Origin of the sequence: Luteolibacter flavescens (assembly GCF_025950085.1) — a bacterium.
GTDB lineage: Bacteria > Verrucomicrobiota > Verrucomicrobiia > Verrucomicrobiales > Akkermansiaceae > Haloferula > Haloferula flavescens.
The window spans coordinates 57,057-114,303 of record NZ_JAPDDS010000007.1 but is presented as its reverse complement, the minus strand read 5'-3'; the positions used below and the strand labels follow the sequence as shown (position 1 = coordinate 114,303).

Below are 57,247 nucleotides of genomic sequence, written 5' to 3'. Positions count from 1 at the left end.
CGCTCGAAGGCCATTGGCAGCACGTGATGGGAGGCCCGCTTTCCACCCCGGAACCCGGCACGCTACGGCTCCAGTGGGGCGAGAGCCTGAGCGCCACGAAGTGGACCGGGCCACCGGTCACACCGCCCTTCGAAATGGAGTTGGAGGCCCGCCGGATCGACGGCTCGGACTTCTTCTGCGGCATCACCTTCCCTTCCCGGGAGAGCGGCGAGTGCCTCACGTGGATCGTCGGGGGGTGGGGCGGCAGCCTCGTCGGACTCTCGTCCATCGATGACAAGGACGCGGCCGAAAATGAAACGGCGCATCACCGGACATTCGAGAAGGAGCGCTGGTACCGCCTGCGGCTGAAATGCACTGCGGATCGCATCGAAACATGGGTCGATGGAGAGCGCGTGATTGACTTTGCGCCCCCCGGCCGGAAGCTCTCGCTGCGGCCCGGGCCGATCGATCAATGCGCGCCATTCGGGCTCGCCACTTGGCAGACCACCGGAGAGTTCCGGGCACCACGCTGGAGGCCTCTTCAGCCGTGACGGGAGCGGGGAGATTCGGCTTGCAAGTCAAGCCGTTCCGCCGTATCCCCGCCGCAGATCAAACTTCCGACGCGGACGGAGCGGGTCAAAAGCCCGCTCTTTCGCGTCTCTAGGACATACGGAGCGCAAACGCGCCGCACTGCCCGCCATGACCAACGACATCGTCGCCCTCATCGACTACTACGAGAAAGAAAAAGGCATCGACCGCGACAAGGTCGTTGCAGCACTCGAGTACGCCTTCATTTCCGCCTACCGCAAGATGGTCCCCGGGGCCGATGCCATCGAGACCTTGCGCGCCGACGTGAATACCAAGAAGGGCGAGACCCGCATCTTCGCCGTGCTGACGGCCGTCGCCGACGAGGACTACCAGGACAAGTTCAATGAGGTCCCGATGGGCACCGCGCTGAAGAAGAAGCCGGACGCCCAGCCGGGTGACCTGCTTGAGTTCAACGTCACGCCGAAGGACTTCGGCCGCATCGCCGTGCAGACCGCGAAGCAGACGATGATGCAGCGCCTCCGCCAGGCGGAGAAGGAGATGATTTACGAGGAGTTCAAGGACCGCGCGGGCGACATTGTCTCCGGCACCGTCCGCCGCTTCGACCGCAGCGACGTGCTCGTGGACCTCGGCAAGTTCGAGGGCGTCATGCCGTCCCGCGAGCGCGTGCAGACCGAGGAATACAACATCGGCGACCGCATCCGCGCCTACGTCGTGGCCGTGGAAAACGAAGGCCGCGGCCCGGAGATCATCCTCTCCCGCAGCCATCCGAATTTCGTCCGCCGCCTCTTTGAAGCCGAGGTGAACGAGATCTCCGACCGCACCGTGGAAATCCGCGGCATCGCCCGCGAGGCCGGCTACCGCACGAAGGTGGCCGTCTTCAGCACCGACGAGAAGGTGGACCCCGTGGGTGCCTGCGTCGGCCTGCGTGGCGCACGCGTGAAGAACATCGTCCGCGAGCTCAACAACGAGAAGGTGGACATCATCCGCTGGAGCGATGATCCGGAGGAATTCGTCCGCGAGGCCCTCAAGCCCGCCGTTCTCCGCACCATCACCGTGGACAAGGAAAACCGCGTCGTCCACGTCACGGTGGAAGAGGAAGACCTCAGCAAGGCGATCGGCCGCCGCGGCCAGAATGCCCGCCTCTCCTCCCGCCTCATGGGCTGGGACGTGCAGGTCCGCAAGGACGAGAGCAAGCTGGAGCAATTCGAAAAGAAGATCGCCGGTGCCGCTCACTCGATGGCCGAGCAACTCGGCCTCGACGACGACCTCGCCGCCAAGCTCTTCCGCGCCGGCGGCATGTCCGCCGACATCGTCGCGGAGATGCCGGTGGACTACATCGCAGCAAATCTCGAGATCTCCGAGGAACGCGCCCAGGACATCCTGGACCGTGCCAAGGAGCACTCCACGTCGGCCTGAACGGCCTACGGACACGACTGATTTCTCCCGGAGCGAGGTGCTCCGAAACGACGACATACCCGCCTGATGGCCCCGAAAGACAAGGACAGCACGCCTCCCAAAAAGAAGGTTCTCGATCTGATCGAGGAACCGAAGGCCCAGTCGCGCCGCGAGCGCCAGCGGGCCGCCCAAACTGCCGCGGAGACGCCGCCGCCGCCAAGCGCCCTTGAAAAGGCCAAGGCTGCGGCCCTCGATCTTTTCGACGAAGGCGGGAAGAAGAAGCGCTCCGGCATCCGCAAGACCGAGCAATCGGGCAAGGCCGTGCTGCCGACGATTTCCAAGCTGCTCGAGGAAGAGAAGCCCGCTCCTGCCCCCGTGGCACCGGCTCCCCCTCCGCCACCGGCCGAGTCCGTCTCCCCCGTCGTGGTGGAGGCCCCTGCCGAGGAAGAGCCCGCCGACAGCGGCAATGTCATCAGCATCAAGCCGCCGATCATCGTCAGCGAACTGGCGAACCGCATGGGCCTGAAGCCCTTCGTGCTGCTGGCCGACCTGATCAAGCTGCAGGTTTTCGTCGCACCGCACCAGGCCATCGAGCCCGAGATCGCGGCCCGCGTCTGTGAACTCCACGGCTTCGTCTTCGAGCGCGAGAAGCGCGAAAAGGGCGGCGGCGTCCACAAGGTCGAGGAAGTCGTCGTCGAGCCCGCAGCTCCGAAGGACGAGCCGAAGGACCTGCTGCAACTGCGCCCGCCGATCATCACGATCATGGGCCACGTCGACCACGGGAAGACCTCCCTGCTCGACTACATCCGCAAGTCCACCATCACCAAGGGCGAGGCCGGCGGCATCACCCAGCACGTGGCCGCCTACAAGGTGGAGCACGAGGGCAAGCCGATCACCTTCATCGACACCCCGGGTCACGCCATCTTCTCCGACATGCGCGCCCGCGGCGCGGACATCACGGACATCGTGGTGCTCGTCGTGGCTGCCAATGACGGCATCATGCCGCAGACGGAAGAGGCCATCGCCCACGCGAAGAAGGCCGACAAGACCATCATCGTCGCGATCAACAAGTGCGACCTGCCAACCGCGAACACCATGCGCGTGAAGTCGCAGCTCGCGGAAAAGGGCCTGCAGACTGTGGACTACGGCGGCGACGTCGAGTTCGTGGAAATCTCCGCCCTCACGGGTGCCGGTGTTCCTGACTTGCTCGAGCTCCTCGCCCTTCAGGCCGAAGTGCTCGAACTGAAGGCGAACCCGCGCGGCAATGCCCGCGCCGCCATCATCGAAGCCCGCGTCCAGCCCGGCCGTGGTGCCACCGCCTCGGTCATCGTCGAGACCGGCACGCTCAAGGTCGGCAAGCCCTTCATCTGCGGCCCCTTCGCGGGCAAGGTGAAGTCGCTCATCAACGACCGCGGCGAGCAGGTGAAGGAAGCCAAGCCCGGCACGCCTGTCGAAGTCATCGGCTTCGAGGAAATGCCGAACGTGGGCGACAGCCTGGTCGAGATGGACAACATCCGCGCCGCGCAGAAGCTGGCCGATGAACGCCAGCTCGACCGCCGCAACGACCGCCTCCAGCTGACCCGGAAGAGCCGCATGGAGGATCTCTTCTCCAACGTCATCGAAGGCACCGGCAAGGCCGTCCTCAAGGTCGTGCTCAAGTGCGACGTGCAGGGCTCCGTGGAAGCGATCAAGAAGGCCATCGGCGACATCAAGTCCGACAAGGTCACCGCGCAGATCATCGTCGCAGGCGCCGGCCCGATCACGGCCGCCGACGTCCAGATGGCCAGTTCCGCCGATGCGGTGGTGCTGGGCTTCAATACCAAGGTCGAGGCCAATGCCGTGAAGGTGGTCAAGTCCGAGGGCGTCCAGGTGAAGCTCTACTCGATCGTTTACGAACTCATCGACCAGGTCCGCGAGGCGATGCTCGGCATGCTCGAGCCGCTCACCCGCGAGAACATCATCGGCCACGCCGAGGTTCGCATGATCTTCAAGCTCTCCAAGTCGAAGGGCCGCGCCGCCGGTTCCTACGTCACGGACGGCAAGATCCACCGAAAGGCCCACGCCCGCGTCATCCGCGGCGGCGTGCCGGTCTTCGACGGCAAGATGTCCACCCTCCGCCGCTTCCAGGACGAAGTGGAAGAGGTCAAGTCGGGCATGGAATGCGGTATCCGCCTCGGCGAATTCAACGAATACCAGGAAGCCGACGTCATCGAGTGCTACACGCTCGAGAAGATCGCGCAGACGCTGTGACGAGACAGAAGACTGGAAGACTCAAGACGCAAGACTTGAGTCCTCCGGTCGCCCCGGCTCCCTGCCCTTTCATTTCTTCTCTTGTGTCTTGCGTCTCCAAGTCTTGAGTCTCCCATGAGTCACCGCATCGACCGGGTCAATGAACTGCTGAAGCGCGAGATCGGCACCGTGGTCCAGAAGGACTACGAGTGGAATGGCGCGCTGGTCACCGTGAATGCGGTGGAGACGACCCAGGACATCAAGGAAGCCAAGGTCTGGGTCGGCGTGCTCGGCGGCCGGGTGGACAGCGTGCTCGAAAAGCTCAACCGCGACCACGGCTCCATCCAGAAGAAGATCTCGAAGCGCGTGGTCCTGAAGTCCATGCCCGTGATCACCTTCCGCCATGACGCCTCCGCGGAGCGCGGCGTGGAGATCGTAAACCTCCTCGACGAGGTCGCGAAGCTGCCGACGGCAAAGGACAGCGACGAGGAAAACTGAGCGCGCCGTCTCGCGGCCCGTCACTTGACGCGCGAGACATGTCTCGGGCGCTTGCCATCCTTGTCATGCAGTTGACGTGAGGGTCAGTGAGGGATTGAATTCCTTCATGGGTCTTACCCCGATTGCCCTTTTATTCACCCTCTTCAATCTGCCGATCCTGATCGCCCAGTGGATCGGAGTCCTGAATCTCCGCCGCAAGAGGGAAGGCGCGTCGTGGATCCTGATGCTGACAGGCACGATCATCGGTTCACTGACTCCCCTCCTTCCCATCCTGAGGCTGATCCTGTCGGGACTCTCCGTCAGGATACCGAACCTCGGCGAGTGGTTCATCTTTCTGCCCGCCATGGTGGGCATCCTCGGATCGATGCTGTTCTTCGTGGGATTCGCGATGCATGCCCTTCGCATCTCCCGCGGCAATGATCGCGCGGCGGAACTCGAGCAACTGGCCGCCGCCATGGCCCAGGAGATCGACAGGCTCAAGGCGGAGCGGGGAACACCCTGATCGCGACCTGATGCAAGGTTGACGACACAGGCGGATGCGACTCTTGATAGATAAGTCATGAATCCCACTCCGGCCTCGATCGGCATCGCCGCGCTCGTCGTGTTCCTGGCAATCGTGTCCGGCCTATGGATCGGTCTCTTCAGCCTGCGGAAGGTGCGCCGCGGCCTGACGTGGTGGCTCATGTTTGTTGGCATGGTTCTCTTCTCCATCGGCCCGATTTTGTTAGGCTTCGGGATCTGGGGACTTTTCACGGCCATGACCGGGCCGTCCTCGATGTTCCCTCGCTGGGATGTGGAACTCGTCGCCACGATCCTGGCCGCAATCATTCCGTGCGGACTCCTGCTTTTCTCCATCGGCTTCTGCATGCACGCGATGGCCGCCGCACGGATGGCAGCGCGGGCGGAGGAGTTGGAGCAGCTATCGACCGCCCTGGCCGGGGATCTTAGCGAACTCCGAGACCGGAAGCCGCTCGCACGTTGAACAAGGCGGACGGGACGATCGCGCACAATCATGCGCCCCGACCCGGCTGAGCCGCCCGGAACCCCACCTTGACAAGATTTTTCTAAAAAATTAAGGGATGCGTGCTGTTTGGTTCTGTCACCCATCAACACATGAAGAATTTTGCCTCCCCGCTTGTCGCCGCTTGCTTGGCATCCCCCGCCCTTGCCGGTGACGTGCTCCCACCGAAGACGAACTCGTCCATCCCCATCGACGAGGCCCTCCTGACCCAGCGCCCGTATTCGCAGAATGGCGTGGTTCTCGCCGGAGCCCTCCGCGGCAGCGGCTTCGTCGCCGAGCACCCGAATCTTTTCATCACCGCGGCTCACGTGCTCTACAGCGACGAGGGCAAGTGGGCCAGCCCGCCGATCTGGGCCGGCGGAGTGAATTCCCTCAGCGAGCCGCAGACAGGCACCATCACCTCCCGCGGCTATTTCCGCTGGGCGGCCTACTCGAAGCAAGCGGCGGCATCGGGCGGAGACTCGGTGAATGCCTTCAAGCAGGACGTCGCCCTCGCCTGGGCCTTCACCCCCTTCACTGCGGAACAGCCCGCGCTCCTCGACTTCAAGGGCACCGCGAACCTGCGCTCCGGCATCTCCTCCATGATCACCGGCTATCCGGCGCTGATCGACTACACCGAGGCTCCGGGCAATTACCTCCTGCACTCCACGCTGGAGGAGACCACGCGCTACAAGGCCCACGGGAACTATCTCACCGCCACGCACATCTCGACCGGCCCCGGCAACAGCGGTGGCCCCGTGTGGGTGCGCGACGCGGACAGCGGCTGGAAGGTAGGCGGGGTGCTCGTGTCCGGGCGTCCTTCCGAGAATGGCATCTATGGCTTCTCGTCCCAGATGAAGACGCTTTTGAAAGCTGCCGACCCGGTGCTCGCCACCACGCTCGGTGAGCTGAAGCCGCCGTCCAAGATCGGCACGACCAGCCGCATCGCGATCCTCTCCAAGCCGAAGACCATTCCCGACGGTCGCCAGAAGTGGACCCGCGTCCCGCTCAATGTCGGCTCCTTCCCGGCGGGCTCCGCCATCAGCAAGGTGAAGCTGAACCTGACCATCACCACCGACCACATCGGCGATCTGGTCGTGCAGCTCGTCGGCCCGAATGGAACGTCGGCCACGCTTCATGACAGCGAGGGCGCAGGGGGCCACGATCTCGTCATCAATGACATGGATCTCAGCGCGGCATTCCGCGGCACTGCTTCCGCCGAGGGCATCCCTGCCAAGTGGTTTCTCCAGGTGCAAGACCGCCTGACCGGGGACATCGCCGTGGTCACGCGCTTCCAGCTTGAGGTGGGCATCGACTGAGCATGGCTGGCCGCAAAGCCATACTGCTGGTTTTCGTCGCACTGGGCGGGATCGTCGGCTGGATGTCGCGATCCCCTGCCCCGGCTGACACGGCCTCGGTCGGGACACCCCCGAAGGCTCCTGCGACAGCTACGAAGCGGGCGGAGCCAGGCCATAAGGCGCTCGTGGCGGACTGGCGTGAATGCCTCGCCCAGTGTGAAAACGGGGCCGATCCGGAAGCACTGGCGAAGCTGCTGCGCGCCACCAAGAACGCCTGGCTTGAGGAAGAGCCGGACGTAGTCGCGCAGACCATTGGCCAACTTTTGCGGAGCGGTGTGGATGCCGAGACGGGCATCCCTTTTGAGACCGGTCCCGGTCGGGCACTCGTCGGCTGGCCCACCTTGCGGGTCTTCCTCCTTGATGTCCTTTCGGTCACCGATCCCGATCTCGCGATGGAGATCGCGCGTGAAGTGCTGGGCACCACCGGCTCCGCGGAGGAATTCGCCGTCGCGCTGAAGCCGCTCACGCATGGGAAAACATGGCGGGCGTCCGACGAAGAACTGGCGGGCTATTTTTCAAAGATGCTGGGCACGCCTGCATGGCAGGATTCCGCAGGGCTGGCCGAAGCGCTCGACCTTTCCCGCTTCGTCTCATCGCCGGAGATCGCCGAAACCCTCGCCCGTTGGGTGGATCAGTCGTCGCAGCCGGGTGAAGCCGGCGCGCTTGCGCTCCATGAGACGACTGCCGAGGCACCCGCCCTGATGTCCGGCCTGATCACCTCGGACGACACGCTTTTCGCCGGGCAACCGGACCTGCGCGCCAGCCTGATGGCGCGCGCCAATGTCTCCGACGCGACGCAGGCGGAGCACGTGGAGGCCTACCTGAGAAATCCTGCCATCCCCGATGCGGAGAAGCAGCAATTCCTCACGCTCTTCCCGCTGCGCAGCGCGACGACCGGCTACCGTCTCTATGGAAATCCCCCTTCCCCGTTTGCAAAAGAGCAGGTGCAGGCCGACGACCGGGCGGCACTCGAGAAGGTGAACATCTGGAAGAGCGATCCTGCATTCGCGCCTCTGGCGAAGGACATCTCGGCGCTTGAAGCACGCCTGCAATCGTGGTCCCGGCAGCCTGACAATTGACGGCACCCTCCCGGTCTCCTTGGATGGCGCATGGCTACGGCATCCGGTGAACCCATGAGATCGAGCGAAGGAGGCCTGGCACGGTGATCACGGACAGCATCGCCTTTCTCGACCTGCCCGACGGTCGGTCGCTTGTCGGCCGTGGTCCATTCACCCCGTCCGCAAAGCCACCGCAAGAGGGCGTGGCCTTTTACCGGAATGACTTCGGCCTCGGAGCTGCCGAGCCATGGCTTGTGCCGGATCGCTGGGAAATCGCCAGCCACGGCGAGGTCGCCTCGCTCATCGGCATGGCCGGAGGATCTCCGGCCTGCACCTGGGAAGCGCCGGAGGCCTCGGACTTTTCCCTCGTCTTCCAGGAGATCAGCGCTGCCATCCGCGGCGGGACTTTCGAAAAGACGGTGCCGGTGGTGGTCGAGCGTGGGACGCTCGAAGAGGCTCCCGGGCATCGCTTGCTGGCGACCGCGGCAGGGAGTTCCGGTCCGCTGTTAGGCTATGGATTCTCGGATGGCGTCTCCGGGTTCGCCGGGGCATCGCCGGAGCTGCTGCTCTCCGTCACCGGCGGCGTCCTGAAGACGATGGCGCTGGCAGGCACCGCCCGCACCGAAGAGCGCGACGTGCTGGCCGTGGATGAGAAGGAGATCCGCGAGCACGAGTACGTCGCGCAATCCCTGGTGGCAAAACTCGGCGACATCGGCGAGGTCCGGCGCGGGCCGCGCGGCATCCTGCAGCTCGGCTCCATCGTCCACTTCCACACGCCCATCGAGGTCGATCTCACGGGAGAGGAAAGCCCTGCGCAATTGCTTCGCCGGCTTCACCCGACGCCCGCTCTTGGCCCCCTGCCCCGCACACCGGAGACGCTGAGGCAGCTCATCGGCTGGCGTCGCAGGCTCGGGACGCCGGAAGATTTCGGTGCGCCCTTTGGAGCGATCGTGGACGGTGATTTCCATGCCATCGTGGCCATCCGCGGGCTATGGTGGCAAGATCGCGAGGTCATCCTCCCGGCGGGCTGCGGCGTCATCGAGGCGAGCCGGCTGGTCAATGAATGGCGGGAGCTGCGGCTAAAGCGCGAGGCGGTGAAGGCCCGCTTTGGCCTGTGAGCGCGCGGGCCCGGCCTTGCGTCGTGCAAGCCCGCGCGCCAAGCTCGCGGACGTGAGCACTGCCCTCGACCGTCTTCGTTCATTGGCCCGTGAAAAGGCCGTCGTCGCCACTTCCGCCGCCACCATCGGGTGGGATCAGGAAACCTATCTGCCGGACGATGGCCACGAATGGCGCGCCGACCAGATTGCCTGGCTCTCCGAGCGCGCCCACGAACTCGGCACGTCTTCCGCATGGGGTGACGCCCTCGCCGCCGCGGAAGCCGATGGCACCGCCCCGGCATTGACCGCCGCGATGCGCCGCGACTACGACCGCGCGACGAAGCTCCCCGGCGAACTCGTCGCCCGCGAAGCCCAGGCTTCCTCCCTCGGCAAGCAGGCGTGGGCCGATGCCCGCAAACGCTCCGACTTCGCGACCTTCGCCCCGCATCTCGAAACCCTGCTCGCCATCGCCCGCGAGAAGGCGGACCGCTGGGGCTACGAGGCCGAGGCCTACGACGCGCTGCTCGACACCTACGAACGCGGTGCAACCGCAGCCGGTATCGCATCCCTTTTCGACGCGCTGAAGCCACAGCTTCGTGAAGTCGCCGCGGCCGCGGTGGCCCGCTCCGACAGCCGCAATGCCACGCTGCCCGGCGGTATCTACCCGATCGAGGCGCAGCAGAAATTCAACGCGGTGGTCGCGGAATCGCTCGGCTTCGATTTCAAGGCCGGACGCATCGACACCACGGCGCATCCCTTCTGCACCACGCTCGGCCCGCGGGACATCCGCCTGACGACCCGGTATGACGAGAGCGATTTCACCTCCTCGCTCTTCGGCGTGATGCACGAGGCCGGTCACGGACTCTACGAGCAGGGCCTGCCCGCGAAGGAGGTCGGACTGCCTTCCGGAGAAGCCGCGTCGCTCGGCATCCACGAGTCGCAGTCGCGCCTGTGGGAAAACCACGTCGGCCGCTCGCGACCCTTCTGGGAAAAGTGGCTGCCGGTCGCTGCCCAGCATTTCCCGCAACTCGCCGGGACATCGCTCGATGACTTCCTCGCCGCGATCCACCGCGCCGCCTTCTCCTACATCCGCGTCGAGGCGGATGAGGCCACCTACGACCTGCATATCCTGCTGCGCTTCGGTCTGGAGCGCCGACTGGTCTCGGGCGAACTCTCGGTGAAGGACGTGCCCGCCGCTTGGAACGAGAGCTTCCGTGATCTCTTTGGCATGACGCCGCCGGACGATGCCCATGGCTGCCTGCAGGACATCCACTGGTCCATGGGAGGCCTCGGGTACTTCCCGACCTACACGCTCGGAAACCTGAATGCCGCCCAGCTCTTCGCCGCCGCGAATGCGGACGCCACGATTTCCTCCGCGATCGCGAAAGCCGAGTATGCCCCGCTGCTGACGTGGCTGCGCGACAAGGTCCACGCAAAGGGGGCCGTCCTCACTCCGGCGGAAATCATCAGTCAGGCCACGGGCAAGGCACCCTCGCCGGAGGCGCATCTGGAGCACCTGCGGCTGCGCTATCTGGCGTGATGCCCGCGGCGAATCGCCTCGATCTACCCAAGAAAAACGGCGGCCTGATGGCCGCCGTTTTTGTTCAAAGTTCGCGTGAAGCGTGCCGGAGGCGCGGGTGCCTCATTTGATCTCCATGCCGCTGTTCGGCCAGATCCATTTGACGACCCTGCCATCCTTGATCAGGGCCTTGGCTTGGATGGTCTTCACGCCGAAGATGGTCTCGGCCTTGTAGGCGGCCTGTCCGGTCTGGTACTTGGTGCCGTCCACTTCCTCCTCCTCGCCGGCTTTCCAGCCGAGCACTTGCTCGAAGGTGAATTCCTTCACGTCGCCATCCTTGATGCTATCCTGCATCAGCTTGACGATGTCACCGGAAGCAGCGCCCCCACCCGCGGTGGCAGGTGGCGTGACCGGAGCTGCAGGCTCCGGCATCGGGGCTGGCGGCTCAGGTGCCGGGATGATGGTAGGCGCAGGCTCCGGGGCAGGCTCGGGAGCCGGTGCTGGTTCGGGATCGGGCTCCGGTTTTGGCGCGGGGGCAGGCTCCGGCTTCGGAGCCGGATCGACCTTCGGCGCGGGAGCCGGTGGGGTATCCTGCTGATCCGGAGCCTCTTCCTCGTCGGGCTGCTCCAGCTTCACGATCGCGTAGGTCGTCTTACCGGTCAGCGTCGGGCGCAGCGTCGGCTCCAGAAAGTAGCCCGCGGCACCGGCTGCCAAGACACAAAAGATCGGGAAAACAACGTTCATGTGACTGCGGATACGTAGGATTCGAGCCCCCTTTTGACGAGAAATTTCACCGTTCACGCCGCGGATCGATTTCCACTCCGCCCGCGTCTCCCTTTGCGCTTCCGGCCCACCGCGAGGCCCCCTAGCCTCCGCCCATGTCGCGACTTTTCCTGCTGGATGGGATGGCGCTCGTCTATCGCGCGCACTTCGCCTTCATCCAGAACCCCATCCGTAACTCCAAGGGTGTCAATACCTCGGCGCTCTACGGATTCATCAATACCCTGCTGACAATCCTGGAAAAGGAAAAGCCGACCCACCTGGGAGTCGCCTGGGACACCTCCGCGCCCACCCCGCGCCACGAGAAATTCCCCGCCTACAAGGCCCAGCGCGACGAAATGCCCGAGGAACTCGCCGCTGCCATCCCGAACGTGAAGCGCCTGTGCCGCGCCTTTCACCTGCCGCTGCTGGAAATCGATGGCTACGAGGCGGACGACCTGATCGGCACGCTGGCCAAGCGGGCATCGGCCGAGGGCATCGAGACCTACATGGTCACGCCGGACAAGGACTTCGCCCAGCTCCTCGACGAGCGCACCTTCATGTGGAAGCCCGGGAAAAAGGGTGCCGAGCACGAGGTGATCAGCGTCGAGAAGCTCCCGGAAATCTGGGGCGTGAAGGACCCGCACCAGATCATCGACCTGCTGGGCCTGATGGGCGATGCAGTGGACAATATCCCCGGCGTGCCCGGCATCGGCCCGAAGACCGCGCAGAAGCTCATCGCCGACTTCGGCTCGGTGGAAAACCTGCTCCAGAATCTCGCCTCGCTGAAGGGCAAGCAGAAGGAAAACCTGACGACCTTCTCCGAGCAGGCACTGCTTTCGAAGGATCTCGCCACCATCATCATCGATGCGCCCATCGAGGTGACGTGGGCAGATCTCGCGCTTTCGCCACGCGATGATGAAGCGGTGAAGGCACTCTTCACCGAGTTCGAATTCCGCTCGCTCACTAAGCGGCTTTTTGGCGACACGGGAAGCTCTTCCGAGACCACGACCGAGTCGGCGGAGCAGGCAGCCGCGCCCGTCTTCGCGCATCTCAAGACCATCGGCGAGGTGCCGCACACCTACCATCTCGCCGATAGCCCGGAGAAACAGGCGGAGCTTTTCGAGCAGCTCTCGAAACAGGAGCGCTTCTGCTTCGACATCGAGACCACCTCGCTCGACCGTTTCGAGGCGAAGCTGCTCGGCGTCGCCTTCTCATGGCACGATCACGAGGGATGGTATCTGCCCTACTCGGAAGCCCTGCTGCCAGAGCTGACGAAGGCCCTGTCGTCCTCCGCGACGAAGATCGGCCACAATCTCAAATACGATCTGTCCGTGCTACACCAGCACGGCGTCGAGGTGGGCGGGCCGATCTTCGACACCATGCTCGCCCATGGCCTCGTCTTCCCGGACCAGCGCCACACGATGGACTATGTGAGCGAGACCATGCTGGGCTACACGCCGGTGAAGCTCGCGGACATCGCCAGCGCCGCGCCTGCGGCCGGGGCAAGCGATGATCTCTTTGCATTCGCGGAGACGAAGAAGGCCTCGAAGGAGCTGGATATCGCCGCGATCCCGCTGGCCACGCTGGCGGAATACGCCGCGGAGGATGCGGACGTGACCTGGCAGATCGCGGGGAAGCTTGCGCCTCTGTTAGACGGGCAGGAGCACGTCTTCCGCGAGATCGAGTGTCCGCTGCTGCCGGTGCTGGTCCGGATGGAAATGGAAGGCATCGCGATCGATCCCGGAGCACTCGTGGAGATCGGCAGCCAGCTCCAGCAAAGGATCGACGAGCTTTCACGCACGATCGCCACGCACGCGGGCAAGCCCTTCAACCTGAACTCGCCGAAGCAACTCGGGGAGATTCTCTTCAATGACCTGGGCCTCGCGGACAAGGCGAAGAAGACCAAGACCGGCCAATTCAAGACCGACGAGGCCACGCTCACGTCGCTGGCGGGCAAGCACCCGATCATCGACGAGATCCTGGAATACCGCGAGGCGACGAAGCTGAAGGGCACCTACCTCGACGCGCTGCCAGGCCACATCGTGCCAAAGACCGGGCGGATCCACACACAGTTCCACCAGCTCGTCGCCGCCACCGGGCGCCTCGCCTCCACGGACCCGAATCTCCAGAACATCCCCATCCGCTCCGCGCTCGGCCGGCAGATCCGCAAGGCCTTCGTCCCGCGCGAGGGCTTCACGCTGCTTTCCTGCGACTACTCGCAGATCGAACTCCGCGTGATGGCCGCACTGGCGAATGACACCTCGATGATCGAGGCCTTCCGCGAGAACCGCGACATCCACACCGCCACCGCGGCGAAGGTGTGGGGCGTGGTCGAAAGCGACGTCACCCGCGAGCAACGCAGCGGCGCGAAGATGGTGAACTTCGGCATCATCTATGGCATCTCCGCCTTCGGCCTGAGCCAGCGGCTGGGCATCCCCCGCGGTGAGGCGGCAGACATCATCAACAACTATTTCAAGGAGTACCCCGCGATCAAGGAGTTCATGGATCGCACCATCACCGAGGCACGGGAAAAGGGCTACGTCGAGACCCTCAGCGGACGCCGGCGCTACTTCCCCGACCTCACGTCGGCGAACCAGACCATCCGCGGAAATGCCGAGCGTGCGGCGATCAATACGCCAATCCAAGGAACCGCCGCAGACATGATCAAACTGGCCATGATCCGCATCGATTCCTTGCTACGTGAAGGATCTCACGAGACGGCGATGTTGTTACAAGTCCACGACGAACTTGTCTTTGACCTTTCTGTCAAAGAGCAGGAAAAGTTGGTTCCAAAGCTGCTTCACGAAATGGAAACCGCGTTGCCATTACCGGGTGACGTACCGATTCTTGTGGAGCACGGCACAGGTCCCAACTGGCTCGCAGCTCACTAAATCGGCTGAAGATCAACATTTGCAAATCTTGCATGGCATTTAGCAACTGAAAATGTTGCAAGATGGGCTTGTTGCACTTCATACTGTTATCCACCGATAAGAAATTGGTTATCACGGGTGGTTGATAAAGGGGAAAAACGGACAAAGCTGGGGCAGTCTCATGAAGCGCTGCTTGCCCCACTCCCCGACAGCTCTTGCATCCGCCCGCCGGACTTCCTCTGGCAGTGTGAAAGCTTGGAACAGCCCGGAGAGAGGTGACGGCAGTCGCCAGGTGAGCGACTACATCGAGGGGCCCATCGGGTCGCTTCGTTCCAATCCTCGACTGTTGGAGAATTTGGAATTCCGGTCTTCCGGAGTTCCGGGGGGACCTCCGGCAGTCTCCAGGATGATTTGTGTGTGTGATAGTATAGTAAGATAGTTGGGTGAATACTTCCGGATTGCTTCCCGGGTGAGGCCTATAGTGGAGGCTTCCAATGGCTGGTGGTGGCAATCCGGTGGGACAGAACGCGGCGGCATCGGCTGGGGGGCCGATGCCGCCGCGAATCCTTTCCGGGCTATGCTTCCCCGAATCCGCCGCCACCGGGCGTCTCGATAACCACGCGTTCCCCCGCAGCAGCCTGATAGGTCACGGCACCCGGCAGGCTTTCCCGCGACCCGTCCGGATGGATCCGCACCTGGCTGCCGGGCGAGCCGTCCGAGCCGCCATGGATCCCCCGCGGGCCAGCCACCCGGCGCTCGGTGAGGAAGGAAATCACCAGCGGCTTAAGAAACTGGACCTCGCGGATCACGCCGTCGCCACCGCGATTTTTTCCGTGGCCTCCGGAATCCCGGCGCACCTCGTAACGCCACAGGCGGACGGGAAAGCGGTGCTCCATCACCTCGGGATCGGTGATCGCGGTATTCGTCATGTGGACGTGGCGACCGGAATTCCCCACATGCCCCGGCCCCGCGCCAGAGCCGCCCGCGAGAGTTTCGTAGTAACCGAAGCGCTCGTCGCCAAAGAGGAAGTTGTTCATCGTTCCCGGGCCATTCGCCGCCAGGTCCAGAGCCTCCAGCAGCAGCTCCGTGAGACGCTGGCTGGTTTCCACATTTCCTCCGACCACCGCGGGAGCCTTCGCGGGATCATCGCCGAAGTCCGGTGACAGGATGCCCCGGGGAATGATGGTCTCCACCGCCTCCAGCAGGCCTTCATTGAGCGGCACGTCCTCGCCAAGCCATAGGCGTAGCGCGAAGAGAACGGCGCTGCGAACGATGGCGGGAGTCGCATTCAGATTCCGAGGGTGCACGTCGCCCGTGCCGGTGAAATCCAGCACCAGCTTTCCTTTATCCGCCGTGATGCGGAGTTGCAGCGGGGTGCCGTCGTCATAGGCCGAGGTGACGGTCCGGTCGAGCGACAGACCTTGCAAACGCTCGCTCATCAGTGTGGCGGAGCGGTCGAGGATACCGCGCAGCTCATCCCGCACGACATTGCCCGCGTGTGCGGATGCGAGATCTTCCAGCGAGCGGACGCCGTGATGGATCGATGCGAGTTGCGCTTCAAGGTCGGCGAGATTGTCGGAGATGCGGCGGGATGGCCACGGTGCATCGCGAAGCAAAGTCCCGATCTCATCGAAGCGAGTCTCGCCTCCTTTCACCAAGAAACGCGGGGCGATCACCACACCCTCTTCCGCCAGGCAACGCGCATCGGCTGGCATCGAGCCGGGGGCCTTGCCGCCGATTTCCGCGTGATGGGCGCGGTTCGCGACAAAGGCGATCCTTTCTCCCGCGGCGTCAAAGACCGGCGCGATGAGCGTAACATCCGGAAGGTGGGACCCGCCGAAGCCGGGATGATTCGTGATGACCACGTCGCCGGGGCCGGGATCGATCACGCGGAGAACTTCACGCACGCAGACCCCGAGCGCGCCAAGATGAACCGGCACATGCGGTGCGCTGGCGACGAGATGACCGCTGCCATCGAGCAGCGCGCAGGAGTAGTCCAGCCGCTCTTTCACATTCGTCGAGAGCGCGGTGCGCCGCAGCATTTCCCCCATCGAGGTCACGATGCCCTCGAAGCGGCTGCGGAAAAGTCCCGCCGATACCGCGGACGAAAGCGACTGCCCGATGGATGGCAGATCTTCCCCATGCGACTTCTCTAACAGCAGCGTGCCATGGTCGCCACGGCGCATCCCCCACCCCGCCGGGATGGCACAGGTGGAAAAGCGATCCTGCAGGAGCAGCGGACCCGGCTGGAGATCATCGCTGAAAGTTTCGGCGGAAGACTCACCGGACTTTTCTTCAGCCGCGACGCGCAGCGCGACCAATTCCACCGGGCGGCCCGCAGGAGGCGGGTAGCCATAGAGCTTGCGATACTCGCCCTCGAAATCTCCGATGATCTCGGCCGCGGATGAATCGGCAGTTGCAGGCTCCACCGTGAGAAAGGTGTCCTGACCGACCAGCCTGAGATCCGCGATCCAGCGGAAATCCGCATCGGGAATGCACACCGTGGCGGCGAGCGCGTGCCATTCCTCCATCAGGGACGGCACCTGATCCAGCGGCTTCAGTATCTGCTTCACCCGCTGCTCCTGGCGTCGCGCGCGCTCGAGACCCCACGCACTGAGCAGGCCTGCGTCGGCGGGGATGAGCACGCGCGAGACACCGAGACGGTCCGCCACGGCGCAGGCATGTTGCGGACCCGCTCCACCGAAGGCGAGCAGCGCGAAGTCCTGCGGGTCGCATCCCTCGCGAACACTGACACCGCGGATCGCCTCCGCCATGGTCTCGACCGCGATGTCACGCAGGCCTGCCAAAAGGCCATCAGCATCCATTGTTTCTCCGGAGCCGCGCAATTCAGAGAGGAGTTCATCCAGGCGCAGCTCGGCGGCTGCGCGATCGAGTGGAATGCCGGCCTTCGCCGGGTCCTTCAGGCCGAGCAGGAGATTCACGTCCGTGAGCGTCAGCGGCCCGCCGCGCCCGTAACAGGCCGGCCCGGGATTCGCCCCCGCACTCTCCGGACCGACCTCCAGACGACCATTCCTCCATTGGCAGATCGAGCCGCCACCGGCTGCCACCGTCTCGATCTTCAACGCAGGCGCGAAGACACGCGCTGCTCCGATCTCCTGCTCCTGCCGCCACGTGAAGGGGCCGTCGATCCGTGCCACATCCGTGCTCGTCCCGCCCATGTCAAAGGTGAGCACCCGTGGAAATCCGGCCCGGCGCGCAAGCTCCGCCGCGCCGACCAAGCCGCCCGCAGGCCCGGAAAGCAGTGAGTCCTTTGGCCGGAAATCGCTCGCGGGCACAAGGCCACCTGCGCTGGTCATCAGCCACGGCTCGGCACCCAGCGGTCCTGCCACGCGCCGCACGAAGTGGTCCATCACCGGAGCGAGATAGGCGTCCGTCACGGCGGTCTCCGCGCGGGGTAGCAGGCGGATCATCGGAGCGACCTCGGACGAGAGGCAGACGTGGGTGAAGCCCTCCTCACGCAACATGGTTCCGATGCGACGCTCATGCTCCGGGTTTGCCCACGAATGCAGCAGCGCCACCGCAGCGGTCGCGATACCCTGTGCCCGCGCTGCCTTGACCGCCTCGCGGATTTCCTCGGGGTCGAGTGCTTCGATTTCATTTCCCGAGGCATCGAGTCGGCCTCCGCATTCGCAGACAGCGCTGGCGAGCGGACGGCGCTGCGGCTGGGCCAGCGAGAAAAGCAGCTCCCGCCGTTGGTCGCGAATCTCCAACAGATCGCCAAATCCGCGCGTGACGATGAAGAGCACCGGGGCGCCTTTTCTCTCTAACAAGGCATTCGTCCCGCGGGTGGTGGCCACGCGGAAATCGACCGGTGGGAGGGGCACGACCGCGGGCGTGCCGGTGAGCAACCGAGCCGCAGCCACCGGTGCCTCGTCCCCGCAGGACAGCTCGAGGATACCGCCTGCTACGAGATCTGTCGTACTTCCCTCCAGCTTCAGCCTGCGTGCTCCATCGCGGCTATCGAGCACGGAGACACTCGCACCGGACCATCCGGCCAGTGTGCCGTCGGACAGCGACAGCTCCGAGTCGGTGAGCCACCACTCGCCATCCTGCGCGACAAGGCGGCAGCGCAGCGTGCCATCGGACAAGATCTTCGCCCGCCGCTCGCCGCCATCCGGGCCCACGGCCCAAGCGTCGGTGAAAGTTCCGCCGGTATCCACTCGGATGCGCCATTGCATGCGAGCAGTGGAAATCGGGACGCCCCGTCAGGAAAGGCCCGAGTGATCAAATGACCGACGGAAATGCTTCGCGGATCCGCTTTGCCAAGTCCTCCGCATCGCCCCTTGCTGTGATTGCTGCGGCCAAGCCGGCTGCCTGCCCCGTGGCAAAGCACGTCCCCATGACCCGCACCGACGCCTGCGCGCCGTGATCACAGGAGATGCAGCGCCCGGCGACGAAGACCCCGTCGAGCGACTCCGGCATCAGGCAGCCCAGCGGGATGCCCGCCGCGCGGTCATCTTGCGGGTAGCGCAGCTTGGGCCCGCGGTTCGTCTCGCGGAATTCCAGCGGCCAAGTCGCGAGCGCGATGTCGTCCTCGTGCCGCACGCCGCCGAGCACCTCGGCTTCCGTGAGAACGTGCCGTCCTTTCCAACGGCGGCTCTCCCGGACACCGGCTCGCACGGGCCAATGGGAGATGCAGGCACTCTCCCAGCCTGCCGCTTCCTTCCTGAAAAACTCCACCGCGGCGGCGGCCACGCTGCGTCCGGCGACTTCCAGGCGCGAAAGGCAGGCGGCATCCAGTGGATCGTAGTCACCTTCCTCCGCGCCGCTGAGATCGATGGTACCAAAGATTTCCCCCGCCCTGCCGCTGGCGCGGAAGTGAAGGCCGAGCGTTTCCTTCGAGAGCAATCCCCGCCGGATGCCATCGACGATCCGGCCCGCGAGCGCGAGGCCCTGCTCGCCATCCGCCGCACCCTGGACACCGAAGACGTAAGCGGGACGCTGGAGCCGGGAAGACTCCGTCATCTCCGACGGCGCGCCTAACAGATCGGCTAGCACGGCATCGCCCGAGGCATCGATGATGGTCCGCGCGTGGATCTCGCGGCGTTGTCCGCGGCAGATGACCGCAGCCTTCCAGCCCCCGGCATCTCGCTCGACGGACAAGGCCTCCGTATGGAAGAGCACCTCCACGCCGCTCTCGCGCAGGAGGTCATCGGCGATTCTAACAAACTCCACCGGATGCTGGCGCAGCACCCAGACGCGGCCCATTTTCACCGGTCCGCCTTCGCCCGTGGCGGCCAGCATCCGAGCGGCGATCTCCGCGGGGAAGCCGGCATTCGCAATCACCGGCGTCTCCTCATTCAGCAGATAGAGACCGCAAAAGGTGTGGACCAGCGAAGCGGTGCCCATGCCACCGGCAAAGCCGTGTCGCTCCACGAGGACAACCCGGGCTCCCGCGCGTGCCGCCGTCACCGCGGCGGCCAGGCCGGCACTGCCCCCGCCGAGCACCAGCACGTCCGCCTTCACGCGAGCTTCCTCCCGATGAGATCCGCGAGTGCCGAGGGCGTCCCGAGGTTTTCCCGGCCCGCGTCTTCCGGGCTGATAACCGCGCCGAAGCGCTCCTCCACCACGACGATGAGCTGCATCACCGCCATCGAGTCGAGCCCTGCGGCGAAGAGATCTCCATCGACAGGGAAATCAGGAGCCAGATCCACCAGACCTTCCTCTTGGAGCATCGTCACCACTTCTTCCGCTGTCGGCCCTTGGTTCATCCTGCGCCACGGGAGCAAAGCAGCGCGACGGCGGCAAGCACCCTTCCCGCCTGCCACATGCCGAACGGCCCGAAGTCGTGCATCCTGCATCCACCGCCCATGCAAGGAGCCGCATTCCTGGCACAACCACCATCACAACCCATTGAAAATGAATAGGCACTCAATCTGCCATACTCTTTCACAAGGTCGTTAGACCCACCAACCAACTAAAAACGATTATGAAAACTCCTCTGATCCCTACCCTGATTGCCACCGCTGCTTATGCCTTTGCTTTCACCTCGTGTGACTCGCATCAGGAAAACGTCCGCCAAGATGCCCTTGAGCAGAAGGCCGACGCCTTGGAAATGAAGGCTGACGAGGTGCGCAAGGATGGTGAAGCCGCCGCCGATGCAACGGAGAAGGCCGCTGACCGCGTCCGCGAGCAGGCCAAGGACTCCCTCGATGCCGAGAAGGAAAATGCCGAGGCCCGCGCTGACGCCGCCGAGGACAATGCCGACTCGATTCGCAAGGCGACCGAGCGCAAGGCTGAAGCTCTCGAGGACGAGGCCGACGCCAACCGCGACGCGAAGTGATCTCTGTCCCGCCCTAGGGCCCTGTCGGACTCATCCCCGGCAGGGTCTCAATCTTACCCTATCATTCCGATGAACACGCACCGTGAAGAACCACAAGCCTCCAAGAAGGCAGAAGCCGTGGTGCTCGTTTCGATCTATGCGGCCCTAGCAGTCGCCTATATCTTCCTAGGGGCGCTTTTCCGATAGAGGTGCCCGCTACGTGATCGCGTAACACAGCATGCATTGACCTTTCATCGTTGTTGAATAGGATCGGCCCGGCGCTCCCTAGGCCCATCCCCCCGATGAAGATCTTGGTGCACGATTATGCAGGCCACGCTTTTCCCACGTCACTGAGCCGTGCGCTCGCGGCCCGTGGCTATCAGGTGGTGCATGCCTTCGCAAGTTCGCTCCAGACTCCACGCGGGGATCTTCGCCGGAACGAGAACGATGCGCCGACCTTGGAATTCCGCGAGATCCCGATGGATCCGGAATATCCAAAGTACAAATACTCCTTCCGCCGCCGGCGGAGCATGGAAATCCGCTACGGCCAAGCCGCGGCGGATTTCGTGCGTGAATGGAGGCCCGATGCGGTGCTCTCCGGGAATACGCCGACGGAAACCCAAGAACCCATCACCCGCGCCACCGTGGAAGTCGGCGGGCGTTTTTATTATTGGGTGCAGGATTTCTACAGCCTGGCGGTGGACAAGCTGCTCCGGAAAAAGATCCCGGTGGCCGGAGGCCTGATCGGGTCCTGGTACCGGATGTTGGATTCGAAGCAATTCAAGCGCAGCAGCGGGATCGTGGCGATCACCTCCGATTTCACGCCCATCCTGCGGGAAGAGTTCGGGGTCGATCCACAGCGCGTCTCGGTAGTGCCGAATTGGGCCGCCATCGAAGATTTCCCGGTCCATCCGAAGTCCAACGACTGGTCCCGCCGACACGGGCTGCACGACAAGTTCGTCTTCCTCTACTCCGGGACCATCGGCATGAAGCACAATCCGGCCATGCTGCTGGAACTGGCGAAAAAATTCCGCGACGACAACTCCGTCCGGGTCGTGGTCGTTTCGGAGGGAATTGGTGCCGACTGGCTGCGTCGCGAGTCCGCCGAGGCGGGTCTGCAGAACCTGCTGCTCCTGCCTTACCAGCCCTTTGCCGAGCTGCCGATGGTGTTGGGATCAGGCGACGTGCTTGTCGGCATCCTGGAGGAGGAAGCGGGGATCTTTTCCGTTCCCTCGAAGACACTCAGCTACTTGTGCGCGGCGCGACCCATCCTGCTGGCGGTGCCAAAGGAGAATCTGGCAGCCCGCATCACCCGGGACCATGGCGCGGGCATCACCGTCGAACCGCGTGACATGGAGGGCTTCCTCTCTGCGGCAGGCTTCCTTCAAGCATCGCCCAAGGAGTGCGGGGAATTCGGCAGAAAGGCCCGGGCCTATGCCGAAGAGACCTTTCCCATCGAGAAGATCGCCACGACCTTCGAGGAGATTCTAACAGCCAAGGCGTGAGCGCTGCGGTAAACTTCGCCCGCCTGTCATGCGCTGCCTCTGGATCACCCGGCAAGACCCCCGCCCCGCCGACAGCGGCGAGCTGATCTACACGCTCGGCCTGCTGAAGGCCCTCGCGGCGCAGCCGGGCATGGACATCACGGTCTTGGCCCATCATCCGAATCCGCGGCCATGCGCCCGTGGAAATGCCGCGACCGATGACCCGCAGCGCCGTCTGGAGCAGGGCAAGGCAAGCTACGAGAATGGCGACCCTTCCGCCGCCGTCGCCCATCTACAGGCCGCGCGGCAAGATCCGCGACTGGCCGAGGAAGCCGCCGGTCTGGCCGAGCGCATCACTGCGGAAATCGAAGGAGCCCCGAAGAACGCCTCGCGTTTCGGCGGCAGGGGCCAGGCGGTGAACTGGGAGCTCCATGGGACGATCCCGAGCGGCCGGCTCCGCAGCCTGGCCTCCACCTTGCCCGGCGACGCCTTTCGACTCGGAAATCCTGTTCAACGTGCCGAGCTGAAGCGCTTGTTAGAGAAAAAGTGGGACTGGATCGTCATCGATCAGGCTGCCTGTGCCTGGGCCCTCGGGATGATCGGCAAGGAGCAGAAGGTCGTTTACCTCGCTCACAATCACGAGGCGACGGTGCGCCGCGAAGTGGCCGCGGATGGCCGCGGATCGCTGCCCATGCGGATGGCGCTGAAGCTGGACGCCACCAAATACGCCCGGATGGAAGCTGCGCTCTGCCGCCGGGCCGATCTCATCTCCGCCATCACCCCGCGCGATGCGGAAGCCTTCAAAAAGGAGAACCCCGGCAAGCCCGTCTGCGTCCTCCCACCCGGCTACACGGGCAGCATTCCTGACGGACCGCCACGGCCCATCACGGAAGAGAGCCCTCGCACCGTGCTGCTGGCGGGGACCTTCGAGTGGCTGGCCAAGCGCCGGAATCTGGAGTCTTTCCTGAAAGCCGCCGCAGCCCCATTCCAAGAAGCAAAGATCGCCTTCCAGGTGGCGGGCAAGGCGGACCCCGAGTGGTTCGCGGCGCTGGCCCGGCAGTACCCGTGGGCGAGCTTCGCGGCGAATGTGCCGTCGATGGCCCCCTACCTCGATCAAGCCCGCATCGGCCTGATTCCGGAGGCCCTGGGCGGCGGCTTCAAGCTGAAGGCGCTCGACTACATCTTCCGCGGGCTGCCTCTCGCCTCGGTGGAGGCAGCACTCAGCGGTGTGCCGGTGGATCCCGCCACCGAGGCCATCGCCGCACCAGATCCCGAGTCGCTCGCGCTCGCCGTCGCCGGAAAAATCGACGACCTCGCCTTCCTCAATCACGCCGCGAGCCGGGCAGTCGATGCCTGCCGCCATGCCTTCCACTGGGAAGACCGCGGCGAGCTGTTAGGCCGCGCGCTCGGGAATCCCGACGCCTTCCGCTCATGACGGCGACCCACGATGCCGTCGAGGTGCCATCCACGGCCGCCGCGCCATGGGTGGAGCGGCTGCTGTGGGTCTTCATGATTTCCTTCGCCTTCGACTACCGCGCCTCGCAGGCCCGCGAGGCCAGCGGCGGCGCGGGATTCGACCAGCTCATTTTCCTCGGGCTCGCGGTCTTTTCCACGGCGGGCATCGTCCTGTTAGGCTGGAGGCACCTTCTTGTCCGACCCGGCGCGTGGCTCATCCTCGGCTGGGGCGGGTTCCTCGGCTTCATGGCGGCGAATGCGCTGATGCAGGGCGTGGCCCCGGGCCGCTCCCTGCGCATCATCCTGCCGCTCATCCTCTGCCTCGCGGGGATGATCAATGCCCACATCGCGGGCTGCGTAGGGGTGAAGCCCTCGCGCATCGTCATGCCGGTCTTCGCCGCCGCCTGCACGAACGTGCTGTGGCGGATTTTCCACGGCTTCGTCTTCAAGGGAGTGACCATGGAGACGGCGCGCGTGGAGGTGCAGAGCTCCGCGAACAACTGGCTCGCCGCGTGGATCGGCTGCGCGCTGCTGCTGCGCTCGCGCTTTCACTGGCTGCTGCCGGTGGCGGTGGGCGTGCTGTTCTTCGGCATCTTCATCACGGTCACGCGGTCGTTGCTTTTCCCCGTGATGGCGTCCGCCTGTGCGGCCTCGCTGTGCTTCATCCTCGGCGTCCGCTGGGGAATCTATCAACCCTTTGACGCGGTGAAGCGGCTGTGGCCCGGCTTTGCCATCGGGCTCTTCGCCATCGGAGCGGTCGGCATCGCAGCAATCGCCCAGCCGCATCAGATCGAGCGGTGGAACGAGCGCCTCTTCCACCACGCCGAGGACCGGAATACAAAGGCGGACATCTCCTTCCTCACCCGCGTGGCCGAGGCGGATGCCATCTTCGAGATCCTCAACCGCGAGCCCGTCCACTACCTGCATGGCAAGGGCATCGGTGCCTCCTACTACTGGCATCCCTCCTACATGCAGGAGATCCATCTCGTTTTCCCGCCGGACGAGGAAATCGGTGACGATGTCTGGTTCGCCGGCCACTCCACCTGGACCTACTCGCTCTTCTCCGGCGGCGTGATCGGCCTGCTCGCCCACATCGCCCTGATCGGCGGTGTCATGGCTGCATCGATGGCCGCGGCGCGTGCGAACGCCTCCGACCCCGGGCCGGACCAGTGGCTCGCATTCCTGCCGTTCATCGCGGCATGCTGCCTGCTCAGCGAGACGCTAACCTCAAACCCCTTCGATGAACGACTCGCCTCGATGATTTTCGGCGTGATGGCCGGATTGTCGCAGGCTTTCCTTGTGCGCGCTTCTTGGATCCATGCCGGGCAGCCGATCTCTCTCCGATGACTTCCACTCCCCTGACGAAGACCGTCGCTTTGGTTGACCCGCTCTGGGTCGGCCACCATCCGATGTACTTTTCACAGTTCACCGCGGCCTTCCTGCGGCTGGGCGCATTCGTCATCGGCCTCTGCCCGGAGCCCGGCGAGGCATTCTCCGCGGCACGCGCCGCATCGATCAGAGAGGTGGCGGACTTCGACCGCCGCGTCTCGACGCACAAGCTGCCTGCGGGAAAGAAGAGCTGGTTCAACGGACGCTTCGAAGGCGATCCGGCCCGCACCTATCAACGCTGGAAGCGCTGCGCCGACACCATCTTCGAGGCAGAGCAAGCCACCAACCGCAAGGTGGATCTGGTCTTCTTCCCGTATCTCGACAGCTACCTGCGCTTCCTCCCCTTCCCCTCGGTGCCGCACCTGACCATCGACCGGCCGTGGAGCGGACTCTACCTGCGGAATCACCACCATGGCGAGACCGACTCGCCGGTGAAGTCACTGCGCATGCTGGCGAAGGGCGACGCGATCATCCGCAGCCCGCTGTGCCGCGGCATCGGCGTGCTCGACGAACGCTTCATCGACCCGATGAAGCGCTACACCCGCAAGGACGTGCATGCCTTTCCCGATGTGACGGATTCGGCACTCCCAGCCGCTCCATACGCGCTGGCCGAGGAGATCCGGGCAAAGGCGGGCGGGCGGAAGATCATCGGCCTGCTCGGCATGGAGCGCCGCAAGGGCCTCCTCAATCTCCTGCGCGTCGCGGAGAAGGCGCGCGAACTACGGCTTCCATTGTACTTCGCCTGCGGCGGTCGCTACGAGCGACCGGAGTATTCCGACGAGGAACACGCTCTCGTCGAGCAGACCGCCCGCAGGGTCGCGAGCGGCGAGATCGACAATCTCCACTTCACCCTGCCCGGCGGACGTATTCCCGCGGAGGAGGATTTCAATGCCGTCTTCCGCACCTTCGACGTTGCCTGGGCGGCCTACGAAGGCTTTGAGGGAAGCAGCGGCACGCTTGGCAAGGCCGCGGCATTCGACATTCCCTGCCTGGCCACGGCGGGCGAGTGCATCGGCCACCGGATCGAGGGTTACCGCACCGGACTGACCATTCCCGAGGGCGATAGCGACCGCGCGCTGGAAGCGCTCCGCCGCATCCTCGACGGACGAGATTGGGAGGACAAGCCCTTGCACGGCGACTACGCCCGCTTCCGCGAAGATCACGGACTCGCGCGCCTCGACTCGCTGCTCGGTGGGATTCTCAGCCGGGTGTGAGGCGGTCCGCCAGCACCCGCAGGCGTCGCAGGTGCTCCGACGGTTCCGCATCGTCGGCGTGATTTGGCAAGACTCCCGCGAGATCGAGCGAGAGGGCCTTCCTGACGCTGGCCGCCATTTTCCCGGGGTCGGCATTCAGGATCGCCGGAGGGAAATGCGACCACCTTCCGAAGCTGGCAAAAAGGTCGCCGCAAAAGAGCAGCCTGAGAGCCTCGCAATAGTAACCGGTATGGCCCTCGGTGTGGCCGGGCAAGCTCACCGCGCGAAGTCCGCACCCGGTCTCGATTTCGTCGCCATCGTCAATCAAGCGGTCGGGAACAAAGGGACGAAATCCTAAAACCGGACGGCCGATTGCCTCCAGCATTCCCCCGATCCGCCCCCAGCCCCGCGAGCTGCCGCGGCCGAGATAGCGCTCCGCATCCGCGCGTGGCGCGGCGATCCACGCGCCGTGCTCACGCGCGAGGCGGGCGACATTCAGCGTGTGATCCAGATGACCGTGGGTGAGGAGTATCCCGCGGATCGGCTCGTTTTCCCACCCCCGCCGGACGAGGGCACGGCGGAGAAAACCCACGCCGCCGACAAACCCTGCATCGAGCAGCAACAAGCCTGCATCATCTCTCAGCACGTGAAAACTCACGAGCGGCGTCCGCACCCGCAGAATCTCGGAAATCACGCCGCCATTTGAAACTCATCGATTCATGGCGTAAAGGAGCGATGCCTCGGCTCCGTCACCAATGACGGCTCTTCCCGCCGACCGGCATTCATGTATCAAGCTGCATCATCCTGAAAAATCCCATGATCGCTCCACGTCTGACCACAGCCGCCGGATTCCTATTATCCGCGCCCCTCTTCGCCGCGCCGCCCACCGGCGGGATCACACGGCAGGTATGGACCGGTGTCGGTGGATCGGAGGTCTCGAATCTCACCTCGCTCGCCAGCTTTCCAAACTCGCCGAACCAGACGGGCACGCTGACAAGCTTCGATGCGCCGCGCGACTCGATGGACAACTATGGCGCGCGGATCCTCGGCTGGGTCCATGCGCCGGTCACGGGCAACTACCGCTTCTACATCCACTCGGATGACAGCAGCGATCTCTGGCTCAGCACGACCGAATCGCCCGACCAGAAACGACGCATCGCAGGGGTCTCCAGCTGGGTTTCCGCAGGCCAGTGGAATGGCTCGCCGGACCAGACATCGGTGGAAATCCCGCTGGTAGCCGGGCGCTACTATTACATCGAGGCACTGCACAAGGAAGGCGGCGGAGGCGATCACCTCGGAGTCGGGTGGACTTATCCGGGGCAGTCTTCGATCACCTACATTCCCGGCTCTCGCTTGAGCACCTGGCAAAACGTCGCTCCGATCGCGAACAACGACACGGGTTACGTCCGCCCCGGGTCATCGACCATCCTGCGGGTGCTCGACAATGACCTCGATCCGAATGGCATCGCCACGCTCAATCTTTCCTCGCTCGCCATCGTCACCCCGCCGGTCCACGGCACCGCGACCGTCCGGCCCGATGGCAAGATCGACTACGTTCACACGGGCACCGGAACCGGCACCGACTCGCTGACCTACGAGATCCGCGATACCCCCGGCCTGATTTCCACCGCCACCGTCTCGATCCAGATCACGGATGCCCTGCGCCTGCCGCTCGCCTCGTCGAAAATGCCAGCGAATCCGCCGCCCCAACAGATCGCGGCGGTGAATGCATTTCCCAACATCGGCTTCTCCGATCCACTGGCCATCGCGACGCCTCCCGGCGAGACGAACCGACTCTTCATCGTGGAAAAAGGCGGCGACATAGAGGTCATCCCGAATCTCGCCGCGCCCGCCCTCGCATCGACGCCCTTCCTCGATCTCGATGCCATCGTCAATCCACGGAACAGCATCTACGGCAACGAGGACTTCGTGAACCGCGGCGAGTCCGGCCTGCTGGGTCTCGCCTTCCACCCGGACTACGCGACGAATGGCCGCTTCTTCGTCTTCTACTCCGTGGAGTTCGGAGGGTCGATCCATCAGCGGGTTTCGGAGTTCGCTCGCTCCGCCACGAATCCGAACCAGGCGAATCCCGCCTCGGAGAAAATCCTCATCCAGCAGCAGGATGCGTGGGACAACCACAACGGCGGCGATCTCCACTTCGGCAACGACGGTTTTCTCTACATCAGCCTCGGTGACGAGGGAGATCAGAACGACTCGGAGAACAATTCGCAGCGCATTGACAAGGACTTCTTCTCCGGGATCATGCGCATCGACGTGGACTTCGACCCCGCAAACTACAACGCGGGCACCAGCCTGCGGCCTAACACCCACTCATCGGTCATCATCAACTCGGTCACCGGAAATCCGAACTACAAGGTGCCCGGCGACAACCCGTGGGTAGGCGCGACCAGCTTCAACGGACTGGCCGTAACACCCGCCAACGTGCGCACCGAATTCTGGGCCGTGGGCCTGCGGAATCCGTGGCGCTTTTCCTTCGATCGGCAGACGGGCGACCTGTGGTGCGCCGATGTCGGTGGCGGAAGCTGGGAGGAAATCAACAAGATCGTCAAAGGCGGCAACTACGAGTGGGCCTATAAGGAAGGTGCCAGTAACGGCCCGAAGTGGAACTCCCGTCCCTCCGGATGGACCGGCGCGCAAGGCCCCGTGTACGCTTATGGCCACGGCTCCGGAACCTTTCAGGGCAACTCGGTCACCGGCGGTGTGGTGTATCGCGGTACCACACTCCCCGCTCTAACAGGTCGCTACATCTTCGCCGACTATTCCTCGGGAAACATCTGGGCGATGAACACGACCACCGCCGCGGTGGAGCGCATCTCGGGTGAAGGCGGCATCGCGGGCTTCGGCCTTGATCCCTCGAATGGCGACGTCTTGATCGCGGACCTCAATGGCCAGATCCGGCGGTTGGTGAACCAAGCGGTTGATACCGGCTTCCCCGCGACGCTGGATGCGACAGGGCTCTTCGGCGATGTCGCGACACTCACTCCGGCCGCGGGGATGGTGGGCTACGACGTGAATCTCCCCTTCTGGTCGGACCATGCGAAGAAGCGCCGCTGGTTTGGCATCACGAGCCCGACCGCGACGCTCGGCTTCAATGCCGAGGGCGCGTGGGACACGCCCGCCGGCACGGTGTGGGTGAAGCACTTCGACATGGAGATGCAGCGCGGCACTCCGTCCTCGGCGAAGCGACTCGAGACGCGCGTCTTCGTCCGCAATGCCACCGGGGCCTACGGTGTCTCGTATCGCTGGAATGCCGCGGGCACCCAGGCGAACCTGGTGAATGAGGCGGGTGAGGAATTCGACCTGTCCATCACCGTGAATGGCACGCCGACCACACAGCGCTGGCGGATTCCATCGCGCGCCGAGTGCATGACCTGCCATTCCGCGGAGGCCGGTCTCTCGCTGTCCTTCCGCACGCGGCAGTTGAACTTGGCCGGGCAGATCGGTGGTGAGAGCGGTAACTTCATCCAGCTTCTTTCCGACGCCGGCTATCTCGACGGGCTGGATGATTCCCCGCTGACGCTCGCGAAGCACGTCGCTCCAAGCGACACGGCTTATTCGCTCGAAACCCGCGCCCGCGCCTGGCTGGATGTGAACTGCGCCTATTGCCACATGGATGGCGGTACCGCTCCCGTGAACTTCGATGCGCGCGCGGAGGTGCCGCTCTTCAGTACGGATACCGTGAACGTCATGCCCTCCAGCGGCGTGCTTCACCCGAATGACCGCCTGCTCGCGCCCGGACAGGAGGAGCGCTCGGTGATCGTCCATCGCTCCTCCGCGCGGAATGGCTACACGCGCATGCCCCCACTGGCGACGAACGTGGTGGACGAGGAAGGGATGCAACTGCTGAAGGACTGGATCGACTCCGAATTGCCGGATCGCCAGAGCTTTGCCACGTGGGTATCGCAGCGCCTCGGTGGACGCCCGGCTGCGGACCAAGGCGGGACGGCAGATCCCGACGGCGATGGTCGCGACAACCTCACCGAATTCCTGGAGCTGACGGATCCGCTCGCGCACGATCGCGGACCTTCCCCCGCGACAGCGTTGGATGGGGAGGACTTCCAGCTCACCGTGCCGTCCTTGCCCGGACGTGGCGTGAAGCTGGAAACTTCGACGAATCTTGCCGACTGGAGCATCTGGAACACGCCGGGCAACGACGGCCTAGAGCGTTCCGGTAGCACGCCCTGGCAGATCGCGGTGCCGGTTTCGGGAGATCGCTTGTTCTTCCGCGCACGGATCGAAGAGCGATGAAAGAAAGCGCGCGAAACCGACGAAAAAATGGCCCGGAAACAATCATGCAATTTTATGCACTTTCCCATTGCGTGAGTTCCGGGAGCCTTGCATCCTTTTCACCAGAACCCCACCCAAGATGAAAAACGTGACCCGCTTCTCTCTCCTTGCCGCGACCGCCCTGATGACCTCGCTTGCTCCGGCCCAGGAAGCCAAGCCAAAGGAAACGGACGCCACACCGAAGAAGGAAGAGGCGAAGCCAGCGGAAACACCGAAGCTCGACTTCGGTGATCATAGCTCATCCGTCATCACGACCAAGGCGTGGGAAGCGCTGGCCGCCGGGAAGCATGACGAGGTGGACGGCTACGTCGCCAAGTGCATCGAACTCTACGAAGCGAAGGCGCTCGAAATGCAGAAGGGCCTCACCGAGGCCGCACCAAAGGAGAAAGCCGCGGAATACTGGGCGCTCAATGACGTGGGCACCTGCTACTACATCCGCGGACAATCAAAGGAGGCTCGTGGCAAGACCGAGGACGCCATCGCCGACTACAAGGTCCTCGTTGAGAAGCTTTCGTTCGCCCAGTGCTGGGACACCAAGGGCTGGTTCTGGAAGCCAGCCGATGCGGCGAAGGACAAGATGAAGAGCCTTGAGTTTGACTCGTTGAAATAATCTTACGACGGCGTTCCCACTGTCGTCCCCTCGCGAAGACGGCCGGAGATGTAAACGTGCTGCGCCTGATGGAAGCGCTTCCTCAGGCGCGCCGTGAGGCGCTGCGTGCCGCTCACGCCGATCTCGCGGAAAGGAATCTCCACAGTCGTCAGCGCTGGGCGATTGCCACGTCGCTCGATCCCGTCAAAGCCGGTGACCGAGACGTCTGCCGGCACCTTCAGGCCACGCTTTTTCAGCCCCGCGATCAGATCGTATCCCTGATGATCCGCCGCGCATATCCATGCCGTCACGCCGGAACGCGTGCGCTCAGCCGCAGCATCGATCCCCTTCTCCAGAGGCAACTCGGCACCCGGGTAAACCCCGATCACATCGCGAGGATCGACGGGCAGCTTCAGCCGGGTCATCTTCTCCATGAAGGCCCCGTAGCGGCGGAAGGACCAACCGGCCTCGACCTGATAAGATCGCGTGTAAAAGCCGATGCGACGGTGCCCCGCGGCGGTGAGATGATCGATCAGCATCGAGATCCCCTGGTAGTGATCCACGTCCACGCAATCGATCGCATTGTGCTCGTACTGGTCCACCAACGAGACGAGCGGCACGCGCGTGGCCAGTTCGTCCACCACTTCCACCGGGAAGGGATAGATGAGCAGCACGCCGCTGGTCTTGCGACGGCCGAGATTGCGGATGCGGTCGAATTCCGGGCCATCGACACTCTTCACGTCCGGCGGGATGAAATGCACCTCCACCAGTGCCCCGTGGAGCTGGGCATACTCGGATACACCCTCGAGGATCTGCGCGCCGGGACTCTCGTATCCTCCGCTGAAATACTCCTTTTTCTCCGTGCAGATCAGCGCGCAGAGGGTGATCTGCGAGGCAGGCTGCTTGGTGGTCCGCACGCGGGTCTCCATGTGCGAGTAGCCGAGTTCCGCCGCGATCTGGAAGACCTTCGCCCGTGTAACCGGGCTGATGCCCGCGTGATTCGTGAAGCAGCGGGAGACCGTCGCGCGGGATATCCCGAGACGGTCGGCAATCAATTGTTGGTTTACTTCGGCCACTTGCGCTACGAACCCTTTCCGGGCTCACGGAAGATGCCCCTCGCCAACGCAATGGCAAGAACGTCGTGCGCGGGCGGAGATCGTTTCTTGGCAATGTGTCGTCCGAATATGTAATTTCGTGCAATATTTTACTTTGTTAAGTCGTTGTTAAACCCATGAAAGCCATCGTTTCATTTGTAGTCCCCGTTTTGTTCGCCACTGCCATCGCGGAGCCCGGTCCATTGACCATGCGGCGCAATGCAGACGGCCCCTGGGAGCTGGTGCGCGATGGAAAGCCCTTCTTCATCCGCGGCGCGGGTGGGCATCAGAGCCTGGACGTGCTGGTGGAGTCCGGCGGCAACTCGATCCGCACCTGGGGGATCGACGCGCTCTCCGCAAAGGTGGACGGCAAGCCGCTGGTCGAGCGGGCACGCGAGCTGGACATCACCATCGCCGCCGGTCTCTGGGTCGCACACGAGCGGCACGGCTTCAACTACAGCGATCCGGCCCAGCTTGAAAAACAGCGCAAGGAGATCCGAGCGGCCGTGGCGAAGTGGAAGCACGAGCCGGCCATCGGCTACTGGGGACTGGGCAACGAGATGGAAGGCCCGACGGCCGACGGCAAGGACGACCGGATCTGGAAGGAACTCGAAGTGCTCGCGAAGATCGTGAAGGAGGAAGACCCTAGCCGCCTGGTGATGACCGTGATCGCCGGGGCGGCACGACCGAAGATTGAGGGCGTGAAGAACCATTGCCCGAGCATCGATATCCTCGGGGTAAATGCCTACGCCTCCGCTGCCGTTGCCGGGAAAGCGGTGAAGGAAGCAGGATGGAACAAGCCGTTCGTTCTAACGGAATTCGGCCCCTCCGGTCACTGGGAAGTGGCGAAGACCTCATGGGGAGCGCCCATCGAGCCCACCAGTCGGGAAAAGGCTGCGAAGTATTTCTCCACGCAGCAGATCGCGACGGAAGACTCCGCCGGGCTCTTCGTCGGCTCCTACGCATTCCTCTGGGGACAGAAGCAGGAGTGCACGGCGACGTGGTATGGCATGTTCCTGAAGAGCGGCGAGAAGCTGCCATCCGTCGATGCGATGGCACGGGCATGGACCGGCAAGTGGCCGGCGAACCGCTGCCCGCGCGTGGAGAAATTCAACTGCGATGCGAAGGGCCGCGCGGTGAAGCCCGGCGAGAATGTCGCCATCGTCCTCGAAGTCGCCGATCCCGATGGCGACAAGGTCGAGCTGCAGTGGTCGATCGCCGCCGAGTCCACCGACCGCAAGGAAGGCGGTGATGCGGAGCGGGCACCGGAGGAGAAGAAGCTGGCAATGGTGTCCACCGGGGAAAATAGCTGGTCCTTCAAGGCACCCGATGCGCGCGGCGACTATCGTCTCTTCCTCATCGTCCGGGACGGGCGCGGCGCGGCGAGCGCTGAGAACATCCCTTTCCAAGTGCGCTGAGCTTTCCCTAACAACTCCCCTCCCCGGCCGCAGGACTCGACATGATCGGCGGTCCGCCCTGAGATGTCGGCGTTCATTCCACGCCGATGAATCCCCAGCTCGCACTTGTCCTCGGCCTGCTCGGCGGGTGCATCGCCATGTTCATCGCGAATCGCCCGCGCATGGACGTGGTGGCATTGCTGGCGATGATCGCGCTGCCACTGGCCGGGATCATCACCGTACCGGAGGCGATGGCGGGATTCTCGGATCCGAATGTGATCCTCATCGCCGCCCTCTTCATCGTCGGCGAAAGCCTGGTGCGCACGGGTGTGGCGAATCACATCGGCGACCTGCTGCTGAAACACTCGGCGGGCAGCGAGACGAAGCTGCTCATCCTGCTGATGCTCGCCGTCGCGGGTCTCGGATCGCTGATGAGCTCCACGGGCGTGGTGGCGATCTTCATCCCCGTGGTGCTGCTGGTCGCCAGCCGGAGAAAGCTCGCGCCCGGGCGACTGATGATGCCGCTCGCCTATGCGGGCCTGATCAGCGGCATGCTCACGCTGGTGGGCACCGCTCCCAATCTGGTGGTGGACAGTGCCCTGCGACACGCGGGCCATGCGGGCTTCGGCTTTTTCAGCTTCACGCCATTCGGCGCGGTCATCCTCGCCATCGGCATCGGCTACCTGCTCATCGCGCGGCGCTGGCTGGATCGCCCGGACGAGGGACGTGGCATCGAGAATCCGCGGCGGCAGATGATGGACTTCGTGCAGGACTACCGGCTGGCCGAGCGCGAATACCGGATGAGGATCGGGAAGGGATCGCCGCTCATCGACCAGACGCTGGAGAGCGCCGGGAAGAGCCGCCGCTCCGAGGGCAACGTCGTCGCCATCGAGCGGAAGCATGGCAACCGCGTGGACCTGATGGAGCCGCGGGCGGGTCTCCAGTTGTTGGAGGGAGACGTGCTTCTCATCGACATCGCCACACCACCCGACGAGGCGCGATCGAAGGAACTCGATGAGCTGAAGCTGGAGCCTCTGCACCTGCGCGGGCGCTACTTCACGGATCGCTCCCGCGAGATCGGCATGGCGGAGGTGCTGATCCCGCCGGATTCGAAGCTGGTCGGCCGCACCATCGTCGAGGCAACCTTCCGCACGCGGCTGCGGCTGAATGTCATTGGCCTGCGACGCGGGCGCGAGGCGGTGGACGGCGTGGTCGCGGAGGAGAAGCTGCGCGCCGGGGACACGCTGCTGGTGATCGGCCGCTGGAAGCACATCATGAATCTGCAGAAGCACCCGCATGATTTCGTGGTGCTGACGCTGCCGACGGAGATGGACGAGGTCGCCCCCGCCGCGAGCAAGGCACCGTGGGCGCTCGCCTGCCTGGCAGTGATGGTGCTGCTGATGGTCACCGGCTGGGTGCCGAATGTGATCGCCGCGCTGCTCACCTGCCTGTTGCTCGGGGCCACGAGATGCATCAATCTGGACTCGGCCTATCGCGCCGTGCAGTGGCCGAGCCTGATCCTCATCGTGGGGATGATCCCCTTTTCCACCGCGCTGCAAAAGACCGGCGGTGTGGATCTCGCGGTGAATGGATTGCTGCAGATTTTCGGCGATGCCGAGCCGCGGCTGCTACTCGCCGCCCTCTTTGCACTCACCTCGATCATCGGCATGTTTGTCTCTAACACGGCGACGGCAGTGCTGATGGCCCCCATCGCCTTGAGCGCGGCGCAAGTGCTCGGGGTCTCCCCCCACCCCTTCGCAATGACGGTCGCACTCGCGTCCTCGGCCGCCTTCATGACTCCGGTGTCTTCGCCCGTGAACACGCTGGTGATGGTGCCGGGCAAGTATCGCTTCGGGGATTTCGTGAAGATCGGCGTGCCTTTCACGCTCCTGGTGATGATCCTGACCGTGCTGCTGGTGCCGTGGCTACTACCGCTGTAGTAGCGTGTTGAAGGACTTCGCTTACTCGTAGCCGCTGGGTGGCACTTGTTGGTCCGGAAACTTCCGCCCGTATTCTCCCGAGGACTGCCACCGGGGCCACTTGCGGTCCGAACCGATCAAGCGATCCTTCTCAAGCAACGTGACGTTCCGTGCCCAGGGTTCTTCAAGCGTGAAAGAGTCACCGTCCGATCTGAAAACCAATCCGCCGGGAAAGGGCTTCATGAGCGGCGACGTCTCGCCGCCGACGGATTTCAGCAAGCCTTCAAGATCCTTTGGCGTCTCCCCATTCCCGACAGCCCCGGCAGCAATGAAATGGATGGTAACGAAATGGCGCTCGCGCTCGTGCTTATGCGCTTCCAGATGCCGGTTCGATACGAAAAGAGCCATCACCGCCAGCAGGACAGCGAGAGAAAGGAACAAGATGGAACGCTTGAGAGACATCGCTCTTTCCGTTCTTAGCCCAAAGCTCGAGCCCCTTCAAGGTCAACGGTCCTGACAAAAAAGCCCGGCCTCCCTTTCGGAAGACCGGGCCTTTGTCAGATCAATCTAGCTTACGCTTCGGGAGCGGCAGGTGCCGGGGCGGCAGCGCCTTCGGCTTCGGCAGCCTTGGCCTTTTCGTCGCGGAGGACGGCCTTGCGGCTCATCTTCACGCGGCCCTTTTCGTCCACGCCGAGGCACTTGGCCGTGACCATGTCGCCCTTCTTGACGACGTCTTCCACCTTCTCGGTGCGGCCTTCGGCCAGCTCGGAGACGTGGATGAGGCCATCCTTGCCGGGGAGCACTTCCATGAAGGCGCCGAAGTTGGTGATGCTGACCACCTTGCCGGTGTAGACCTTGCCGACTTCGATTTCCTGGAACATGCGCTCGATGAGCGACTTCGCGCGCAGCAGTCCTTCTTCCTTGGAAGCGTAGATGTGCACGGTGCCGTCGTCCTCGATGTTGATCTCGGCACCGGACTCGGCCTGGATGCCCTTGATGTTCTTGCCGCCAGGCCCGATGAGCTCGCCGATGCGGTCGGCCGGGATCTTGACGGAGACGATGCGCGGGGCGTGCGGGCTGAGAGCCTGCGGGCCGGAGACGGCATCGGTCATCTTGGCGATGATCGTGGAGCGGGCAGCCTTCGCCATGTGGATGGCTTCCTCGAGGATCGAGAGCGGCAGGCCCGGGAGCTTCAGGTCGAGCTGGTAGCCGGTGACGCCGTCATCGGTACCGCAGAGCTTGAAGTCCATGTCGCCGTAAAAGTCCTCGGAGCCGATGATGTCGAGGAGGGCCTTGTGAGCCTTCATCGTGCCATCTTCGTTCCACTCGGTCACGAGACCGACGGAGATACCACCGACGGGTGCCTTCAGCGGGACACCGGCGCAGAGCAGCGACATGGTGCCGGCGCAGACGGTGGCCATCGAGGTGGAGCCATTCGACTCCATGACTTCCGACGAGACGCGCATGGCGTATGGGAAATCCTCGACGTCCGGGATCACCGGGGCAATCGAGCGCTCGGCGAGGGCGCCGTGGCCGATTTCGCGGCGGTTCAGGCCACCCATGCGGCCGGTCTCACCCACCGAGAACGGAGGGAAGTTATAGTGAAGGATGAAGCGCTTGCTGTCCTCACCACCGGCGTAGTTGTCGAAGAACTGCTTCTCGTCGGCCGGAGCCAGCGTGCAAATCCCGAGGGCCTGCGTCTCGCCACGGGCGAAGATCGCGGAGCCGTGGACGCGTGGCAGGCTGTTCGCCTCGGCGAAGAGCGGGCGGAGATCGCCCACCTGGCGACCATCGGCGCGGAGGCCCTTCTCCATGATGGAGATGCGGAATGCCTTCTTCTGGATGTATTCGAAGACCTGCTCCACGTCGAAGTCGGTGGACTCCGGGTAGCGGGCCTTGATAGCGGCTTCCACTTCGTCGCGGAGGGCGCCGACCTTCTTGCCACGCTCGACCTTCGACGGTGCGTAGATGGCGTCTTCGATGCGGCTGCCCGCGATCTCGTAGCCGACTTCGAGGAGCTCGTCCTTGGCGACGGTCAGGGCGTATTCGCGCTTCTGCTTGCCGGCGAGGCGCACCAGCTCTTCCTGGGCGGCGACGAGCTTCTGCACTTCAGCCTGGGCGAAGTGGAGGGCCTTGATGAAGTCTTCTTCCGGCAGCTCGTTGGCGGCGCCTTCGATCATGATGACGTCGGTCTTGTTGCCGACATACACGAGGTCGAGATCGCTCTCGGCGCGCTCGTCGAAGGTCGGATTCACGACAAACTGGCCATCCACGCGACCGACGCGCACCGCGCCGATCGGGCCGGCGAAGGGGATGTCGGAGATCGCCAGGGCGGCGGACGCACCGTTCATCGAGAGGATGTCGGAGTCATTGATCTGGTCCGCGGAGAGGAGCAGCGCGACGATCTGGGTGTCGTAGAGGTAGCCCTTTGGGAAGAGCGGGCGCAGCGGACGGTCGGTCATGCGCGAGGTGAGGATCTCCTTCTCGGTCGGGCGACCTTCGCGCTTGAAGTAGCCGCCCGGGAACTGGCCGGCGGCGGAAGCTTTTTCCTTGTACTCCACGGAAAGCGGGAACCAGGTCTGGCCTGCCTTCACTTTGGTTTGCGACACGGCGGTCACGAGGACCACGGTTTCGCCGCAGGTCACGACGACGGCACCGTCGGCGAGCTTTGCGATTTTCCCCGTCTCGAAGGTGATGGGGTTCGAGCCGACCTGGCTCGTGACTGTATGGATGTTCATCTTGTCTGTCTTTCAGTATGGGTGCCTCCGGCGACATGCCGGTGGCGGTGTTAGGTTTCGGACAGACCCCAAAATGGAAGAAAGGGATGGAAGGGCTGTCCGATGACGGAGGGGAAAACGTTTCCCGGTACCCGTCGATTCAAGCGCGACGGCCACGGGGTGAACCGTGGCCGTCGGGAGAAAGGGGCTTACTTGCGGAGGTTGAGACCGGCGAGCAGCTTCTGGTAGCGCTCTTCGGAGTTTGCCTTCACGTAGTCGAGCAGCTTGCGGCGCTGCGCGACCAGCTTGAGGAGGCCGCGGCGGGACGAGGTGTCCTTCTTGTGCAGCGTGAGGTGCGCCGTCAGGTGGACGATGCGCTGGGTCAGCAGGGCGACCTGATAGTCTGCGCTGCCGGTGTCGGTTTCGTGGGCCTTGAAGTCCGCGACGTTGATGGTGCTTTCGCTCATTGATGTATTTGATTCAGTCCAGTCACCTTGACCGGTCCGCCCTTGGTCGGGACCGCGGAGGAAACCCGATTCCCCGGGTATTGCAAGCACGGATTCAGGAGTCGGCGGCAGACTCGCGACGGGCGCGGGCTTTTTGTAAATCCGCCAGACTCACCCGCTTCCCCATGCCCCGGCGCGCCATCAGCCACCCCGCCAGCGCCCCGCCGAAATGGCAGGCATGTGCGACGGTCAGCTCCCCCTGCGGCATCCACGGCACGGCGGCGGCGAGGATTCCCGAGGCGATCAGGATTCCGAGGCCCAAGTTCTTCGCGGAGATCCGGATGAAGGCCATCCGCGACTGCGGGGACGACGTGGTGTACCACAGCAGCAGCGCGGAAATGCCGCCCGATGCCCCCACCAGCGTCATGTCCGGCATCGGCTGGGGCAGCAGGAGAAAGAAGGCACCGCCTGCCAGCACCCCGGCGATGAAAACCCGCGCGGCGATCTTCCAGTCCGCGATCCTTTCCACCCGCATGCCCACACTGACCAGCAGCAGGGCATTCAGCAGCGCGTGCCACCAGACCCCGTGGACCAGCGCATGGCTGGCGATCTGCCAGAGCCATCCCTTTAGAATACCATCCCGACTCAGACCGAGAGTTTGATAGACCTCCGGGACACCCTCCGATCCACCGAAGAGCGCCAAGACACCCTCGATGACCAATAGCAGCGCCGCCAAACCGAGCGAGAACCGGGCGGAGCGAAAATCCTCCCACCACCATTTCAGCCGCTCGCTCCGTCCGGGCACGAACGGAGAATGCATGACCGGGGCGAGGTGGAGAGTCGAAAAAGCGGCGGAGCGGACAGCAGGATTGCCTTACTTCACTTCACCACGCGGGCGCGCGGCTCGCGCTTCACAGAGTCATTCGTGCCGGGGCTGGTCACAAAGGGACCACCCTCCAGCGGGGCGATGCCGGTGAAGGCCACGTCCGGCATTTCGCTCGGGCGACCGGCCAGCGGGAAATCCTTCCGCAGCGGGTAGAAGGGATAGCCCTCCCACATGAGGATGCGGCGCATGTCCGGGTGGCCGGTGAAGCGGATGCCCATCATGTCATAGACCTCGCGCTCGTGCCAATCCGCACCTACCCAGAGGTCGGTGGCGGTGGGCACTTCCTCTTCCTCGGAGACCTTCGACTTCACCCGCAGGTGCTTCGAGTCGTCCACGGTGACGAGTTCATAGACCATTTCGAACCGGGGATCCTCGCCGAAGAAATCGAGGCTCGAGATGTCGATGATCATCTCATAGCCGAGTTCCTTCTTCGCGGTGGCCAGCACGTCGTGCAGCACGCCGAGCTTCACCGAAATGGTGTGCTCGCCGCGGAACTCCTTCGTTCCGACCACGTCCGCACCGAATTTTGCGGAGAGCTTTTCGATATCCTGGGCAGCGGACATGGGAAAATCAGGCAAGGTCCTCGATGAATTCCTTCTTCTGGTTCGACAGCGCGGGATCGGCGTCGATCTTCGCCTGAAGCTTCATCAGGCCCTCGATGAGCGCCTCGGGCCGTGGCGGGCAGCCGGAAATGTAAACGTCCACCGGGATCAGGCGGTCGATCCCCTGCAGCACGGCGTAGGAGCGATACATGCCGCCGGAGGAGGCGCAGGCACCCATGGCGATGCACCACTTCGGCTCCGGCATCTGGTCCCAGATGCGCTTCACGGCGAGGGCCATCTTGTAGGTCACGGTGCCGGCCACGATCATCACGTCGGCCTGGCGCGGGGAAAAGCGCATCACCTCCGCGCCGAAGCGGCTGAGATCGAAGCGGCTGCACGCGGCGGCCATCATTTCGATGGCGCAGCAAGCGAGTCCCATCGGCATCGGCCACATGGAGTTCTTCCGCATCCAATTCATCGCGGCATCCACACGCGTGAAGATGATATTGCCCTCGATCTTGGAATCGTAGGCCGCGTGGGCGGTCTGGGTTGAATCGCTGACCATGGTCGTGCAGGCCGACGATGCCCCTCCCCCGCCCGGCTCTCAAGCTCGTTTGTGAAATTTTTCACAAGCTCACCCGCCAAGCTGCCGCCTTGCCTTGGGCCGACGGGAGGCTATTATCAGCCACGATGGCAGTTCTTGAGAAAGTCGGAATCCCGCCCCTACAGGCTGGCGACGTCCTTTCGCGCGCCGAATTCGAGCGCCGCTACGCTGCGATGCCCAATCTCAAGAAAGCGGAACTCATCGACGGCATCGTTTATATGGCCCCTCCTGTCCGAGCCGATCACCACGGCATTCCTCACGTCGATCTCGCCACGCTTTTCCGCGTCTACTCTGCCAGACACGACGGATTGAAAGTAGCCGACAACAGCACGGTCCGCCTCGACATGCTTAACGAGCCCCAGCCGGACCTACTGCTAATGCGCGAGGGCGGCCAGGCGAAGATCGATGCCGACGGCTACGTCTGCGGGGCACCGGAGTTGGTGGCGGAGATCGCCTCCAGTTCGGCCGCCTATGACCTTCATCAGAAAAAGCGGGCCTATCTCCGGGCTGGCGCTCTGGAGTATCTGGTGTGGATCGTGGCCGAAAAGCGCGTCGTCTGGTGGCAACTCCAAGGAGACGAGTTCGTCGAGATTGCCCCTGCAGCGGATGGATCGCTGGAAAGCCCGAATTTCCCCGGACTGGTCATTGATGTAGAGGCATTAGTCGCCGGGGACTTTGCGAAAGCCTTGGCCCGGCTTGCCTGAGTCTTCCTCCGCGCTTGTCAGGGACCTACAGGCGGACAAGTCTCCGCGCGCCCATGAATCGCATCGACGCCGCCTTTGACCGGCTCCGCTCGGAAGGAAAGAAAGCCTTCGTCGCCTATGTCGCCGCTGGCGACCCGTCCTTCGAGGCCTCGCTGGAGGTGATCAAGGCCCTCGCCGACGCCGGATCGGACGTGATCGAGCTGGGACTGCCGTTCTCCGATCCTCTTGCAGACGGCATCGTGAACCAGATGGCCGCGGATCGCGCGCTGAAGGCCGGCATGACCACGGCGCGCTCGCTGGAGCTGATCCGCAAGTTTCGCGAGACGCACCAGACGCCGATCGTGCTCTTCACCTACCTGAACCCGATTTTCAACTACGGCTTCGATAAATTCCACGCCGATGCCGCCGCCGCCGGTGCGGATGGCATCCTGCTGCTGGACCTGCCACCGGACGAGGCCCGGGAAAATGACGACCTCGCCCGCGGCGAAGGCCTGAATCACATCCGCCTGATCGCCCCGACCACCCCGGAGGACCGCATGAAGCTGCTGGCAGAGAGCGCCGAGGGCTTCATCTATGCGCTCTCCCGCACCGGCGTGACCGGTGCCCACGGAGCCCCCTCCGAAGGCCTCAGCGAGCTGGTCGCGAAGATCCGCAAGGACGCGAAGGTGCCGGTCTGCGTCGGCTTTGGCATCACCACGCCGGATCAGGCGACCATGGTTGCGAAAGCGGCGGACGGGGTGATTGTCGGCTCGGCCATCGTGAAACAAGTCGAGCTCAATCCCGACCGCGCCGCCGGAGCCGTGCGGGACTTCGTCACCCCGCTCATCGCCGCGACGAAGGCGGTGTGAAGGATCTCAGATCCAAAATTTCAAATTTCACATTCAGATCTCCCATGCTCCTGCATTTCTACAAGATGAACGGTGCCGGCAACGACTTCGTTGTCGTCGATAACCGCGACCTCTCCCTCTCGCTGACGAAGGACCAGATCGAGCACCTCTGCGACCGCCATCGCGGCGTGGGCGCGGATGGCCTGCTGGCAGTCGAGCCCGCGGAGAACGGAGCCGATTTCAAATTCCGCTATTACAATGCCGACGGCGGCGAGGCCGAGATGTGCGGGAATGGTGCGCGCTGCTTCGGTCGCTTCACGGCGGCGCTCATGGAGGGTGAGCCGGAGCGCGTGACCTTCGAGACCATCGCCGGAACCCTCGCTGCGGAGTTGGTGGAGGATGACATCCGCATCGCCATGTCGGAGCCGAAGGACCTGAACCTCGACACGGGCGTGGAAATCCCAGGTCTCGAGGGAACCCTGCGCTTCATCAATACCGGCGTGCCACACGTCGTGGTCTTCGTCGCGGACCTGCCCGGCACCGAGGCGGTGCGGCACGGTGCGGCGATCCGTTACAACAAGGGCTTCGCCCCGGCCGGCACGAACGCCAATTTCGCCACCGTCCTCGCCCCCGGCCACATCGCCATCCGCACCTACGAGCGCGGCGTGGAAGACGAGACCCTCGCCTGCGGCACCGGCATGGTCGCCTGCGCGCTGATGCACCACCTGCTCGATGGCGCACCGTCGCCGATCAAGGTGGACGTGAAAGGCGGCGACACTCTGGAAATCGGTTTCGAAAAGACCGGCGAGACCACTTTCACGAACGTAACGCTCACGGGCCCAGGGGATTTCGTCTTCGAGGGCGACATTGAGATCTGAGCAAATTCCAGGACCGCCGATGCCATCGCTCATCCTCATCGGCGGTCCGAATGGCGCGGGGAAAACGACCTTCGCGAAAGAGATTCTTACGACCGACCTCAAGGGTCTGAGATTTTTGAATGCCGACGAGATCGCGCGCGGCCTATCACCCTTCGACCCGGATCGGGTGGCGCGAAAAGCTGGCAGAATCTTGCTGGGGGAGATCGCCGAGCTGACCCGCTCCCACGAGGATTTCGCCTTGGAGTCCACGCTTTCCGGTCGATCCCACGCTCACATCCTCCAGCGAGCCAAGGAGGCAGGTTACTCGATCACGCTACATTTTGTTTGGATTCCCAGCGCCAAGGTCTCGTTGGCCCGTGTCCGCCAGCGGGTCAAGAAAGGCGGTCATAACGTCCCCATCATCGATATCATGCGTCGTTATGACCGCATCATGAAGAATCTCATCGAACTTTACCTTCCCTTGGCGGATCGCTGGTGGATTTGGAGTTCCGTGGAACTTCGGTTTACTGCCTTGGCAAGTTCGGAAACCCACGCTATCTCTGACGTCGAGGCATTCCTCTCTGCTCCATGATCGCGCCTAGAGATCCCAAGCCACTGCGACCGATGAAAGCATCCGAGCTTTCCGAGGAAGGTCGGATGGCCCTCCGTGCCCAGCACCGGGCCGCGCGCAAGCTCAGGGCGGAGCACCGGCGGCTGGGTTTGCCCATCATCGTGTGGAAGAACGGCAAGGTCGTCGAGGAGCAGCCCTGACCTGATTTTCCGTGGCGAATCCGCCATCAGGGGTTGAAGAGCGCCGTGGGATGTTCATTCTCCGCCCGCAATGACCTTCCGAGGCACCTACACCGCGCTCATCACACCCTTCCGCGAAGACCGAGTCGATACGGCCGCTTTCAAAGCCCTGATCGACCGCCAAGTCGCCGCCGGGATCACGGGCATCGTGCCGGTCGGAACCACCGGTGAATCGCCCACCGTCGATACGGACGAGCACATCGAGATCATCCGCCTGGCCGTGGAATACGCCGCTGGCCGCTGCCAGGTCGTCGCCGGCACCGGCGCGAATGCGACCAAGGAGGCGATCGAGCTGACCCAGGCGGCTGAAAAGGTCGGCGCGACCGGAACTCTCCAAGTCTGCCCGTATTACAACAAGCCCTCGCAGGAAGGCATCTACCGCCACTTCCGCGCCGTGGCGGAAAACACCGGCCTGCCGGTGATGCTCTACAGCGTGCCCGGCCGCAGCGGCATCGAGATCGGCATCGAGACCACCGCCCGCCTCGCCGCGGACTGCAAGAACATCGTCTCCATCAAGGAAGCCGGTGGCTCGGTCGAGCGCGTGAACCAGCTTTTCCAAGCCGTCCCGGAGGATTTCTCGATCCTCTCCGGCGATGATCCGCTCACCCTGCCCTTCATGTCCTGCGGCGCGGTCGGCCTCGTCTCCGTGGCGGCAAACCTGGTGCCGGAGGTGCTGGTGAAGCTCGTCCAGACCTGCCTCGACGGTGACTTCCCCGCCGCCCTGGCCCAGCAGAAGCAGTGGTATCCCCTCTTCCGCGGGCTCATGTCACTCGACGTGAATCCGGTACCGATCAAGTCCGCCGTTGCCCTGCAGGGCCACTGCTCCGAGGAACTCCGCCTGCCGCTCGCTCCGCTGACCGATGCCGCGAAGACTCAACTCACGGCCTTGCTCCGGGAGTTCGGTTTGCTTTAACTAACGCCTGACATGATCCAGCTTCTCGTCACCGGACAATCCGGCCGCATGGGCCAGGCCGTCCTCCAGGCCGCCAGCCAGGAATCGGCAGTCATCGTCTCGGCCACCCACGACGCGGGTGAAAACCTCGCGGCGGCGATCGCCCAGGCGAACACGGTCATCGACTTCACGATGCACAAGTTCACCGGCGAGTTGCTGGAGGCCGCGCTGGAAAACGGCACGCACCTAGTGATCGGCACGACCGGCCACACGGATGAGGAACGCGCCGCGATCCGCGAGGCATCCACCAAGCTGCCCATTGTTTACGCGCCGAATTTCTCCATCGGCGTGAATACCCTCTTCTGGCTCACGCAGAAGGCGGCACAGATCCTCACGCAGGACCGCTTCGACATCGAGGTGACGGAGATGCATCACCGCCACAAGATCGACGCCCCGTCCGGCACCGCGCGCCGTCTGCTGGAAATCCTCAATGAGGAAACCGGCACGCAGTACGACAAGGACATCGCGCACGGTCGCTTCGGCAATGTCGGCCCGCGCCCTCCGCGCGAGATCGGCATGCACACTCTCCGCGGTGGCGATGTCGTGGGCGACCACACCGTGATCTTCGCCGCCGATGGCGAGCGCGTGGAACTGACCCACAAGGCCAGCTCCCGTCTCACCTTCGCCGCCGGTGCCGTCCGCGCTGCCGTCTGGCTCTACGACAAGCCAGCCGGTCTCTACGACATGCAGGATGTGCTGGGGCTGAAGTGATCAACGATATCGCGCAATGAAGGGAGATGACCGGTTCAAGCGCGTCTCATCTTACGCCGAGGTCTCCCTTTATTTCGATGGCGAATTCAATCCTCCGGAAATACCGGCTGAGATGTCCCGGCAAGAATTCGAGTCTGAATTCGACGCCGCTCACGACCTGTTGATACGGTATTTGCAATCCGTGGGGACGGTCTCGGAGGGACAAGATGATGTTGATTTCTCCTTAAACCGCTATGTCGAGGTTCGGCGGGCCATTAACATCGTATCAGGCAAATTCTCGCCGGAAGTGATCCCTGCCATCCGGCGTGCTCAGCAGGAATTACCTTCAGCCTACGTCATCAACCTCGATTCCCATCCTGCCTACATCAGCGTCCTACCCTCCGGCGAGGTGATCGGATTCTCTGATGATGACGGAGGATCCCGCATTCTCGATGCATATGGATTCTCAAAGTAGCCGCCCCCAACTCGAGTCCACTGTCTGCCGCAGGGTCGGCATCGCGCTCGGGTCGAATCTCGGCAACCGCCTGCGCCACTTGCAGGATGCCCGCGATTTGCTGGGGAAGCTTGCCGTGCCGGGGAGCCTGCGTCAGGCACCGGTGTATCAGACCGAGCCGGTGGCCTGCCCGGATGACTCGCCGGATTTCTACAATACGGTCGTCACCTTCGACTACACCGGCGGCACCCCGCACGCGCTGCTCGATGCGACGCAGGCGATTGAGTTCCGCCTCGGCCGGGTCGCCGCGCCGGAAAGGAATGCCCCGCGGGTGATCGATGTGGACATCCTCTTCTTCGGTGCCGAGCAGATCGACGGTGACATCCTCGATCTCCCGCACCCGCGGCTGACCTCGCGGCGCTTCGTGCTCCAGCCGCTGGCCGATCTTCATCCCGGAATGATCCTGCCGGGCGACCAAGTTTCGATTGCGGAACACCTCCGCCATCTTGATTCTGGCGAGCCGCCTCTCGTCACCGTGCAAGAGGCGTGGTAACCTCATCCCATCCCGTGACCGGTCCCGAAAAAGCCGCCGCCCTCCTTGCCCGGAAGCATGCCGGTCCGCCGGTGACCATGCTGACGGCCTACGATTACCCCACGGCGCGCCTCTTCGATGACGCGGGGATCGATGCCCTGCTGGTGGGCGACTCGCTCGGCATGGTGGTGCTCGGCTACCCGGACACCACGCACGTCACGCTGGAGCACATGCTTCACCACGTGGCTGCGGTCGCTCGCGCCAAGCCGAAGGCGCTGGTGGTCGGGGATTTCTCCATCGGCACCTACCCCGACGCCGCCACCGCCGTCGCGAATGCCCGCAAGCTCGTGGCTGCCGGAGCGGAAGCCGTGAAGCTGGAAGGTGGCGTCGCCCAGGCAGACAAGGTCCGCGCCATCGTCGAGGCAGGCATCCCCGTCTGCGGCCACCTCGGCATGCTCCCGCAGAGCGTGCTGGAGGAAGGCGGCTACAAGAAGAAGGGCAAGACCCCCGAGCAAAGCACCGCCCTGCTGGAAGACGCCCGGGCGCTTGCCGAGGCAGGCGTCTTCGCCATCGTGCTGGAGAGCGTGGTGCCAAAGACCGCCGAGTGGGTCTCCTCGCAGATCTCCGTGCCCACCATCGGCATCGGCAGCGGCGAGCATACCTGCGATGGCGAGGTGGCCGTCGCCACGGACCTCATCGGCACCTTTCCCTGGTTCGTCCCGCCTTTCGCGAAGCCCGAGGCGGATCTGGCGCCGCAGATCATCGCTGCGGCCGCTGCCTACAAGGTCCGCGTCCAACACACTCCCGCCCTTGGCCAGTCCTGAAAAGCTGGCCGCGCTGGAAGCCCGCATGGCCGCCCTCGGCATCGAGGAGGAGGACCTGCACGAGAGCTTCATCCTCGGCTCCGGCTCGGGCGGGCAAAAGATCAACAAGACGAACTCCTGCGTCTTCCTCAAGCACCTGCCCAGCGGCCTGCAGGTGAAGTGCCAGGAAAGCCGTTCCCGCGAGACGAACCGCTACCTCGCGCGCGAAGCGCTGTGCGACTCCTTCGAGGGCATCCGCCGCGACAAGGCCACCGCCCAGAAGCAGGCCATCGAGAAAGCCCGCCGCACCAATCGCAAGCGTTCCCGCCGCTCGAAGCAGCGCTCGGTCGCAGAGAAACGCCAGATCTCCGAGAAGAAGGCGCTGAGGAAATCGCCCACAGGCGACGATTGATTTCAGCCCCTTCCCTGCTAATCCTTTAATCTATGAAAGCCTACCTCGACCTGATGCGCGACGTGCTGGAGAACGGCGAAGAACGCTCCGATCGCACCGGCACCGGCACGCTTTCCGTCTTCGGCCGACAGGCCCGCTTCGATCTTCGCGAGGGCTTCCCGTGCCTGACGACGAAGAAGCTCCATCTGCGCTCCATCATCCACGAACTGCTGTGGTTCCTGAAGGGCGACACGAATATCGCCTACCTGCAGGAAAACGGCGTGCGCATCTGGGACGAGTGGGCGGACGAGGCAGGCGATCTCGGCCCGGTCTATGGCCGCCAGTGGCGCTCCTTTCCCGCGCCGGACGGCCGGGAGGTCGATCAGATCGCGGAGCTGGTCCACGGGCTGCGCGGGAACCCGCATTCGCGCCGCCACCTCGTGGTCGCGTGGAATCCGGGCGAGGTGAACCGCATGGCGCTGCCGCCGTGCCACTGCCTTTTCCAGTTCTTCGTCCACGATCCGGATTCGGAGCGTCCCGGCCTCTCCTGCCAGCTCTACCAGCGCTCGGCGGATCTTTTCCTCGGCGTGCCCTTCAATGTCGCCTCCTACGCACTGCTGACGATGATGATCGCCCAGGCCTGCGGCTACGAGGCGCGGGAATTCATCCACACCTTCGGCGACCTCCACCTCTACAAGAACCACCTCGACCAGGCCCGCGAGCAAATCACGCGCGCGCCGAAGCCGCTGCCGAAGATGTGGATCAATCCGGAGGTCCGCGAGCTGGACGACTTCACCTTCGATGACTTCCGGCTGGAGAACTACGATCCCCATCCGCACATCAAGGCGGAGGTCTCGGTCTGATCACCACCTGAGCCATGTTCCGCTTCGAGCATCGCGAGCAGCGGCCCATCAGCACCCGGCACTTCCTGCTGCGGATGCTCCGCTGCTCGGTGATCGCCGGGGGCATCGTCGCCACCGCCCTCATGGTCGGCATCGCTGGCTATCACTGGATCGGCGGGCTCGGCTGGATCGACGCCTTTCTCAATGCCTCGATGATCCTCGGGGGCATGGGCCCGGTCGATCCGATGCCGAATGACGCGGGAAAAATCTTCTCCGGGTGCTATGCGCTGTTTTCCGGGCTGGTCTTCATCGCGCTGGCGGGTTTCCTCGTCGCGCCGGTCGCGCATCGCGTGCTGCACCGGTTTCACTACGAGGAGGAAAACGAAAGCCAATGACCCGCCTGATCGCCATCGTCGCCATGACCCCGGAGAGGGTGATCGGTCGTGACGGCACCCTGCCCTGGCACCTGCCGGAGGATCTCGCCTTCTTCAAGCGCACCACCTCCGGCCATCCCATCGTCATGGGGCGGAAGACCTACGACTCCATCGGCCGCCCGCTGCCGAAGCGCCGGAACATCGTCGTGACCCGCGACCGCGAATGGTCCGCCGAGGGCGTGGAGGTGATCCACTCGCCGGACGAGCTTTCCACGCTCGACCTGGAGGGCGACGTCTTCATCATCGGCGGGTCGGACATCTTCGAGGCCTTCCTGCCGGAGCTCGATGAATTGCTCGTCTCCCACGTCCGCCTGCCCTACCCCGGCGACACCGTTTTCCCCGAATTCGCCCATCTTTTCCAAACTCCCGAACTCGTCGAAGCACACGAATCCTTCGACGTCTTCCGCTACCGCCGCCTCTAATCATCTCCTCGCCATGGCCCAGACATTCGAACTCGAAGGCACCCTCAAGCACCTCTTTGACACGCAGACCTTCGCCAGCGGCTTCGCCAAGCGCGAATTCGTGGTCGAAGTGCCCGACGGCAAGTACCCGCAGATGCTCAAGTTCGAGTGCGTGAAGGACAAGATCTCCATGCTCGACGGCGTGAGCGTCGGCGACGCGGTGAAGGTCGCCTTCGACATCCGCGGCAGCGAATACAAGGAGCGCTTCTACGTGAACCTCAATGCCTGGAAGCTGACCAAGGCCGGCGGCAGCGGTGGCGACGACTACGACAGCGGCAGCAGCAGCGGCAACCGCCGGAACTCCAGCCTCGACGCCCAGTTCGACAACGAGCCGGACATGTCCGACGACATCCCGTTCTGAGAAGCCTCGATCACGATCTCACCAAAATGAAAAACCCGCTGGAATCCAGCGGGTTTTGCATTTTGAAAGAGGTGGAGGCGACGGGAGTTGAACCCGTGTCCGAAACGCCATCCGCGCGGGCTTCTACACGTTTATCCGATGGTCTGGTATTTCGGAGAGCTTCGGCCCATCGGCGGCGTCTGCTTTCCTAGGATCCTGTTTAATCTCGCCAGAAGGCCCGGTTCCCCGGCTTTGTGGCCAGCCTGCTAGGTGTTCGCCGTTCCCCTTAGTAGGCGTGAGGGTTCAGGCGTGGCTGTCAATTAAGCAGCCAGTGCGAGCTCGTTAGAGTCTGCATTTATTGTTTTGAACGGCTTTTTAGGAGGCCAGCCGATCAACCTCCACGTGCAGCCAGCACATAGAACATCCCGTCGAAACCGGTACGCCCCCTTTGCTGACACGCCAATCATGCCTCCGCAGGGCCGCGGGTGCAAATGGAATTTCCATGGCGGATTTCCACGCCCACATTCGCGGCGATGAACGTGCAGCACTACCAGGTCCACGACGGGCTTTTCGCGGGAGAGTATCCGGGGAGCTTCGCCCCGGAGGTGACGGAGGACCGGCTGAAATTCCTGGTCGGCAAGGGCGTGCAGACCTTCATCGACCTGACCACGCCGCACGACCGGCTGGAGCCCTACGAGCCCGTGCTGCGCGAACTCGGCGAGGGGCTGACCCGCTATTCGCACGAGATCCCCGACCTCAGCGTGCCCGCGAGCCCGGAGGTCATGCGCGGCATCCTCGACCGCCTGCGCGCCGAGATCGATGCCGGGCGCACCTGCTACGTCCACTGCTGGGGCGGCATCGGGCGGACCGGCACGGTGATCGGTTGCTGGCTGAAGGAGTCCGGCCTGGATGCGACCGCCGCGCTCGATGAAGTGCAGCGCCGGTATGCCGGTGGCATGCCAAAGGTCGCCCGCCATCCGCGCTCGCCGCAGACCGCGGAGCAGGCGCGCTACGTGAAGGACTGGCGATGACAGGCATGCGGGCAGCATTTATCGGTGGACTGGCTTGCCTGGTAGTGGCTGGCTGTAACCGCCCGGCCCCACCGGTCGCCTCCGTCCCCGCCGACCCGGCACCCGGCTTCTGGATCTGGCACCGCGGCTCGCCGCTCGATGAGGCGGAGCAGCGGGCCATCCACGGCAGCCGCGCCTACCGCCAGATCGCCGAATTCGGCTGGCGGGATGGCAAGTGGTCGCCGCGCGTTGTGACGAAAGCGGACATTCTGTTAGAAAACGAAATCCCGGTGGTGCGCATCGATCCCGGACCGGCATTCCTCGAGCGCCCCGATGCCGCCGAGATGCTGACAAAGTGGCTGCGGCATCACTTCGGCGACAAGGTCCCGAGCACCCTGCAGCTCGATCACGATTGCCCCGTGCGGCTGATCCCCCGCTATGCGGCATTTCTCCGCGAATTGCGCGCCGGGCTCGCGCTCGAGGAAATCTCCATCACCGCCCTCGCGGGGTGGATCGACTCACCCGCCTTCAAGCAACTCGGCGAGGCCTCCGATGAAATGGTGCCGATGTTCTACGACCTGACGGCGGACGCGCCGCAGGACATCGTCGCCGGAAAAGCGAAGCCGATGGCCGGGCCCGAAGCAAAGTCATGGATCGGCCGCTGGAAGGCCTGCCGCACTCCGTGGCGTGCGGGGCTGGCGAATTTCGAGCGGCTCACCCTCTTCCAGCCCGATGGCAAGCTGGTCGGCCACCTGAAGCAGTGGGAGCCGGAGAGCATCGCGCGCGCGGACTTCCTCGATACGATCCCCGGCTACTCCGGTGGTGCGGGATACCGCGTGAGCCGACAGGCGACGCTGCGCGGAACCCGTCTGGAAGCCTCGCAGATCCTCGTGTGGCGCGCACCGGATGAAGGCAGCCTGCGTGAATTGATCACCGCATCCTATGACTCCGGCGCACGTGGTGTCGTGTGGTTCGCGCTACCCGGCCCCGGCTTGCGAGCGGCGCATTCGGCATCGCATCTCGACGCGCTCGGTCGCGGTGAATCGCCTGCCCACGGCGTGCGCATCACGCTGGAAAGCGATGGCCGCATCGTGCTGCGGAATGAAGGCCCCGGCGACCTTTCACTCGTTTCCGGCGGCGCTCCGCACCGGCTCACCTTGACCACGGATGAGGCAGGCACTTTCGCCGCCGCGGGGCCGGGTGGGTTCACCGAACTCACCACTTCCGTGCCCGCGAAATTTTCACAGAAAATGGTGTTATCTTTTCCGCGCTTGCTCGTAGGTGAGGAAATCGCGAGCGAGTCCGGCCTGATCCCCGAGCGGGGTGGCCGCGATCTCCAGTGGTCCCTCGACGATTCACCCAACGCACCTCTGCCATGAAACGCCGCGTCCTCGCCCTGACGCCCCTGCTCCTCGCCTGCGGACCCTTCTTCTACCAAGCACCGCCGCCACTGGAGACCTATCCACAGCGCATCCCCGGCAAGGGATGGCGCGATGTCTTCTCGGAGGCCAAGCCCGCCCCCGCCGATGCCGCGAGCATGGCGGAGCTGATCGACCAATGCCACGCGCTGGCGGAGGAATTGCCCAAGCTGCCCGCGGCGGAGAGGAACGCGAAGATCGACGCGCTGATCACCCGCAACCGCGATGGCGACTTCCGCCTGCGCATCGCGAACTTCCTCCACGAACTGCGTGAACTGGCCGCGGACGATGCCGTGCTCGCCAGCGCGAATGGCTATCTGGAATGGCGGATCTCCCAGCTCGGCAAGCCCGCCGGATTCATTCTCACCCCACCGGTCAAGCACTGGAACCTGAGCGATGACGACTTCGCAAAGGAGCTGCGCGACTATGAGACCAGCCGGGACGAGGCCTTTGTCTGGCTGGACCGCGAGCTGGCCAACGGACCGGTGACACTGCGGCCAAACCTGATGGTCCAGAAGGCGGCGCTCGCGATGGACTATGGTGACTTCGCCAAGGCGCGCGACACCTTCACCGGATTGATCGGGCTGTATCCGGATCATCCGCGCACGGAGCCTGCCCACCTCATGCTGGGGCGTTGCCTGCTGGAACTGGCGCGCGCCCAATCGAAGAAGCCGCAGCTCACCGACGAGGATCACGAGCGCATCGGCGAGTTGCTGTCGAATGCGGAGCACGAATTCATCATCTGCTTGGAGAAAGGTGGCCGTTTCGCCTCCGACGCATCCGGTTGGCTCGGTGCGGTGGCGCTGGAGAAGGGAGATTTCTCGGAAGCCGTCAGCCGCCAGATCGCCCGGCTGGACCTGCAGCCGACGCGCGAGGTGATGCGCTCCGTGCTCCAGCAGTGCGACGAGATCTTCGCCACCATCTTCGAGGAGAATGCGGGCGACGATGATTTCTACGACGAGGGCGGCAGCTACTATTTCCTGCCCTTTGACAAGATGGCGAAGCACCCGGCGGTGGCGCGGCTCTTCGTCAGCCATGCGCTCGATCCGGTGGGGAGCGATGCCTTGCCGTCCTCGCACGAGAACTTCGGTAGCGACCGTGGCACGATCGACTTCCTCCACCGCCGGATCATCCGTCCCCAGCCGATGGCGCGGCGCTCGCTCGCCTCGCTGGGGGCCGCGATCGTGAAGGAAGCCGGCGTCGCCAAGGCGGACGCGCTCACGTTGCTCATCCTCGGCTGGAGCTCCTATCGTGAGGACGAACCGCAGCAGGCGCTCGCCCTTTTCGACCAGGCGCTGGCGATGCAGCAGAGCGATGATCTGTTGCAGGGCCGCGCATTGTCGCTGACCGCGCTCGGCAGGCATCGTGAAGCCGCCGAGTGCTATGCCAAGCTCAGCACCGACTTCCCCGCCAGCCGGATCGCGAAGAACTCCGCCTTCGAGCATGCATTGTCGCGCTTCCACGGAGGCGAGGCCGGTGAGTCGCTGCTGATGATGCTCGCCCTGCGGGACGATGACAACAGCATGCCCGGATCGCCGATGCACCCGCATCACGAGCCCGCCCAGTGGATCGACAGCATCGCCCAATTCGCGCCGCTCGACCAGCTCGCCGCGCCGCTCGCCCGTCTGGACGAAAACACGCCCCAGGCGCGGATGCTGCGCGGGATCGTGCGCACGCGTGCCCTGTGCGCGGAAGACTTCACCACGGCACGCCGATACCTCGATCCCGTCGGTGGCAGTACCGAGGAGATCGATGACGGCTTCGCGCAATTGCCGCGTGGCATGGGCCTCACCGCCGCGACCTGGCAGCAGGAAGTCGAGTCGCTGGCCGGTGCGACCGAGCTGCTGGCCGATGCACCGCCGGGGCAGAGCGCGCGCAAGCACCTGCAGATCGGCCGCCGCTGGAAGGCCCTCCGCGGCCGCCTGACGATGCCGCTTCACCACCTCTTCGACTACTCCCGCAGCGAGGGAGAGAAGCTGGAAATGCTGCGCCGGAAGAATGCCGCATTCCTCGGCTTCGCTCCCGATGCCGTAACGACAGGACTGGATTCGCGCGATGAACTCCACCACGCGCTGCGGCACTTCCTCATCGCGGCGGAGAGCACCGATCCCGACGTGGCCGTGCCCGCGATAGAAGAGGCGAACGAGGCGATCTTCCACCTCGCGGAGTTCTCGCACTACCGCTGCTCCCGTGCGATCGAAGCGGATCATGCGGGGCTCTCGCGCAAGCTCGTCGAGCGGCTGAGGAAGGACTTCCCGGATCGCCCGGAGGCCCCGCGCGCCGTGATCTGGACCTTCACCGCCCCTGCCCTGCTTGGCACCTGGATGCCGGGCGACTACACGCCGGGGAACTCCGCCTACTCCATCGCGTCCGCCGTGGTCGATCCTAAGTCAGGCCGCTGGGACGAGTGGGAAGCCCATCCCGGTGACGCGACAGGCGAGCAACTGCGGCAGGCCTTCCAGAAGATCTTCGGCGAACCGGCCGATGACATGGCGGCCTATCAGAAGCGGCTCGCGGACTTCCGCGCCGACTTCGAGAAGGCACGTCCCGGTCTGGACGCTGGCGACATTCTCTCGTTGGTCGATGATCTGGATGATCTCGCTTCCGCCGCGCAAGCTCCCGGGATCACGCCGGAACTCTTCATGCGCTACGCCAACGTGCGCCTTGAGAAGAACCCGCCTCCCCCGGCGACCGGCGAGTGGGCCCCGCTGGCACCGTGGCTCGCCTTCCTCGACCGCATCCGCCCGATCAATACTCCGGACGGTGACGAACGTCCGAACAACGACACCGAGGAATCGTGGCACCGCTATCTGGCTGACTTCCCTGGCGGGCCGAAAACGGAGGCCGCGTCCTTCCGCCTGCTACGCCTGCAGGTGCGGGCCACGTGCCCCATCCCGCAGGTGCAGGCCTTCCATTTCCCGGACGCGCCCATCCCTGATGGCTACAAGCGCATGACCCGGCAGCCGGATGGAGACCCGGCCACCCTGCGCGCGCTCACGAAGTCACTGGACGCGCACGAGGCGCGTTTCCCTGCTGGCAGGTATGGTGCCGACATCCACCTCCTGCGCGCCGCCGTCACGGCACGCTCGGGTGATTTCCAAGCATCGCTGAAGCACCTCGCAACCGTTCTTGCCGACCCCGCGCATCCGGAGCTGAGACTGAATGCGGCGCTGTATTTCTCGGAGATCTCGCTGCGGCTCCTCGACAAGGTGGAGCGGGCCAAGGTGGCTGCCGCATTCCGCGCGGAACCAGCGGCCATGCCCTTCCTCAAGAATCTGGCCTACGGGGATACCTGCCTCTTCCGCCTGCGACCGCTACTGGCGTGGCTGGAGGATCCACAATGAGGAAAGCCTCGGCCTGACAGGCCCCCACCCGGCCGGAACCTCCGATCGCTTCCCCGAGGAAACGAAAAGAGGCGGCCGGGAGGATCCGCAGCCTTGGCTCCGGAGACAGCGGCTCAACCCTCCCAGAAAGAGCCGTCGCGCTAGCCGGAACCATCGACTGCGGATCGTCGCGACCGCCTCGGGTTCGAGTTTGGAGATTAGCTTACCAGCCGCCGCCGAGGGCCTTGTAGAGGCCGACGGAATTCACCACGCGGGAGAGGCGGAGCTGGATGAGTGAGGCCTGCGCATCGAAGAGATCCTGCTGTGCGGTCAGCACTTCGAAGTAGCTGTCCACACCCTGCTTGTAGCGGGCATCGGCAAGATCGAAGCGCTTCTGCTGAGCGTTGACAAGACCTTCGAAGGCCGCGATCTGGCCATTGAGACCCTTGCGGGCAGCGAGGCCGTCGGACACTTCGCGGAAGGCATTCTGGATCGAGCGCTCGTAGCGTGCGACCTCGATCTGCTTGCGGACCTCGGCGACGTCGAGCGTGGCCTTGTTGAAGCCACCGTCGAAGATCGGCACGCTGATCTGCGGGGCGAAGCTCCATGCGGTGCTGCCGCTCTGGAAGAGATCGCCGAGGCTCTTGCTGGCCGTGCCACCGCCACCCGTGAGGGTGACGCGCGGGAAGAACGCGGCGCGCGCGGCGCCGATGTTCGCATTCGCGGAGCGGAGCTGGTGCTCGGCTTCGCGGATGTCCGGACGGCGGACAAGCAACTGCGAGGAAACCCCGGCCTTCACCTCGGAGACGAGGCCGCCTTCAAGTCCGCGACCTGAGGGCAGGTTCGACGGGACGGCGGTGCCGATGAGGAATGCGATGGCGTTGTTCGCTTCGGCGCGGCGCTGCTGGAAGGCAGCGAGATTGGCCTTGGCGGTCTGCACCTGGACGTCCACGGAGCGCAGGTCGAGCTCGGAGACGTCACCGGCGTCGAAGCGCATCTTCGTCAGGTCGTAAGTCTCGCTGACGGCATTCAGCGTGCGCTGGGAAAGCTCCATCTGCTCGACGGCCGAGCGCTCGGTGAAGTAGGCGTTCGCGATCTCCGAGACGAGGGAGATCTGCGCACCCACGCGGGCGGCATCGCTGGCGAAGTACTGCTCGAGCGCGGCATTGTTCTGGCTGCGGACGCGGCCGAAGAGATCCAGCTCGTAGGAAGTGACGCCGACCGAGACATCGTAGGACTTCGCCTCCACCGCCGTGCCACCCTGCGAGAGGGTGCCAGGGGTGCGGCTGCGCTGTCCGCTGCCCGAGACATTCACCGTCGGGAAGAGCTGGCTACGAGAGATGCCGTACTGGGCGCGGGCCTGCTCGACATTGAGGGTGGCCACGCGCAGGTCGCGGTTGTTCTCGAGGCCGATGGCGACGAGGCGCTTCAGGCGAGGATCCGTGAAGAACTTCTGCCAGGCGATATCGGCAGGCACGCCGCCGCTACCGTCATTCCCGGTGTACGACTCCGAGACGGGAGACGTGATTTTGTCCAGCGCCGGCTCCATGTTGCACGAGGCGAGAAGCACGGGCAGGGCGAGAAGTAGTGAATTACGCATGGGAGAGTTCGGTATTCTGAGGTTTTTCACCTGAGTTTGATTCCGGATTTTTGGCAGTCACCTTGCCTTTTGTCAGGCGGCGGATGACCACATAGAACAGTGGGACAAGGAAGACGGCAAGGACGGTGCCAGAGACCATGCCACCCGCCACGCCGGTGCCGATCGCGTTCTGGCTCGCG

General features: G+C 64.2%; 52 protein-coding genes and 1 other RNA gene (2 of these 53 only partly in view). 38 read left to right on the top strand and 15 right to left on the bottom strand.

Features of this window, described 5'->3' with window-relative positions; translation table 11 throughout:
* From OKA04_RS13950 to OKA04_RS13905, 10 genes are all read left to right on the top strand, one after another.
* Positions 1–530, top strand: partial view of a 3-keto-alpha-glucoside-1,2-lyase-like domain-containing protein gene (locus tag OKA04_RS13950; RefSeq protein WP_264501794.1) — the 3' portion only. The gene continues 106 nt to the left of window position 1, outside the view; the window shows 530 of its 636 coding nt (coding positions 107–636); the start codon falls outside the window, past its left edge; its stop codon occupies positions 528–530.
* A gap of 148 nt (positions 531–678) precedes the next feature.
* Positions 679–1,944 carry a transcription termination factor NusA gene (gene nusA, locus OKA04_RS13945; protein ID WP_264501793.1) on the top strand — a complete coding sequence of 422 codons (1,266 nt, stop codon included), beginning with the start codon at positions 679–681 and terminating at the stop codon, positions 1,942–1,944.
* A gap of 66 nt (positions 1,945–2,010) precedes the next feature.
* Complete coding sequence (gene infB / locus OKA04_RS13940) at positions 2,011–4,173, top strand: translation initiation factor IF-2 (protein ID WP_264501792.1); 2,163 nt, start codon at positions 2,011–2,013, stop codon at positions 4,171–4,173.
* Between the two features lie 114 nt (positions 4,174–4,287).
* Complete coding sequence (rbfA, locus tag OKA04_RS13935; protein WP_264501791.1) at positions 4,288–4,650, top strand: 30S ribosome-binding factor RbfA; 363 nt, start codon at positions 4,288–4,290, stop codon at positions 4,648–4,650.
* 106 nt (positions 4,651–4,756) lie between these two features.
* The gene (locus OKA04_RS13930) at positions 4,757–5,152 is read left to right on the top strand and encodes a hypothetical protein (protein ID WP_264501790.1); all 396 of its coding nucleotides are present in this window, start codon (positions 4,757–4,759) and stop codon (positions 5,150–5,152) included.
* A gap of 57 nt (positions 5,153–5,209) precedes the next feature.
* On the top strand, positions 5,210–5,632 hold the full coding sequence (locus OKA04_RS13925) for a hypothetical protein (protein WP_264501789.1): 423 nt from the start codon (positions 5,210–5,212) through the stop codon (positions 5,630–5,632).
* A 131-nt stretch (positions 5,633–5,763) separates the two neighbouring features.
* Complete coding sequence (locus tag OKA04_RS13920) at positions 5,764–6,969, top strand: proprotein convertase P-domain-containing protein (protein ID WP_264501788.1); 1,206 nt, start codon at positions 5,764–5,766, stop codon at positions 6,967–6,969.
* 2 nt (positions 6,970–6,971) lie between these two features.
* Positions 6,972–8,087 (top strand): hypothetical protein, encoded by a 1,116-nt coding sequence (locus OKA04_RS13915; RefSeq protein WP_264501787.1) that lies wholly within the window; start codon positions 6,972–6,974, stop codon positions 8,085–8,087.
* Positions 8,088–8,170: 83 nt separating this feature from the next.
* A complete protein-coding gene (locus tag OKA04_RS13910) occupies positions 8,171–9,184 on the top strand; it encodes a chorismate-binding protein (RefSeq protein WP_264501786.1) in 1,014 nt (337 codons plus the stop codon).
* A gap of 52 nt (positions 9,185–9,236) precedes the next feature.
* On the top strand, positions 9,237–10,703 hold the full coding sequence (locus tag OKA04_RS13905) for a carboxypeptidase M32 (RefSeq protein ID WP_264501785.1): 1,467 nt from the start codon (positions 9,237–9,239) through the stop codon (positions 10,701–10,703).
* A gap of 102 nt (positions 10,704–10,805) precedes the next feature.
* Here the strand turns inward: OKA04_RS13905 and OKA04_RS13900 are convergent, their stop codons facing one another.
* Positions 10,806–11,426: a hypothetical protein gene (locus tag OKA04_RS13900; RefSeq protein WP_264501784.1), complete on the bottom strand. Its 621-nt coding sequence runs from the start codon at positions 11,424–11,426 to the stop codon at positions 10,806–10,808.
* A 134-nt stretch (positions 11,427–11,560) separates the two neighbouring features.
* On the opposite strand from OKA04_RS13900, the gene polA reads away from it, so the two are divergent.
* Complete coding sequence (polA, locus tag OKA04_RS13895) at positions 11,561–14,335, top strand: DNA polymerase I (RefSeq protein WP_264501783.1); 2,775 nt, start codon at positions 11,561–11,563, stop codon at positions 14,333–14,335.
* Positions 14,336–14,889: 554 nt separating this feature from the next.
* Here polA and OKA04_RS13890 read toward each other — a convergent pair.
* Genes OKA04_RS13890 through OKA04_RS13880 form a run of 3 tightly spaced genes read right to left on the bottom strand, consistent with a single transcriptional unit; the run spans position 14,890 to position 20,046 of the window.
* Positions 14,890–18,513: a hydantoinase B/oxoprolinase family protein gene (locus tag OKA04_RS13890; protein ID WP_264501782.1), complete on the bottom strand. Its 3,624-nt coding sequence runs from the start codon at positions 18,511–18,513 to the stop codon at positions 14,890–14,892.
* A gap of 46 nt (positions 18,514–18,559) precedes the next feature.
* A complete protein-coding gene (locus OKA04_RS13885; protein WP_264501781.1) occupies positions 18,560–19,801 on the bottom strand; it encodes an FAD-dependent oxidoreductase in 1,242 nt (413 codons plus the stop codon).
* Positions 19,798–20,046: an acyl carrier protein gene (locus tag OKA04_RS13880; protein ID WP_264501780.1), complete on the bottom strand. Its 249-nt coding sequence runs from the start codon at positions 20,044–20,046 to the stop codon at positions 19,798–19,800. Before OKA04_RS13880 ends, OKA04_RS13885 begins: the two co-directional genes overlap by 4 nt.
* Before the next feature lie 218 nt (positions 20,047–20,264).
* On the opposite strand from OKA04_RS13880, the gene OKA04_RS13875 reads away from it, so the two are divergent.
* The 5 genes from OKA04_RS13875 to OKA04_RS13855 all read left to right on the top strand — a co-directional run bounded on the left by OKA04_RS13875 (position 20,265) and on the right by OKA04_RS13855 (position 26,139).
* On the top strand, positions 20,265–20,618 hold the full coding sequence (locus OKA04_RS13875) for a hypothetical protein (protein ID WP_264501779.1): 354 nt from the start codon (positions 20,265–20,267) through the stop codon (positions 20,616–20,618).
* A 281-nt stretch (positions 20,619–20,899) separates the two neighbouring features.
* A complete protein-coding gene (locus tag OKA04_RS13870; RefSeq protein ID WP_264501778.1) occupies positions 20,900–22,102 on the top strand; it encodes a glycosyltransferase family 4 protein in 1,203 nt (400 codons plus the stop codon).
* A gap of 28 nt (positions 22,103–22,130) precedes the next feature.
* Entirely contained in the window at positions 22,131–23,516 is a 1,386-nt protein-coding gene (locus OKA04_RS13865; protein WP_264501777.1) for a glycosyltransferase, read from the top strand.
* Entirely contained in the window at positions 23,513–24,883 is a 1,371-nt protein-coding gene (locus OKA04_RS13860; RefSeq protein ID WP_264501776.1) for an O-antigen ligase family protein, read from the top strand. Before OKA04_RS13865 ends, OKA04_RS13860 begins: the two co-directional genes overlap by 4 nt.
* Positions 24,880–26,139, top strand: a complete 1,260-nt coding sequence (locus OKA04_RS13855) for a glycosyltransferase (protein WP_264501775.1) — start codon at positions 24,880–24,882, stop codon at positions 26,137–26,139. Before OKA04_RS13860 ends, OKA04_RS13855 begins: the two co-directional genes overlap by 4 nt.
* Here the strand turns inward: OKA04_RS13855 and OKA04_RS13850 are convergent.
* Positions 26,126–26,812: an MBL fold metallo-hydrolase gene (locus OKA04_RS13850; RefSeq protein WP_264501774.1), complete on the bottom strand. Its 687-nt coding sequence runs from the start codon at positions 26,810–26,812 to the stop codon at positions 26,126–26,128. The two genes, OKA04_RS13855 and OKA04_RS13850, sit on opposite strands and share 14 nt — an antisense overlap.
* Before the next feature lie 122 nt (positions 26,813–26,934).
* On the opposite strand from OKA04_RS13850, the gene OKA04_RS13845 reads away from it, so the two are divergent.
* A complete protein-coding gene (locus OKA04_RS13845) occupies positions 26,935–30,387 on the top strand; it encodes a PQQ-dependent sugar dehydrogenase (protein WP_264501773.1) in 3,453 nt (1,150 codons plus the stop codon).
* Positions 30,388–30,505: 118 nt separating this feature from the next.
* Entirely contained in the window at positions 30,506–31,036 is a 531-nt protein-coding gene (locus OKA04_RS13840; protein WP_264501772.1) for a hypothetical protein, read from the top strand.
* A gap of 2 nt (positions 31,037–31,038) precedes the next feature.
* Here the strand turns inward: OKA04_RS13840 and OKA04_RS13835 are convergent, their stop codons facing one another.
* Complete coding sequence (locus OKA04_RS13835) at positions 31,039–32,070, bottom strand: LacI family DNA-binding transcriptional regulator (protein ID WP_264501771.1); 1,032 nt, start codon at positions 32,068–32,070, stop codon at positions 31,039–31,041.
* Positions 32,071–32,246: 176 nt separating this feature from the next.
* Between OKA04_RS13835 and OKA04_RS13830 the strand changes: the two genes are divergently transcribed.
* Together OKA04_RS13830 and OKA04_RS13825 are read left to right on the top strand one after the other, a co-directional pair.
* Positions 32,247–33,527 carry a hypothetical protein gene (locus OKA04_RS13830; protein WP_264501770.1) on the top strand — a complete coding sequence of 427 codons (1,281 nt, stop codon included), beginning with the start codon at positions 32,247–32,249 and terminating at the stop codon, positions 33,525–33,527.
* An 86-nt stretch (positions 33,528–33,613) separates the two neighbouring features.
* The gene (locus OKA04_RS13825; protein ID WP_264501769.1) at positions 33,614–35,446 is read left to right on the top strand and encodes an SLC13 family permease; all 1,833 of its coding nucleotides are present in this window, start codon (positions 33,614–33,616) and stop codon (positions 35,444–35,446) included.
* Positions 35,447–35,467: 21 nt separating this feature from the next.
* On the opposite strand, the gene OKA04_RS13820 is transcribed toward OKA04_RS13825, so the two are convergent.
* The 6 genes from OKA04_RS13820 to nuoB form a co-directional block, all read right to left on the bottom strand.
* On the bottom strand, positions 35,468–35,866 hold the full coding sequence (locus OKA04_RS13820; RefSeq protein ID WP_264501768.1) for a hypothetical protein: 399 nt from the start codon (positions 35,864–35,866) through the stop codon (positions 35,468–35,470).
* Positions 35,867–35,997: 131 nt separating this feature from the next.
* On the bottom strand, positions 35,998–38,163 hold the full coding sequence (locus OKA04_RS13815; protein WP_264501767.1) for a polyribonucleotide nucleotidyltransferase: 2,166 nt from the start codon (positions 38,161–38,163) through the stop codon (positions 35,998–36,000).
* Positions 38,164–38,351: 188 nt separating this feature from the next.
* Positions 38,352–38,609, bottom strand: coding sequence for a 30S ribosomal protein S15 (gene rpsO / locus OKA04_RS13810; RefSeq protein WP_264501766.1), 258 nt, complete (start codon positions 38,607–38,609; stop codon positions 38,352–38,354).
* A 94-nt stretch (positions 38,610–38,703) separates the two neighbouring features.
* Entirely contained in the window at positions 38,704–39,408 is a 705-nt protein-coding gene (locus tag OKA04_RS13805; RefSeq protein ID WP_264501765.1) for a rhomboid family intramembrane serine protease, read from the bottom strand.
* Between the two features lie 59 nt (positions 39,409–39,467).
* Positions 39,468–40,037, bottom strand: a complete 570-nt coding sequence (locus OKA04_RS13800) for an NADH-quinone oxidoreductase subunit C (RefSeq protein ID WP_264501764.1) — start codon at positions 40,035–40,037, stop codon at positions 39,468–39,470.
* A 7-nt stretch (positions 40,038–40,044) separates the two neighbouring features.
* Positions 40,045–40,581 (bottom strand): NADH-quinone oxidoreductase subunit NuoB, encoded by a 537-nt coding sequence (gene nuoB / locus OKA04_RS13795; RefSeq protein WP_264501763.1) that lies wholly within the window; start codon positions 40,579–40,581, stop codon positions 40,045–40,047.
* A 125-nt stretch (positions 40,582–40,706) separates the two neighbouring features.
* On the opposite strand from nuoB, the gene OKA04_RS13790 reads away from it, so the two are divergent.
* The 15 genes from OKA04_RS13790 to OKA04_RS13720 all read left to right on the top strand — a co-directional run bounded on the left by OKA04_RS13790 (position 40,707) and on the right by OKA04_RS13720 (position 49,738).
* Entirely contained in the window at positions 40,707–41,324 is a 618-nt protein-coding gene (locus tag OKA04_RS13790) for a Uma2 family endonuclease (RefSeq protein ID WP_264501762.1), read from the top strand.
* A gap of 53 nt (positions 41,325–41,377) precedes the next feature.
* Entirely contained in the window at positions 41,378–42,172 is a 795-nt protein-coding gene (trpA, locus tag OKA04_RS13785) for a tryptophan synthase subunit alpha (protein ID WP_264501761.1), read from the top strand.
* A 44-nt stretch (positions 42,173–42,216) separates the two neighbouring features.
* Entirely contained in the window at positions 42,217–43,029 is an 813-nt protein-coding gene (dapF, locus tag OKA04_RS13780) for a diaminopimelate epimerase (RefSeq protein ID WP_264501760.1), read from the top strand.
* On the top strand, positions 43,019–43,600 hold the full coding sequence (locus OKA04_RS13775) for an ATPase (RefSeq protein ID WP_264501759.1): 582 nt from the start codon (positions 43,019–43,021) through the stop codon (positions 43,598–43,600). Before dapF ends, OKA04_RS13775 begins: the two co-directional genes overlap by 11 nt.
* A 32-nt stretch (positions 43,601–43,632) precedes the next feature.
* A complete protein-coding gene (locus tag OKA04_RS13770; protein ID WP_264501758.1) occupies positions 43,633–43,779 on the top strand; it encodes a hypothetical protein in 147 nt (48 codons plus the stop codon).
* A gap of 70 nt (positions 43,780–43,849) precedes the next feature.
* Positions 43,850–44,731: a 4-hydroxy-tetrahydrodipicolinate synthase gene (gene dapA, locus OKA04_RS13765; RefSeq protein ID WP_264501757.1), complete on the top strand. Its 882-nt coding sequence runs from the start codon at positions 43,850–43,852 to the stop codon at positions 44,729–44,731.
* A gap of 12 nt (positions 44,732–44,743) precedes the next feature.
* Positions 44,744–45,481: a 4-hydroxy-tetrahydrodipicolinate reductase gene (gene dapB / locus OKA04_RS13760; protein WP_264501756.1), complete on the top strand. Its 738-nt coding sequence runs from the start codon at positions 44,744–44,746 to the stop codon at positions 45,479–45,481.
* A 16-nt stretch (positions 45,482–45,497) separates the two neighbouring features.
* The gene (locus OKA04_RS13755; RefSeq protein WP_264501755.1) at positions 45,498–45,935 is read left to right on the top strand and encodes a hypothetical protein; all 438 of its coding nucleotides are present in this window, start codon (positions 45,498–45,500) and stop codon (positions 45,933–45,935) included.
* On the top strand, positions 45,919–46,467 hold the full coding sequence (folK, locus tag OKA04_RS13750; protein WP_264501754.1) for a 2-amino-4-hydroxy-6-hydroxymethyldihydropteridine diphosphokinase: 549 nt from the start codon (positions 45,919–45,921) through the stop codon (positions 46,465–46,467). Before OKA04_RS13755 ends, folK begins: the two co-directional genes overlap by 17 nt.
* A gap of 14 nt (positions 46,468–46,481) precedes the next feature.
* A complete protein-coding gene (gene panB / locus OKA04_RS13745) occupies positions 46,482–47,270 on the top strand; it encodes a 3-methyl-2-oxobutanoate hydroxymethyltransferase (protein WP_264501753.1) in 789 nt (262 codons plus the stop codon).
* Positions 47,257–47,661 carry a peptide chain release factor family protein gene (locus OKA04_RS13740; protein WP_264501752.1) on the top strand — a complete coding sequence of 135 codons (405 nt, stop codon included), beginning with the start codon at positions 47,257–47,259 and terminating at the stop codon, positions 47,659–47,661. Before panB ends, OKA04_RS13740 begins: the two co-directional genes overlap by 14 nt.
* Before the next feature lie 32 nt (positions 47,662–47,693).
* On the top strand, positions 47,694–48,503 hold the full coding sequence (locus OKA04_RS13735; RefSeq protein ID WP_264501751.1) for a thymidylate synthase: 810 nt from the start codon (positions 47,694–47,696) through the stop codon (positions 48,501–48,503).
* Between the two features lie 14 nt (positions 48,504–48,517).
* A complete protein-coding gene (locus OKA04_RS13730) occupies positions 48,518–48,877 on the top strand; it encodes a hypothetical protein (protein WP_264501750.1) in 360 nt (119 codons plus the stop codon).
* On the top strand, positions 48,874–49,338 hold the full coding sequence (locus tag OKA04_RS13725) for a dihydrofolate reductase (RefSeq protein ID WP_264501749.1): 465 nt from the start codon (positions 48,874–48,876) through the stop codon (positions 49,336–49,338). Before OKA04_RS13730 ends, OKA04_RS13725 begins: the two co-directional genes overlap by 4 nt.
* Positions 49,339–49,351: 13 nt before the next feature.
* Positions 49,352–49,738, top strand: coding sequence for a DUF3127 domain-containing protein (locus tag OKA04_RS13720; protein ID WP_264501748.1), 387 nt, complete (start codon positions 49,352–49,354; stop codon positions 49,736–49,738).
* Between the two features lie 69 nt (positions 49,739–49,807).
* Here the strand turns inward: OKA04_RS13720 and ssrA are convergent.
* Positions 49,808–50,164, bottom strand: a transfer-messenger RNA (tmRNA) gene (ssrA, locus tag OKA04_RS13715).
* Between the two features lie 86 nt (positions 50,165–50,250).
* On the opposite strand from ssrA, the gene OKA04_RS13710 reads away from it, so the two are divergent.
* Genes OKA04_RS13710 through OKA04_RS13700 form a run of 3 tightly spaced genes read left to right on the top strand, consistent with a single transcriptional unit; the run spans position 50,251 to position 55,489 of the window.
* Positions 50,251–50,748: a protein-tyrosine phosphatase family protein gene (locus tag OKA04_RS13710; RefSeq protein ID WP_264501747.1), complete on the top strand. Its 498-nt coding sequence runs from the start codon at positions 50,251–50,253 to the stop codon at positions 50,746–50,748.
* A gap of 5 nt (positions 50,749–50,753) precedes the next feature.
* A complete protein-coding gene (locus OKA04_RS13705) occupies positions 50,754–52,106 on the top strand; it encodes a DUF3142 domain-containing protein (protein ID WP_264501746.1) in 1,353 nt (450 codons plus the stop codon).
* A complete protein-coding gene (locus OKA04_RS13700; RefSeq protein WP_264501745.1) occupies positions 52,103–55,489 on the top strand; it encodes a tol-pal system YbgF family protein in 3,387 nt (1,128 codons plus the stop codon). The genes OKA04_RS13705 and OKA04_RS13700 overlap by 4 nt, the downstream gene beginning before the upstream one ends.
* A gap of 202 nt (positions 55,490–55,691) precedes the next feature.
* On the opposite strand, the gene OKA04_RS13695 is transcribed toward OKA04_RS13700, so the two are convergent.
* Complete coding sequence (locus tag OKA04_RS13695) at positions 55,692–57,068, bottom strand: efflux transporter outer membrane subunit (RefSeq protein ID WP_264501744.1); 1,377 nt, start codon at positions 57,066–57,068, stop codon at positions 55,692–55,694.
* Positions 57,061–57,247 carry the 3' portion of an efflux RND transporter permease subunit gene (locus OKA04_RS13690; RefSeq protein WP_264501743.1) on the bottom strand. Its footprint extends 2,975 nt past the window's final position, so only the last 187 of its 3,162 coding nucleotides appear in the window; its start codon lies off the right edge, out of view; the stop codon is at positions 57,061–57,063. The genes OKA04_RS13695 and OKA04_RS13690 overlap by 8 nt, the downstream gene beginning before the upstream one ends.

What these genes read in the sequence shown, in the direction of transcription:
- nusA (WP_264501793.1), top strand. Translation starts at nt 679, where the DNA reads ATGACCAACGACATCGTCGCCCTCATCGACTACTACGAGAAAGAAAAA.
- infB (WP_264501792.1), top strand. Translation starts at nt 2,011, where the DNA reads ATGGCCCCGAAAGACAAGGACAGCACGCCTCCCAAAAAGAAGGTTCTC.
- rbfA (WP_264501791.1), top strand. Translation starts at nt 4,288, where the DNA reads ATGAGTCACCGCATCGACCGGGTCAATGAACTGCTGAAGCGCGAGATC.
- OKA04_RS13930 (WP_264501790.1), top strand. Translation starts at nt 4,757, where the DNA reads ATGGGTCTTACCCCGATTGCCCTTTTATTCACCCTCTTCAATCTGCCG.
- OKA04_RS13925 (WP_264501789.1), top strand. Translation starts at nt 5,210, where the DNA reads ATGAATCCCACTCCGGCCTCGATCGGCATCGCCGCGCTCGTCGTGTTC.
- OKA04_RS13920 (WP_264501788.1), top strand. Translation starts at nt 5,764, where the DNA reads ATGAAGAATTTTGCCTCCCCGCTTGTCGCCGCTTGCTTGGCATCCCCC.
- OKA04_RS13915 (WP_264501787.1), top strand. Translation starts at nt 6,972, where the DNA reads ATGGCTGGCCGCAAAGCCATACTGCTGGTTTTCGTCGCACTGGGCGGG.
- OKA04_RS13900 (WP_264501784.1), bottom strand. Translation starts at nt 11,426, where the DNA reads ATGAACGTTGTTTTCCCGATCTTTTGTGTCTTGGCAGCCGGTGCCGCG.
- polA (WP_264501783.1), top strand. Translation starts at nt 11,561, where the DNA reads ATGTCGCGACTTTTCCTGCTGGATGGGATGGCGCTCGTCTATCGCGCG.
- OKA04_RS13890 (WP_264501782.1), bottom strand. Translation starts at nt 18,513, where the DNA reads ATGCAATGGCGCATCCGAGTGGATACCGGCGGAACTTTCACCGACGCT.
- OKA04_RS13880 (WP_264501780.1), bottom strand. Translation starts at nt 20,046, where the DNA reads ATGAACCAAGGGCCGACAGCGGAAGAAGTGGTGACGATGCTCCAAGAG.
- OKA04_RS13875 (WP_264501779.1), top strand. Translation starts at nt 20,265, where the DNA reads ATGAAAACTCCTCTGATCCCTACCCTGATTGCCACCGCTGCTTATGCC.
- OKA04_RS13870 (WP_264501778.1), top strand. Translation starts at nt 20,900, where the DNA reads ATGAAGATCTTGGTGCACGATTATGCAGGCCACGCTTTTCCCACGTCA.
- OKA04_RS13865 (WP_264501777.1), top strand. Translation starts at nt 22,131, where the DNA reads ATGCGCTGCCTCTGGATCACCCGGCAAGACCCCCGCCCCGCCGACAGC.
- OKA04_RS13860 (WP_264501776.1), top strand. Translation starts at nt 23,513, where the DNA reads ATGACGGCGACCCACGATGCCGTCGAGGTGCCATCCACGGCCGCCGCG.
- OKA04_RS13855 (WP_264501775.1), top strand. Translation starts at nt 24,880, where the DNA reads ATGACTTCCACTCCCCTGACGAAGACCGTCGCTTTGGTTGACCCGCTC.
- OKA04_RS13845 (WP_264501773.1), top strand. Translation starts at nt 26,935, where the DNA reads ATGATCGCTCCACGTCTGACCACAGCCGCCGGATTCCTATTATCCGCG.
- OKA04_RS13840 (WP_264501772.1), top strand. Translation starts at nt 30,506, where the DNA reads ATGAAAAACGTGACCCGCTTCTCTCTCCTTGCCGCGACCGCCCTGATG.
- OKA04_RS13830 (WP_264501770.1), top strand. Translation starts at nt 32,247, where the DNA reads ATGAAAGCCATCGTTTCATTTGTAGTCCCCGTTTTGTTCGCCACTGCC.
- OKA04_RS13825 (WP_264501769.1), top strand. Translation starts at nt 33,614, where the DNA reads ATGAATCCCCAGCTCGCACTTGTCCTCGGCCTGCTCGGCGGGTGCATC.
- OKA04_RS13815 (WP_264501767.1), bottom strand. Translation starts at nt 38,163, where the DNA reads ATGAACATCCATACAGTCACGAGCCAGGTCGGCTCGAACCCCATCACC.
- rpsO (WP_264501766.1), bottom strand. Translation starts at nt 38,609, where the DNA reads ATGAGCGAAAGCACCATCAACGTCGCGGACTTCAAGGCCCACGAAACC.
- OKA04_RS13805 (WP_264501765.1), bottom strand. Translation starts at nt 39,408, where the DNA reads ATGCATTCTCCGTTCGTGCCCGGACGGAGCGAGCGGCTGAAATGGTGG.
- OKA04_RS13800 (WP_264501764.1), bottom strand. Translation starts at nt 40,037, where the DNA reads ATGTCCGCTGCCCAGGATATCGAAAAGCTCTCCGCAAAATTCGGTGCG.
- nuoB (WP_264501763.1), bottom strand. Translation starts at nt 40,581, where the DNA reads ATGGTCAGCGATTCAACCCAGACCGCCCACGCGGCCTACGATTCCAAG.
- OKA04_RS13790 (WP_264501762.1), top strand. Translation starts at nt 40,707, where the DNA reads ATGGCAGTTCTTGAGAAAGTCGGAATCCCGCCCCTACAGGCTGGCGAC.
- trpA (WP_264501761.1), top strand. Translation starts at nt 41,378, where the DNA reads ATGAATCGCATCGACGCCGCCTTTGACCGGCTCCGCTCGGAAGGAAAG.
- dapF (WP_264501760.1), top strand. Translation starts at nt 42,217, where the DNA reads ATGCTCCTGCATTTCTACAAGATGAACGGTGCCGGCAACGACTTCGTT.
- OKA04_RS13770 (WP_264501758.1), top strand. Translation starts at nt 43,633, where the DNA reads ATGAAAGCATCCGAGCTTTCCGAGGAAGGTCGGATGGCCCTCCGTGCC.
- dapA (WP_264501757.1), top strand. Translation starts at nt 43,850, where the DNA reads ATGACCTTCCGAGGCACCTACACCGCGCTCATCACACCCTTCCGCGAA.
- dapB (WP_264501756.1), top strand. Translation starts at nt 44,744, where the DNA reads ATGATCCAGCTTCTCGTCACCGGACAATCCGGCCGCATGGGCCAGGCC.
- OKA04_RS13755 (WP_264501755.1), top strand. Translation starts at nt 45,498, where the DNA reads ATGAAGGGAGATGACCGGTTCAAGCGCGTCTCATCTTACGCCGAGGTC.
- folK (WP_264501754.1), top strand. Translation starts at nt 45,919, where the DNA reads ATGGATTCTCAAAGTAGCCGCCCCCAACTCGAGTCCACTGTCTGCCGC.
- OKA04_RS13735 (WP_264501751.1), top strand. Translation starts at nt 47,694, where the DNA reads ATGAAAGCCTACCTCGACCTGATGCGCGACGTGCTGGAGAACGGCGAA.
- OKA04_RS13730 (WP_264501750.1), top strand. Translation starts at nt 48,518, where the DNA reads ATGTTCCGCTTCGAGCATCGCGAGCAGCGGCCCATCAGCACCCGGCAC.
- OKA04_RS13725 (WP_264501749.1), top strand. Translation starts at nt 48,874, where the DNA reads ATGACCCGCCTGATCGCCATCGTCGCCATGACCCCGGAGAGGGTGATC.
- OKA04_RS13720 (WP_264501748.1), top strand. Translation starts at nt 49,352, where the DNA reads ATGGCCCAGACATTCGAACTCGAAGGCACCCTCAAGCACCTCTTTGAC.
- OKA04_RS13710 (WP_264501747.1), top strand. Translation starts at nt 50,251, where the DNA reads ATGAACGTGCAGCACTACCAGGTCCACGACGGGCTTTTCGCGGGAGAG.
- OKA04_RS13705 (WP_264501746.1), top strand. Translation starts at nt 50,754, where the DNA reads ATGCGGGCAGCATTTATCGGTGGACTGGCTTGCCTGGTAGTGGCTGGC.
- OKA04_RS13700 (WP_264501745.1), top strand. Translation starts at nt 52,103, where the DNA reads ATGAAACGCCGCGTCCTCGCCCTGACGCCCCTGCTCCTCGCCTGCGGA.
- OKA04_RS13695 (WP_264501744.1), bottom strand. Translation starts at nt 57,068, where the DNA reads ATGCGTAATTCACTACTTCTCGCCCTGCCCGTGCTTCTCGCCTCGTGC.